Consider the following 57,671-nt stretch of genomic DNA (forward strand, 5'->3'; position numbering starts at 1 on the left):
CGGGAATCACCGAAGGGTTGCGCTCGTCTCTGCGCCCCAGGATGACGAACCGGGCCTCCGGGCGCTTTTCCCGGACCATCCTTGCCGCCCCGGCGAATTCCCGGACGCCCTTGTCTTCCAGGAGCCGGGCCACCATGAGGATTACGGGCCTGTCGCCGTCAAGGGCTTCCGGGCGGGGGCGGAACCGGTCGCAGTCCACGCCGGAGCCCGGAAGGACGCCGGTATTTTCGGGCCTGGCAAGATTGCGGGACACGAAAAAGTCGCGGTCCTCGCTGTTTTGAAAAAAGGTGAAATGGGCGCTTGAAATGGCGGCCCTGTACATGGGCATCACGATACGCTTAAGCCAGCCCGACTGGCGGCCGGTGAAGGCGTAGCCAAGGCCGGTGATCGTGTTGACTATGCGGGGCACCCCCGCCAGGCGCGCCGCCACCGAGCCGTAGATCACGGGCTTTATGGTGAAGTGGAGAACCACGTCGGGCGCAAGTTTTCTGTAAAGGAAAAAAAGGTGAAACAAAAGCCTTAGGTCCGCCAGAGGGTTTATGCCGCGCCTGTCCACGGGTATGGGGATGAAATCGAAATCTTCCTCTCTAAGGCGCTTTTCGAAGCCATCGCCTTCCGCCCCGGCGCAGCGCACCTTGTGGCCTTTTGCAATGAGGCCCTTCATGAGGCCCGCGCGGAAGTTGTAAAGGGTCCAGGCGCAACGGGATACCACGAGAATGTTTTTTTGAATGGTTTTGCTCACCGCTGGCTATGTTTCTTTCTTTTTCCGGTCTTTTTTGTTTTCGGGTTTTTCCGTCTTTTTTCCGCCGGATTTTTTGGTGGACCCTTCCGATTTTTCCGGCTTTTTGGCCTCAGGCTTGTGGCCTTCCTCCTGCTCCCTTTTCAGCTTTCTGGCCTCCTCGACCCTCCGGGCCTCGTCTGCGGCTCGTTCTTCGGGCCACACGGGCTTGCCTGTCCGGGTCCTGTCAAAGGTGAAAACCATGTCGTCAGGGCCGGTCAGCCCGTATTCCTGCCTGGCCACGAACTCCACGAAAAAGGGGTCTTCCTTGAGCCTTTGGATGGTTCGCGCCATTTCGGCGTTTTCCTCTTCCATCTTTCGGTTGGCCGCAAGCACGGCCTCGTGTTCGCGGCGCTTGGCCTCAACAAGCTTCACCCCGTTATTGCTGAAAACCAGGAAAACGAAGGCACCGCAGGCCACCGCAAAGAGGGTTGCGAGTATGGCCGAATTTTTCCACCCCATGTGTCATTCGCCTCATCTGATCATGGTTTGCGAGTCAAAAACGCCGCGTCTCCGCCCGGAACTGGGAAAAGCGCGGGCCGCGCCGGAAATGGCCCGGCAGTCGGGTTTTTCCGATAATAAGCCATCCTATCATTTTTTGAAGCGTCCAAAAAGCCGGTTTCCCAGATTTTTGAATCTTCTTCCGCCTCCGAACATGGCAAGGGCGAATCCGAAATCCTCCCTGGCCACATTCCAGGCGGTTACGCCGTAAACCGACATGCCGACCGTGATGCAGGCTCCCATCCGCCATAAAAGGTCCAGAGTGTGGAGATGCCCATCGCCGATCAGAACAAGACGCAGGCCCCATACCACAGCCGCCATCAGGCCGGATGCGAAAAGGGCCTTCAGAAGGGATTTCATTATGGCCCGGCCCCCAAGGCGACCGAAGCGCTTTTTCAGGTGATAGGCCAAAAGGCCCATGTTGACTGTGGCCGAAAGGCTGGTGGCCAGGGCCAGCCCGCCGTGGGCCAGAGGCCCCATGAGGGCGGCGGAAAAGGCGATGTTGGCGAGAACCGCTATTATCGCCACCTTGGTGGGGGTCATGGTGTCCTGGAGAGCCGAAAAGGGCCGGATCAGAATGGGCACGGCGGAAAAGGAGACAAGCCCCAGGTTGTAGTATAAAAGCGCCTTGGCGGTCTGGATGGTGGTGTCGGGGGAGAACTCCCCGCGCTCGAAAAGAAGCGCCACTATGGGGCGGTTGAGCACTATCTGCCCAACTGCGGCGGGCACGGTGATGAAGATCATGAGCCGCATGGCGTAGCCGAAGCTCTCCAGGAAGCCCTCCCGGTCGTTTTTGGCCGCCTGCCGGGCCAGGGTGGGCAGCACCGCAGTTGAGATGGACACCGCAAAAATGCCGAAGGGAAGCTCCACTATGCGGTCGGCGTAATAAAGATAGGATACGCTTCCGGCGGCCAGGAGCGAGGCCAGCATGGTGCCCACCATCACGTTTATCTGGTAGACGCCCGTGGAAAGGATTCTGGGCCCCATAAGAAGCAGAACCCGCTTTATAGCAGGGTGCCACAGTGTGCGGCCCTTCCAGGGCTTAACACCTCTTACGGCCATGTAGGGCATCTGGAAAATGAGCTGGATCACCCCGCCGATAACCACGCCGATGCAAAGTCCCATCACCCTGGGGTCCACGAAGGGGGCCAGGAAATAAATGGAGCCTATCATGGAAAGGTTCAAGAGAACCGGGCCGAAGGCGGGGGCGAAAAAATGCCCCAGGCTGTTCAAGACCCCCTGGCACAGGGCCACCAGGGAAATGAAGAAGATATACGGAAAGGTGATCCTGGTAAGGTAAATGGTGAGTTCCAGCTTGCCGGGGGACGCGTCGAAACCCGGAGCGATGACCTTCACCACAAGGGGCGTGAATATCATGCCCAGGGCCGTAATCACCAAGAGGCACAGGGCGAGAAAGCGGAACATGGCCACCGCCAGCCGGGCCGCCTCGTCCTTGCCTTCCCTCACCAATTTTTCGGTGAAGACCGGCACGAAGGCGTCGTTCAAGGCCCCTTCGCCCACCAGGCGGCGCAGCAGGTTGGGAATTCGGAAGGCCACGAAAAAGGCGTCGGCGGCCATGCCGCTTCCGCACAGCCAGGCGGTGGAGGCGTCGCGCACGAAGCCCAGTAGACGCGAGATGAGGGTGGCGGCCCCGCTTGTTCCCGCCGCCCTTGCCACCTTGGAAATTTCACTCATGGCCTTTGATGTTCCTTCAGTATTAAGATGAAGGGGTTATAGACCCGGATGACTGAAATGGCAAGAAAGCTGTGTGAAAGGCCCGCACTCATGGGATTTTTGCCGCCAGCCGTCGGCTGGTTGGCGGGCTTGCCATAAATTTCCCGTTCATGTATCTGTAATGAATCGCCATAATCCTTTTCAGGAAAATCATCATGGAGCCCTTCAAATTCGTCCACGCGGCTGACCTGCACCTTGGAAGCCCCTTTGCCGGAGTCACGGCCCGTGAGCCGGAAATCGCCCAGGTGCTCAAGGACGCCTCCATTGCGGCTTTTCGGAACCTCGTGGATTGCGTCATCGAACAGGATGCCCGGTTTCTTCTGGTGGCTGGGGATGTTTTCGATCTCGACGCGCCCAGCCTTAAAGCCCGCCTTGCATTCGCCGAGGGCATGAAAAGGCTTTCCGAGCGTGGAATCCCGGTGTTCGCGGTTTACGGCAACCATGACCCGGTGGCTTCCGGCTTCAAGAGCGTGGCGCTTCCCGAAAACGTCCATGTGTTCGATTCCAAAAAGGTCGAATCCATCCTGGTTGAGGTTTCCGGTCGGACCATAGCCCTTGTGAGCGGAATCAGCTACGCGAAACGCGAGGAAACAAGAAACCTTGCGGCCATGTTTCCTGTTCATGAATCCCCCCTTTTTTCCATCGGCCTTGTACACGCCAACGTGGGAGGAGTGGGCGGCTACGAAAACTATGCCGCCTGCTCCATAAGCGACCTTGCCCAATGCGGCGTTCGCTATTTCGCCCTTGGCCACGTCCACGAGCGCCGCAAAGTCTGCGACTCCCCCCTTGCGCTTTATCCCGGCAACATCCAAGGCCGCAGCTTCCGGGAAACCGGGCCGAGAGGCGCGCTCGTTGTCACGGTTGACCATGCCGGAGGGGCCGTCGAAGTCTTCGCGCCGCTTGATACCGTGCGATTTTCAGAAAGAGCCTTGGATATCGCGCCCTTTGAAAGCATAGGCGGCCTTCTGGACGCCATGATACGACAGGTGCGCGAGATGGCCGCCGAAGCCGACGGAAGGGGCCTCGTATGCCGACTGCGGCTTACCGGGCGGGGCTCCCTCTACGGGGAGCTTGCGGCGGCTATGGCGGTGGAGGACCTTCTTTCGGGGCTTAAGGAGGAATTTTCGGGGCTTTCGCCTTTTGTATGGGTCGAGGAGATCATCAGCCGGGTTCTTCCCGACGTCGATCTCGATGAAAGGCGCGGCGGCGGCGATCTGTTCGCCCAGGTTCTTGCGATTTCGGACGAATGGCGCGGGGAGGGGTTTTTGTCCACGAAAAAAGTCCTGGCCGACCTTTATTCCAATACAAGGGCAAGGGACGCCCTTCCGGCGCTGACGGACAAGGAAATCGAAGAGTTGGCGGAAGGCGCGGTTCTTTTGTGCCTGGACCGTCTGGAAGGGGAGGCCCAATGATAATCCGGGACTTTCATCTCGACGGCTTCGGGGTCTTTAATAATGTGGAGGTGACCGGCCTTTCTTCAGGCCTGAACATTTTTTACGGCGACAACGAGGCTGGAAAATCGACTCTTCTGGCCTTTTTCCGGGCCGTGTTCTTCGGGTTTCCCGACGGACGCCGGAGCGTGCAGGCCCCGCCGCCCCTTTGCGGGGGCGAGCACGGGGGGCTCATAGTCCTTGCCGGAGCAGGCCCCGGAACAGTTATGATTAGCCGCCATAGAAAAAACAGGTCAAAGCCCGAAATCCTTTTCGAAAACGGGCAAAAGGGCGGCGAGGAGGAGCTTCGGCTCCTTTTTGCCGGCGTCACCGAGCCCCTCTTCAACTCTATTTACACCTTCAGCCTAAAGGAGCTTGCCGAGTTCAAGAATCTTACGGACGAGGCAGTCAAGGGAGCGCTTTTCGGGGCAAGTTTTGGCGCTGGAATGCATACCTTCGCGGACGCCTTCAAAAAGCTCGGAAACGTAAAGGAGGAGCTTTTCAAATCAGGCGGCTCCAAGCCTGCGATCAACCAGGAACTTGCGGCGCTTTCCGAGATCAGGAAAAAAATCGTCATGGCCCTTAAGGATCAGGACCGGTACTCCCAGGTGACAAGCGAGCTATCCGAGGCCGAAACCCTTGCCGGAGAACTCGCCCTTTTGCGAAAAGAACTGGGCCGGGAAAGGCTTGGCCTGGAAAACACCGTAAAACTCTGGGCTGACTGGGTGGTTTTCCGGGATACCGCAGCCCGGATGGAAGCTCTGGGGCCGGGCCATTCAGGGTTTCCCCCAAGGGGGATCGAAAGGCTCGAACGCCTGATATCCCTTGCGGACAAGGAAAAATACGAACGCGCCAAGTGCCTGGCTGAAAAGGAGGATCACGAGGCTGATTTGAAGGCTTGGACGGTTGACCCTCTTTTGGAGGAAAACGCGGCGGCCATAGAGCGTCTTAATGAAAATCTTGCGGCCTTCAGGGAAAACGTACGGGAGCTTTCCGGGAAAAATGGCAGGATTGCCGGGCTCATGGCCGAGGCGGACGGAATCTGCCGGGGGCTTGGGCCTGACTGGACCAGGGAGAGGCTTAAAAATGCGGACTGCTCGGTGTTTGTGAAACAGGACCTTGACGACAAGGGAAAGGCTCTTTTAGAGGCTGAGCGAGCCGTGGAGAAGGCGAGGGAGATTCTTGGCGTTCATTTCGGGACGGCCCGCGAGGCGGAAGCGGAGGAGGCCCGCGCCGCCGAAAACGCGGCCCTTTACAACGATGATACTGTGATGGATTACGCCGATATGGCCGGAGTCCGGAAAAACCTGCGCCTTTGCAGGGATTTGGAAACAGAGGCCAGGGGTTTGGAAAAGGAGGCGGAGTTCGCCCAAGTCCGCGCAAAAGACCATGAAGGCCGGGTGTACCCCTTATGGGTTGTTTTCGCCCCCGTCTTTGCGGGTCTTGTCTTTGCGGCCCCATTCTTTTATTACGCGGGCGTTCTTCAAGGAGTCGGGGTGGTTCTGGCTGCCCTTGTCGTCTGCGGCTTTTTGTTTTTCCAACGTAAAAGGAATACAAAAATATTTGAGGAAGCTCGAAAAGGAGCCGAAAACGCAAACCGGGCATGGCGTGACTCAATTTCCAGGTTGAATGAGCTTGCAGGGGAATCAGGTTTTACGGGCAACGACTGGGACGGCATGGCGGAGGCCCTTGACCGCCGCGAAAGGGAACAGGCGGATCGGGAAAACAGGCGGCAGGCGGCGGAAGCCGCCCTTGAAAAGGCGAAAGAGGCCGCCCGGACTGCCCGAAACAGGCGGGATGAAGCCGGGACTGGCCTTGAAAAGGCCGTGGCGGCTCATGATGAAACACTGTCCGCTTGGAAGGAGGGGCTTTCATCCCTTGGGCTTCCCGCCGATCTTTCGCCCAAAACGGCTTTTGACGCCTTTGGCTTTATGGAAAACGGCGCAAGGATAGTAAGGGAGCTTGAAAATGCTATTTCGGAGGCTGCGGAAATCGAAAAGAGGATTTCCAGCTTCAAGACTGATGCCCAAAGAGTGATTGCCGCCTGCGGCAGGGAAATCGCAACGGACGAAATTCTTGATTCCTCAGTGCGCCTCATCCAGTCTGATCTAAAGAAGAATATGGACGCCAAGGCCGAATTGATAAGGCTTTCAGAACTTGCGGCGGCCCTTGGCCGCCGGATTTGCGCCCACGACAAAGAGCTTTTGAGGCTCGATTCCGAGGTGAAAAATCTGCTTGAATCAGCGGGGGCGAGGGACATCGATGAATTCATGGAGCTTGGGGCAAGGGCGGAGGAACATGCAAGGCTGTCATCAGCCCACGATGTTGCGGCCCGGAACCTTCTGACAATTTCGGGGGAGGCCGATCTTGACGCCCTCTGCCGGAGGCTTTTAGCCCTTGATCCGCAGGCCGTGTCCGAAAGGCTCGACGAGGTGAGGGGCCTTCTTGAAAGAGTGGAGGCGGACCTTGAAACGGCGCGCCAAAGGGCCGCCGATTCCAAGAGCCTCCTTGAAAAAATCGCTTCGGATACGGTTCTTGCCGAGCTTCGCCTGGAAGAATGCGCCGTAAGGGAGCGCCTGCGGGTCCTGGCCCTTTCCTGGGGCCGCCACGCCACAGCCCTTGAGCTTTTATCCCAGGCCAGGAGCCGCTTTGAGGAAAGCGAGCGGCCCACGGTGATAAAGGAGGCGGAAAGCCTTTTCGCAAAGATAACGGACGGGGCCTACACCCGCCTTCACACTCCCACAGGCCAGCTTGAGATAGAGGCGGAAGCTCCGTCAGGGGTTCGCAGGAAAACCTCCGAATTGAGCCGTGGAACCGCCGAGCAGCTCTACCTGTGCCTTCGTCTTGCCTATGCCAGGGCCGGAGCCGCCCGACACGGCGGGATTCCCCTTGTGATGGACGACGTTTTCGTCAATTTCGATCACCCAAGAGCGGAAAGGGCCGCCATGGTGCTTTCTGACATCGCGCGCTCCATGCAGGTCCTCTACTTCACCTGTCACGCCCACACCTTTGACATGTTCAGGCAGGTTGCCCCTGATTCCGGGTTTTTCCGGCTGGATGGCGGCGTAATAGAAAAGGCCTCCTCGGCTTCGCCCTCCTGATTTTTGCACAAGCTGCTCAATTTTTCGCTTTAACCGCAGAAATTTTTGACACCCCCTGATTTTTTTGGGGGGTGTCCGCAAAAACTCTTATGCTCTTCCATTCATTCCCTTGCGTTTTCCACCGGGTCATGTTAAAGAGATGCTCTTTAGGATGGCTTTTGACCCAAAATTTCAAGGACACCCCCATGACTTACTGGCGACTTCCCCTGGATGCGGACGACATCCCGGTTACCCGTGGCAAGGTCCACGTGGTGGAGGACCGCTGCAAGGGATGCGGCTATTGCATCGCCTACTGCCCCAAGAAGGTCCTTGCGCCCGCCGAGCACTATAACCAGAAGGGCTATCATCCGCCCGAAGTGCAAAGGCCCGAAGAGTGCGTAAACTGCCATTACTGCGAATCCATCTGCCCTGAATTCGCCATTTTCTCCGTGGAAATCCCGGTTTCCCCGGACGCCTCCCGAAAGGACGCTGCCTGATGTCACCAGTGGTTCTTACAGGCGAGCATTATATGACCGGCGACGAGGCCATAGCCGAAGGCGCACTGGCCGCAGGATGCCGGTTTTTCGGGGGATATCCCATAACCCCCGCCACAGAGGTGGCCGAGCGCATGGCGAACCGTATGCCCGGCGTGGGGGGAGTGTTCGTTCAGATGGAGGACGAAATCGCCGCAATGGCCTCCATTATCGGGGCGTCCTGCGCCGGGGTGAAGTCCATGACGTCCACCTCAGGCCCCGGTTTTTCCCTCATGATGGAAAACATTGGCCTTGCGGTGATCACCGAAACCCCATGCGTGGTGGTTAACGTCCAGCGGGCCGGCCCTTCCACCGGTCTTCCCACCCAGGGCGCCCAGGGCGACATGATGCAGGCGAGGTGGGGCTCCCACGGCGATTACTCCCTCATCGCGTTGGCCCCGGCCTCCGCCCAGGAGGCATTTTACGAGACCATCCGGGCCTTCAACCTCTCGGAAAAGTACCGTGTGCCGGTGCTTGTGATGGCCGACGAGGTGGTGGGCCACATGTCCGAGCGGGTGGTTATACCCGAAGAGTCCCGGATAACGGTGATCGACCGGGTGAAGGCCAAAGGGCGCAAGGACCGGTTCAGGCCTTTCGAGCCTGCGGAAAACGGCGTGCCCCCCATGGCCGTTGCCGGGGACGGCTACTGTATCCATGTAACCGGGCTCACCCACGACGAAAAGGGCTACCCGGTGATGACCGTGGAAGCCCAGGATTCAATGCAGACAAGGCTTTTCGCCAAGATCGAAAAGAACCTCGAAGACATAATAAAGGTGCGCGAGTTCGAGCTGGCGGACGCTGAAATCGTGCTCGTCTCCTACGGGGTATCCACCCGCACCTGCCTTGCGGCGATGGAGGAGGCGAGGGCGGAGGGCCTTAAAGTCGGCCTTCTCCAGCTTCTGACCGTATGGCCCTTTCCCGAAAGGATAATCGCCCGGCTGGCTGAAAAGGCGAAGGCCATGATCACCGTGGAAATCAACCTGGGCCAGGTTCATCTTGAAGTCGAGAGGGCCGCCAAGGGCAGGGTTCCGGTGCATCTGGTGGGCCACTGCGGGGGGAGCCTGATTTCACCCGATACAGTCTTGGATAAAATCCAGGCCGTCCTAAAACGCGAACTGCTGTGTTGCACTTCGCCGGGCGGCTCGTAACGTACTTTTAGTACGCGTCCTCCCCGCCCGGCTCGTGCGCCTTGCATTTCATCGTTTTTGATCGGCCTGGGGGCTTATGGGTGATTAAGGATTTTTTCTAATCCTTTCGCAGTATAAAAAGGTTAAAAAAATGGCCACAACAGCCAAAAAACAGGAACAAGCCGCCGAAGGGTTCGATCATCATCCACTTGACGATCTTCTGCGCACGGACCGGATTCCTCACATCTGGTGTCCGGGCTGCGGCATAGGCCCCACCTTTTCGGCCACGCTTCGGGGAATCAAGGCATCCGGCGTTGACCTCGCCTCCACAGTAATGGTTTCCGGCATAGGCTGTTCGGGACGCGCGGCGGGGTATGTCAAGCTCGATTCCTACCACACCACCCACGGCAGGGCCATTCCCTTCGCCACGGGCTTGAAGCTCGCCAACCCGAAACTGAACGTCATCGTGTTTTCGGGCGACGGCGACCTTTTCGCAATCGGCGGAAACCACTTCATCCACGCGGCCCGGCGCAACATGGACTTAACAGTCATCTGCGTCAACAACTTGAACTACGGCATGACGGGCGGCCAGGCCGCCGCCACCACCCCGCGCATGGCCAAGACCACCACCACCCCCAAGGGGAACCCGGACCGGCCCTTCAACCTGCCCCTTCTGGCATACGCGGCGGGCGCGACCTTCGTTGCCCGATGGACCATACTCCACAGCCGGGACCTGATGGAATCGGTGCAGACGGCCCTCACCCGCCGGGGCTTTTCCTTCATAGAGGTTCTGGCCCCATGCCCCATCAACTACGGCAGGCGGAACAAGGAACTGCCCCTGGTGACCCTCAGGAATTACCAGGGCAACACCATCATCAAAAACGGCGCAAGCCCGGCAGAAATCGCCCCGCCGGGCCAGGGCCCGGTCGTTTTGGGGCGTTTCATCGACGAGGACCAGGACAGCTTTCTCTCCCTCTACGACAAGACATACCGGCCCCAGCTTGCCGAGACGGGAAAGGATTGAAGGCCATGACTGCAATCGGAAAAAAGGAAATCCTGGTCACCGGCTTCGGCGGCCAGGGCATAGTGCTTCTGGGAAAGATTCTGGGAGCCGCTGCGGCCATAGGCGATCACAAGGAAAGCACCCTTATCCAGGCATACGGGCCTGAATCGCGCGGCGGGGCCTGTTCGGCACAGGTGATGATCTCGGATTCCGTGATCCACTATCCCTTCGTGCGAAGGCCCGACGTTCTGGGCGCCATGAGCCAGGCCGGGTTCGATAAATACATAGGATCGGCCAAGGACGACACCGTGCTCCTCATCGACCAGGACCTCGTGAAGGCCAAGGGCACAAAGACCGAGGTCTTCGCCATTCCGGCCACCCGCCTTGCCGAGGAAATGGGCAAAAAGATGATGGCCAACATCATAATGCTCGGCTTCATCGTGGCCGTGAGCCGTGTGGTGACGGGGGACGCGGCCCGCAAGGCGGTGGTGAAGTCAGTCCCCAAGGGAACCGAGGACGCCAACCTGGCGGCCTTTGACAAGGGCCATGATTTTGGCCTGGCCGTCCTCAAGGGCCGCGAAAAAAAAGCAGCGCGATGACCGGCTGCCCAAAACCGCGAACTGCTGTGTCACGCATCGCGGCGCGGGTCGTCATGTACGAAAAAGTACTATTCCTCCCCGCGCCGCTCGCGTTCCTTGCATTTCATCGGTTTTGAGCAGCCGGTCGGGATAGATCAACATGGGTTGCTTGTTTGCTCAAATTTAATCGCGCGTTCGCGCTCAGCGGGCCGGGGCAGGATGACACAGGCGGGGCCGGACAATAAAGGCAGGCTTGTTGTGTGTGTTTGATTTCACAGCTTGCGACCGGTCAGCCCGAAAGCCGGGTTGGGGGCGGCGGCGTGAAAAACGAAATAAGTATCTCCGTGAAGGGGTGGTAATAGATGAAACGCACCAAGGACAGGCTTCACCGGGTAATGGTGATCGGGGCGACTCCGGCGGGAATCGCCGCCGTGAACAAGCTGGGCGAGCTTGGCGTTCCGGTGACCCTGGTGGACCCGGACCCGGACCTGAACGAAAAGCTGGCCCGCGAGGAATGGCGGCTGCCGAGCGGTGTGGCACTAAATTACGCCCACCGGTCGGGCCTTCTGCGCATCCTGCGCAATCCGTCCATCAGGCTCATCGCTCCGGCTGAGGTTCTTTCGGTCAAGAACACCGCAGAAGGCTTTTCCGCCCGCATAAGAAGCCGTTCGGTCTACGTTGACGAAACCCGCTGCACCCTGTGCGGGGCCTGCGCCAAGGTCTGCCCGATCTCCATGCCGGACGGATCGAAACCCCTGGCCTACGCGGGCCGAATGAGCCTTCCGGGCAGGGCCAGAATCGAAAAACGGAACGAGCCGCCCTGCAAACAGGGCTGCCCCCTTGGGGTGAACGCCCAGGCATACCTTGCCCTTGCCAAGGCGGGCCGACACGCCGAGGCACTATCGGTGGTTCGGCGCGACAACGTCCTGCCGGGCATATGCGGCAGGGTTTGCAGCCACCCCTGCGAGAAGGACTGCCGCCGCGCGGAAATTGACGCCCCACTCACCATCAGGGCCATCAAGCGCTTTCTGGCGGACTGGGAGATTTCCCATCCGCAGGATGACCCTTGCGCCTTCGAGCCTTTCCGGGGGCAGAAGGTGGCGGTTATCGGCTCCGGCCCCGCAGGGCTGGCCGCCGCTGCCGACCTTGCAGGGCTTGGGTATGAAGTGACCATTCTCGAACGGGAAAAGGAGGCGGGCGGCCTTCTGCGTTACGCCATAGGCCCCTACAGGCTCCCCCGCGAGATTCTGGACCGTGAAATCACCCGCATAGAGGCAATGGGCGTAAAAATCGAAACCGGGCGCGGACTCGATTTCAAAAAGGACCTGACCGCGCTTGCAAAGAAGTACGATGCGGTCTTGCTGGCCGTGGGCTCGTGGACCGACCGGAAGCTCGGAATGCCGGGCGAGGATTTGAAAGGAGTGGAAGGCGCAGTCTTCTTTCTTTCAAAGGTCCACCGCAAGGAAATAAGCTCGCTTCCGGGTAAAACCGCCATAATCGGCGACGGCAACTCGGCCTTTGACGTGGCCCGCACGGTGAAGCGCCTTGGCGGCGATCCCACCATAATTTCCTGGTTTCCCGCCGACATGATTCCGGCTGACGAGGACGAGATACGGGCGGCGGCGGAGGAGGGCATCCCCATCATCTTCAAAACCCGTGTGGTGGAGTTTGAAGGCAGGGGCGGAAAGCTGGCGGGCCTTGTCTGCCGGGCCACCAGGCCCGGAAAGCCCGATGCAAATGGCATAGCCTGGCCGGTCACCGTGCCGGATTCAAAGCCTTTGGATATCCCCTTTGACCGGGCCATCGTGGCCATCGGTCAGGCCGGGCCTTTTTTCGGGACGGATGAAAAGCCGGGCGTCGGCGTGAACCAGGCCGGGTACATCGAGGCCGATGCCCATAAGACCAGCGCCGGGAAGGTCTACGCGGCGGGAGACTCCGTCACCGGACCCTCCACCGTGGTACACGCCATGGCCAGCGGCAGGAGCGCCGCAAGGGCCATTCACCGCGATCTTTCGGGCGAGGATGTTTTTCCCCGCGCCGTCCGTCCCACGGATAGGAATTTCGCGCCCATAGGGGCCGATCTTCCGTCCCTTTCCCGGGCCGTCGAGCCCGAACGCCGGGCCAACACCCGCGTTGCCGATTTCGGCGAGGCCGTGCTTGGGCTTTCGGAGGCCCAGGCGGTTTCCGAGGCCGAAAGATGCCTTCAGTGCGGCGGATGCTGCGAATGCCTCCTCTGCGAAACGGCCTGCGAGGCGGCGGGAGCCGTTGTCCACGATGCGCCGGATACGGAAACCAAGGAGCACGCCGGGGTGGTGATTCTGGCCGACCCCGATCTTGCGCCATCGCTCAAGGGCGACGACGTTATAAGGGCCTACGGGCCCCCTGCCGCCAAGAGTGACGTTCACGCAATGATGCTGCGCGGTTTTGCGGCGGCGGGCCAGGCCATGACCCTTCTGGCCGAAACCTCCGAGCGGCCCCGTGGTCGCGGCGGCATGGTTGCAGCAGCCGATACCGGCCTTGACCCTGAAATACGCGTGGGCGTTTTCGTTTGCAGGTGCAACGATTCCCTTGGCTGGAACGGCGAGTTATCGGAATTCGTGGAAAACCTGGGCCAAAACCCGGACGTGGTTCACGCGGAAACAATAAGCTGCGCATGCTCCCCCGAAGGGGCCGCCGGAATCGTGCGCACCATAAAACGCAAGGGCATCACCCGCGCGGTTATGGCGAGCTGCGCCTGCTGCCCCTTGGATTTCGTCTGCTCGGCCTGCACCGATCAGAGAAGCCGCTTGAAACACGGCCTTTTCAAGGGGACCGGCGTGTCCCGCTCAATGGTGGAGACGGTGAACATCCGGGGCGAGGCCCTTTCCCTTCTGGCCGTAAACCCCGAAACCGCCCTTGGCCGGTTCAGGGGGCTCCTCACCCGCGCCATCCGCCGGGTCAAGAGGGTGAAAGCCCTTCCGGTTCCCCACCGCTCATACAACTTCACGGTGGCTGTGATTGGCTCCACCGAGGCCGCAGTTCAGGCCGCCGACACGCTGGCCCTTTCCGGCCACGAGGTTTTCGTGTTCTCCAACGACGAATCCCCGGAACTTGCGGAATTCGCCAACGTGCACCGCTTCCCGGAATCGGGGGTGGTCTCCCTTTCCGGCACGGTGGGGGATTTCCGGGTTCTCCTTTCAACGGAAACCGGACAGCGCACCGTTCACGCCGGGGCGGTGATACTGGGAACCGAGGACGACTCAGCGATATCCTACACCCCCCACGAGGGCATACCCGGACGAATCGTGGAGTCGGCCCTTCAGAAAGCGGGGGAGGCGGGGATACCCTTCCTGTTTCCGGGCGGCACCTCGGTTGCGGGGCTTTTCCTGGCCGACTGCATGGGCCTGAAGGTCTCCGAGCGCAAGAAGGGCCTTGCCGCCGCCGTGTGCGCGGCGTCCGTCATGCCAAGGGGCCCGCGCCAGAGCAAGGGCTACACCGTTTCGGTGGACGCCGAGCGTTGCCGGGGATGCGGGGCCTGCGTGGCCGTGTGCCCGTATCAGGCCGTGACTCTGGAAAGAAACGGCAACGGCGGTTACAGCGCCAGGGTGGACGAGGCCCTCTGCAAGGGCTGCGGCAACTGCATCAGCCTCTGCCCGCCATCGGCCATGGACAGCCCATACAGGAGCAGGGCCTATCTTGGAAGAATTTTGGAAGAAGTGCTGTCGTAATAAACAGTGCGGCCTTTGTGTTTATCGCCGCACGCAATTTTAGGTTTTTGGGGAAAATTAATGGATAACCGGGATGAATTGAAAATACTCGTGTTCCTGTGCAACTGGGGGCCGCACGCGGCCTTCCAGGCCCTGCAGGACGCGGGCAACCCCGTTCTTTCGCGCCTTCGGATGGTAAGGGTGCCCTGTTCGGGCCGCATGACCAAGGCCCTCATGTTCAAACCCTTCGAGATGGGAGCCGACGGCGTGGTTCTTCTGGGCTGCGGGGAGGGCTCCTGCCGCTACGGGGTGGGGACTTCCACGGCCAGGAACAACGTGGAAGACACCAGGGAAATTCTCGACATGCTGGGCCTTTCGGGCGAGCGCCTGGCCCACGCCCATTTCCGCGAGGAGGAATCCGAAGGCATGCTGGCCTTTCTGGCGGATTTTCTGGCCAGGGTGGAAGGCCTGGGCAAAAGCCCAATCAGGCCGCACCCTGTGGCCGAAGCAGCCGCCGAGCCGGCGGAGCGCATCCGGGAAATAGTAAAGGCCCACGACGTTTTTGCCTGCCAGGACTGCGGAAAATGCACCTCCGCCTGCTCCCTGACCCTTGCCGGCAAGCCCTTTTCACCAAGGGCCATGGCGTCATCCCTCATAAGCGGCGATTTCGAGAGCGAGGCCGTAACCAAGGGCATATGGGCCTGCCTCACCTGCGGGCTGTGCTACGACCGCTGCCCAAGCGCCGTGAATTTCCCGGAATTCGTGCGGGAGGTAAGGGCGGTTCTATACGATGCGGGCCTTAAGGGGGTAACCGCGCACGACGGATTTTTCCAGTCCCTCTCCCGCGCGATGACCTCCAAGGACCTTGGTTTCAAGCGCTGGGACTGGCTTTCGCCCGATCTGTCCCTTGATCCTTCCGGCAAGACCCTCTTTTTCGGCGGCTGCGCCCCCTTCTTCGATGTTTTTTTCCGGCACAGCCTCAAGGTCAATACCCGGAAAATCCTTGAGGACAGCATAAGGCTGATGAATTTTTTCGACATCAAGCCGATGGTTCTCGAAAACGAACGATGCTGCGGCCACGACCTTTTGGTCTCCGGCGACCGGGAGAACTTTCTGGTGCTCGCAAGGCAGAACGCCGCCGCCATCAACGATTCGGGGGCCGAGGAAGTGGTTGTCGCCTGCCCGGAAGGCTATCGGGCTTTAACCCAGGATTACCCCCGTGAGGGCGCGCCCATCAACATCCCCGTTACGCACATACTGGACCTTGTGGAAAGAAACGTTGCCAAGGGCGCGGTTGCCTTCAAAAGCAAGGGGCAGAAATTCACCTTTCAGGACCCCTGCCGCCTAAGCCGCCACGCCGGGCTTTCGGCGCTTCCAAGGCAGCTTCTTGCTCGCTTCGGAAGATCGGCCCTAAAGGAGATGCCAAGGAAGGGAACCGGGGCGGTATGCTGCGGCAACTCGGCCTGGACCGGCTGCGACGGCTTTTCCAAGGCCCTCCAGGTGGAGCGACTGAAGGAAGCCAGGTCCACAGGGGCGAGCCTTCTGGTCACCGCCTGCCCAAAATGCCAGATTCACCTTGCCTGCGCCATGAATGACCCCTTCATGAAAAAGGACCTGGAAATGGAAATGGAGGACATAACCTGCCTTCTTTCCAAAACCATATACTGGGAATAGACGCCATGCAGAACCCAAGAAAGACATCGCCCGCCGGGGAGCCCAGAATCGGCGTTTACGTCTGCCATTGCGGCCACAACATAGGAAAGGTTGTGGACTGCGCGGCAGTCGCCGAAAAGGCCCTGGGCTATCCCTTTGTGGTGTCCGCCACCGACGTGGCCTACGCCTGCTCCGAGCCGGGGCAGGAGGCCATCAGGAACGACATCGCAGAAAAGAACATCAACCGCGTGGTGGTGGCGTCCTGCTCCCCAAGGCTTCACGAGCCCACCTTCCGACGGATGCTTTCCGACGCGGGTTTGAATCCGTATCTCCTGGAAATGGCGAACCTTCGGGAGCAGTGCTCCTGGGTCCACATGTTTGAGCCGGAAAACGCCACCATAAAGGCCGTTGATCTCGTGCGCATGTCGGCGGCCAGGGCTGCTGGCCTCGACTCCCTGTACGAGGAAAAGCATTCGCTGGTCAAACGCACCCTGGTGATCGGCGGCGGGGTCGCGGGCATCCAGGCGGCCCTGGACTTGGCCGATTCGGGCTACGAGGTGGTCCTGGTGGAAAAAAGCCCCACCATAGGCGGGGTCATGGCCTTGCTGGACAAGACCTTTCCGACCATAGACTGCAGTATCTGAATACTTGGCCCGAAAATGACGGATGCCGGTCGGCATCCCAACATAACGATTCACACGCTTAGCGAAGTAACCGACGTATCCGGCTCAGTGGGCAATTTCTCCGTGACGGTCAGGAAAAAGGCCCGGTTCGTGAACGATAAGGACTGCACCTCCTGCGGCGACTGCTCCAAGGTCTGCCCGGTGGTGCGGCCCGACGAGTTCAACCAGGGCCTGGGCTCCCGCAAGGCCATATTCAAGCCCTTTCCCCAGGCCGTGCCGTCGAGCTACCTCATCAACGTGAACGAGTGCCTGGGGCATAACCCGGCGGTGTGCTCCAAGTGCGTGGACGCCTGCACCAAGGGCTGCATAGATTTTCACATGTCCGACTCTGAATTCACCGTGGACGTGGGAGCCGTTATCGTGGCCACCGGGCTTTCCGTGTACGACCCCACCGAACAGGACGAATACGGCTACACCCGGTTTGAGAATGTTCTCACCAGCATGGAGTTCGAGCGGCTCATAAACGCGGGCGGCCCCACAAAGGGCGAAGTCCTTCGGCCCACCGACCGCGAGGTGCCGAAGCGCGTGGGTTTCATCCAGTGCGTGGGAAGCCGGAACGCCAGGAAGGGCGGAAGCTACTGCTCGAACGTGTGCTGCATGAACACCGTCAAGTCCTCGCTCATGCTGAAGGAGCACTACCCCGGAATCGACGTCACGGTGTTTTACATGGACATCCGGGCTTTCGGAAAGGGCTTCGAGGACCTGTATTTAAGAAGCCGCCGCCTGGGGACCCGCTATCTGCGCGGCCTTCCCGGAACGGTGTCGGAAAACCCCGATAAAAGCCTCACCGTCTCGGTGGAAAACACGGCCACTGGCAAGGTGGAGACCGTAACGCTCGACATGCTGGTGCTGGCCGTGGGCATAAAGCCCTCCCCCGACACCCAGCGCATAAAGGAGATGCTGGGTCTTCAGCTTACCAGCGACGGATTTTTCCTGGAGGCCCACCCTAAGCTCCAGCCGGTGGACGCAGCCACCAGGGGCGTTTTTTATGCGGGCTGCGCCGAGGGCCCCAAGGACATCAAGGACTCGGTGACCCAGGCTTCCGCCGCTGCGGCGCGGGCCATAAGGCTTCTGCACAAGGGCGAGATAAGCTCTGAGCCCATAATCTCGGTGATAGACCCTGAAAAATGCAAGTTCTGCGGAAAATGCGCCGAGGTCTGCCCGTACAAGGCCATCACCGTTGACGTAAAGCGCAAAATCGCCGCCCAGGTGAATACGGCGGCCTGCGCCGGGTGCGGAACCTGCGCCGCCGAGTGCAGGTTCGATGCAATTTCCATGAACCACTTCACCGATCCTCAAATCGAGAGCCAGGTGGACGCACTTCTGTGTGAAAACCCGGAGGGCAAGATTTTAACCTTCGCCTGCAACTGGTGCTCCTACGCGGGCGCTGACAACGCGGGCGTGGCAAGGCTCCAGTATCCGCCAAACGCCCGGCTCATCCGCACAATGTGTTCGGGGCGGGTGGATGAAAAATTCATCTGGCGGGGCCTTAAAAAAGGTGTGCCGGTGATTCTGGTTTCCGGCTGCCACATCGGCGACTGCCATTACATAGACGCCAACCACTGGACCGTGAAGCGCGTGGAAAAGGTACGCGAAAAAATGGCCAAGCTCGGCATACGTCCCGAACGGCTCCAACTCGAATGGATAAGCGCCGCAGAAGGAATACGCTTCGCCAATATAATGACCCGCATGGAGGAACTGCGCCGGGGAGTGACGGCTGAGGAAATAGCGGAAACCCGCCGGATACTCCTGGCCGAGGATGAAAGGAAGGCTGCGAAAAAGACATCCTGATCCGTGCTTGAAAGCAAAAGGATTTTTTGACCCCTGATCGGACAAATGCCATGACAACCGCCGCAAGCCTAACACGGGCAAAGTTTTTCTTCGCCTTGTCGGCTTCGACGGTTGTCCTGTTTCATGCGGCCTGGGCTTTTCTCTGGCCGGACGTTTTCTATTTCCCCGACTCCCTGGATTTTTTCGACACCCTGGAATACTGGGACCGGAACCACGCCCTTTTTGTGGGCTATCTCCGCACCCCCGCATACCCGCTCTTTTTCCTGGCTCTTCATAAGACCTTAGGCCTTGGCCTCCTGGCCCTTGTCCAGCATTCAAGCCTCGCGGCCATGATCGCGCTTTCCGGCCTTGTTCTGGGCCGGATGCTCAAAAGCCGCCAAGGCTGGATCATCGCCGGAATTTTCACCCTGGTTGCGGGTTTCGCCCCTTCCCAGTTCATGTACGCCTCCCACGCCATGACCGAGGGGCTCGCAACCCAGGCGCTTCTTGCCGTAATCCTATGCTTTATCCTTTGGATGTCGCGCTCAAGCGCTCTTTCCGTGGCGGTATTGGGCCTTGTGCTCGCCGTGGCGGTTCTATTGCGGGCCGTGAACGTGATCCTGGTTCCGCTGGCCCTGGCTTTCGTCCTCGTTATCACCACAAAAAACCGGGGAGCCGGGAAAGCCCTTCTTCACGCGGCCATATTATGCGCGGTGTTTTTCATCACGGTTTTTCCCTGGATGCGATACAATAAAATCGTTCACTCCCGCTTCGCCCTTTCCAACATGGGAGCCCTGGCCCTGGTCCACTCATACAGCCATCTCATCGACATGGATTCGGGAAGGTTTTCCGAAATCAAAAACGTCCTGCGGCCCGTCCATGAAAAGGAGATGGATGCCCGAAAAAGCCTGTCGCCGGAAGCGCTCATGTTTGACGGCATGAAAAGGGCCTGCGGGGAAAATTCCTACTTCGACATCCTCATGAAAAAATTCGGCTACACCATCCCCCAACTGGACAAGGTGATGAAGGCCCTGGTTTTCGAGGGGATGAAAAAGCGCCCGGACGAGGTCGCCTCCCTGGTTCTGAGGCGCTTCTGGCATTTGATCACCAGGGCTCCGGGCCTTAGCGAGCGGGCGCTTGTGGAAAACCTTTATTTCTGGGTCGAAACCCCGCCTTCCCCCAACATGAGGCGGGACGCCCCGGCGCTTTTCACGCGATACGGACTTGTGACGCCGCTTTCCCCCGGCGCGGCGGCCCGGAAGGAGAGGGCGAGGCCTCTTTGGAGGATTGAGGAAATCCTTTCGGGCTTCTACGTAAAGGCCGCCCCGGCCTTTCTGTGGCTCGGCGTTCTCCTGCTTCCGGCGCTCAGGCGGCGGGGGCCTTTTGCCGTTGGCCTTTTCTGCGTGGGCCTGGTGCTTGCCCCTTTTGGGGTCACGGCGGCCATGACCCCGCCGGAGTTCCGTTTTTACCAGCCCTTCTCGGTTCCGGTGATGTTCCTCCTGGCCCTTGAAATTTCTGCCTTCTGGCCCCTTATGGCGAGAGCCGCAGAATACGTCTCCCGGCTCCTCAAAAAACCGGAAAGTTCCCCATGAGCGCCCCTTACCCCGACTATTCGTCGTACCTGAAGGGCCTTTTCGGATGCCGGGTGCACAAGATTACGGTGGACGCGGGGTTATCCTGCCCCAACCGGGACGGAACCATAAGTTTCGGGGGCTGCATCTACTGCAACGAGCGGGGAAGCGGCACGGGGGCGGCGGCGCGCGGGCTTTCGGTGGCCGCCCAGTTGGAGGCGGCCATGCCCTACCTTGGCCGGCGCTTCAAGGCCGAAAAATTCATCGCCTATTTCCAGAGCTTCACCAACACCCACGCGCCGGTTGAAAGGCTTGCGGCTCTCTGGAACGAGGCCCTTTCGGTGGAGGGCGTCGTGGGGCTTTCCATCGGCACCCGGCCCGACTGCGTACCCGACCCCGTCCTCGATCTTGCCCGCAGGCTTTCCGAAAAATGCCTTTTCTGGATGGAATACGGGCTCCAGTCCGCAAATGACAGGACCCTTTCCCTCATCAACCGGGGCCACGACTCCAGGGCCTTCGCCGACGCGGTGAAAAGAACGAAAGCGCGCGGAATCCCCGTGTGCGCCCACGCCATTCTTGGGCTTCCGGGCGAAACGCCCGCCGACATGGCCGCCACAGCCAATTTTCTGGCTGGTCTCGGCGTGGAGGGGGTGAAGCTCCATCTTCTCTACGTTGTGAAAAATACCCCCATGGAGGCGCTTTTTCGGGCGGGCGAATACCAATGCCTTCCCGAGGACGAATACGTGGCGCTGGCCGTGGATTTCATCCGCCGCCTTCCGCCTTCCACCATTATCCACAGGCTGACCGGCGACCCGCATCCCGACGAGCTTGCGGCCCCTTCCTGGCTGATCGGCTCCAAGAGCCGGGTGATCGCCAAAATTCGTGACAGCCTGGGAAAGTAGCCCATGAGGGCCGGATTTCGATGGAGGCAGGATTTCGTTGAATTTTGCCGGAGGCTCCGGTATGAAGCATATAATGATACACGAATCTGACGCCAAAAACTTCAACCGGCCGGGGGGACCATGCTGGCAAGGGCATTTTCCGGGGCTGTAATCGGCATTGACGCCACCCTTGTGGAGGTGGAGGTGGACCTTTCCATAGGGCTTCCCTCCACCGCAACAGTGGGGCTTCCCGAGGCCTCGGTGAAGGAGAGCAAGGAGAGGGTTAAGGCGGCGGTGATCAATTCCGGCTACCTCTTCCCCGAAGACCGCATCACCGTGAACCTCGCGCCCGCCGATATCCGCAAGGAGGGCACGGGATTCGATCTCCCAATAGCTCTTGGCATTCTGGCCGCCATCGGCATGGTCCCGCGCGAAGCCCTGGACAACCACCTCATAATCGGCGAGCTTTCCCTTGACGGCAGGGTGAAGCCCGTGCGCGGCGCGCTTCCGGTTGCCGTGGCAGCCAGGGACTGCGGCAAGCGCGGGGTGATGCTTTCCCGCGAAAACGCGGCGGAGGCAGCCGTGGTTAACGGCATAGAGGTTCTTCCGGTGGACAACCTCGCAGACGCCGCCGAGTTTTTTAGAGGGGACAAGGAAATCGCCCCGGCAAGCATCGACTTGAACGCTCTTTTCGACACCAAGCGTACCGGCTCGTCGGCGGATTTTTCCGAGGTCCAGGGCCAGGAGCACGTCAAAAGGGCGCTCGAGGTGGCCTGCGCGGGCGGCCATAACGTGATACTCATAGGCCCGCCTGGTTCCGGCAAGACCATGCTGGCACGCAGGCTTCCCTCGGTGCTGCCCCCCATGTCATTCGAGGAGGCCCTTTCCACCACGAAAATCTACTCCGTGGCCGGGCTTCTTGGGAAGGGCCAGGCCCTAGTCACCGAGCGGCCCTTCCGCTCGCCCCATCACACCATAAGCGACGCAGGGCTCATCGGCGGCGGGCGCAACCCCCGCCCAGGCGAGGTGAGCCTGGCGCACAACGGCGTGCTTTTTCTGGACGAGCTTCCCGAATTCAAGAAAAACGTGCTGGAGGTCATGCGCCAGCCCCTGGAGGACCGCTTCGTCAACCTGTCGCGGGCCGCCATAGCAGTGTCCTACCCGGCCTCCTTCATGCTGGTGGCGGCCATGAACCCCTGCCCCTGCGGCTTTCTGGGCGACACCACCCACCAGTGCAGGTGTAACCCCCGGCAGGTAGCGGCCTACCGCTCGCGGGTTTCCGGGCCGCTTTTGGATCGAATCGACATCCATGTGGAGGTTCCTGCGGTGGCCTACAAGGAACTGGCCGGAACGGGCCTTAGCGAGCCTTCGGAGGCCATACGCGAGCGCGTGGCCAAAACCAGGAAAATGGGTGAAAAGCGCCTGGCCGGGCTTTCCATCTACTGCAACGCCCAGATGCAGAACAGGCACCTGAAGAAATTCTGCCGCACGGATCAGGCGTCCGAGCGCCTTCTGGAGCAGGCGGTGGACAAGCTGGGGCTATCCGCCAGGGGTTACAACCGGGTCTTGAAAATAGCCCGCACCATCGCGGACATGGCGGGCCAGGAGGACATCAGCGTCCGTCATATAGCCGAAGCCATTCAGTACCGTTCTTTAGACAGAAACAGCCAGGGGGCCTGAGGGCGCGATCTGCTGTGTCAGCGCGGGCGGGCCGGGTCGGAATGTATCGTTAAGTACTATCCCTCTCCGGCCCGTCCGCGCTTCCTTGCATTTCATCGCCCTCAGACCCCCTGGTCACGCCGGTAGGGGAGGGGTGGAAAAGAAAGAACGGGAAACGATATTAAACCCGCCTCAGTCTTTCTCCCAGTGTCTGTTCTTTTTGTCCTCCGCCTCGATCTCCCTTCTCCTGCGCGCCTCCATCCACTCCGAAAGGCGGTTTCTGTAGGCCGAATTGAGGCGAAGGAACTCCTCCGTCTGGGCCGGGATGTTTTTGTAGAAAAAAATCACCTGGAAGATGGGAAGGATCGAAAGGGCGGGGTGGACCAGGGAGGCGGAAAAGGCCAGGGTGAGGGGCCAGGCCAGCTCCTGGAAGAAGTTGTTGTAAAAGGGAAGGTAGGGAACTTGGCCCGAACCCGCCGCAACACGCCAGTTCATGCCGATTTTTGAAAGCTCCATCAGAGAGTAAAGAATGAAGACCGGCAGAACAAGGGGAGCCGCAGGATAAATGCTGATGACCATCCCCGTGATGGCGAAAAGTTCCGCCGGATAGCAGATTTTGACCAGTATCCGGCGAAGGGTTGCTGGGCCTGTGGAAAGGGCGAATGTTATGGTTCCTGCGGCCCGGTCGTTTTCCCGGTCAAGGTCCTGATGGGTGAGTATGCCCTTGATTCCGGCAGCCAGAAGCTGGGTCAGGAGGAAAACGTCGAAGATTACGGCCCTGATCGGAATGTCCGGGGCCTTGCGGGAAAAGGCCAGGATGATGAAAAGGCCCGGAAGGAAGCCCGACGACAGCGCATCGGCCATTACTCCAAAAACGCCTCTTTCCTTGAGCCTTAAAGGAGAAATCGAATAGGCCGCCACCAGAAAAAACTCCAGGGCCAGAACCGTGTTTGCGGCAGGGCCGAAACCTCCCGCGAGGGCCGCGCCGCCTCCCGCCAGAAGGGGCAGAAGGACCGAGAAGGCGCGGGACCGGAGTTTTAAGCCAGCCATGGAGTTGGGTTTTTGAGCCAACTCGTCGCTTTTTCCGTCCGCCCACTCGTTTATGGCGTAGCCGAAAGCGGCTACCGAGCTCACGCAGAAAACCGCCGCCAGAAAATAAAGCTGCAAAAGTTCCGCCGGGGCCGTTCCAAGCAGCAGGGCCTGGGCTAAGGCCACTCCCAGCAGGGGCGGAATCTTCCACCTCCACCAGCATGAAACCCGCCAAGTTTTGACGGAGTCGGAAAAAAGGCCCATTTTTTGCGCCGTTTTATGGGTTTTACCGGGATGGGGCAGGCATTCGCATGAATTTTTCCCAAACATTGTTATCACATACGGTCAAGGCCCGCAACAAGGTTGACGTTGACACCGGGTTTGGTTAGACTCCGTCAAAATTGAAACCGGCGGCCATGCCTGCCAACCGGGAAAGGATTGTGAAATGGGAGAAAAAGCCATCCTCACGGTGGGAGGAAAAACCGTCGAACTTCCGATAGTGGACGGGTCGGAGGGGGAAAAAGGAATCGACATATCGGCCCTAAACAAGCTCACCGGGTATCTGGCGTACGATCCGGGTTTCGCCAACACGGCAAGCTGCTCAAGCGCCATCACCTTTCTAGACGGCGAGAAGGGAATTCTGCGTTACAGGGGAATTCCGGTCAACGAGCTGGCCGAAAAATCCACCTTCGTGGAAACGAGCTACCTTCTTATTAACGGTCGCCTTCCATCCAGGAAGGAACTGAACGATTTCTCGGTTCTTCTTAACGACCACTCCCTTGTCCACGAGGACATGAGGGTGTTTTTCCAGAATTTTCCGCGAGCCGCGCACCCCATGGGCATTCTGTCGGCAATGGTCACGGCCCTTCGCGGCTTTTACCCGGAACTCGAGGGCCTTTCCAGGAGCGAGGCCCTAAACGTCCAGGTTACGCGCCTGCTTTCGAAGGTCCGCACCATGGCGGCCATGTCCTACAAGATTTCGCGCGGCCACCAGGTGGTCTATCCAAGGCCCGATCTTTCCTATTGCGCAAATTTTCTGAACATGATGTTCAACTCGCCCGTAAAGCCCTACGACATAGACGACGATCTCACCCGCGCTTTAAACGTTTTCTGGATTCTCCACGCCGACCACGAGCAGAACTGCTCCACGGCGGCGGTGAGGCTGGTGGGAAGCGCCAGGGTGAATTTTTACGCGGCGGTTTCGGCGGGCATGGCGGCCCTGTGGGGGCCCCTGCACGGCGGGGCCAACCAGGCGGTGATAGAGATGCTGGAGGAGATCGCCAAAAACGGCGGGGACTTCGCTCCTTTTCTCAAACGCGCCAAGGACAAGAACGACCCCTACCGGCTCATGGGTTTCGGCCACCGGGTCTACAGGACCTACGACCCCCGCGCCCGGATAATGCGCGAGATGGCCGACAGGGTTCTTCAAAAGCTCAACAGGAGTGATCCGCTTCTGGACATCGCCCGCCGCCTTGAGGACGCCGTCACCAAGGACCCCTATTTCGTGGACCACAACCTTTACCCCAACGTGGATTTTTTTGCGGGCATAGTTTTGCGGGCCATAGGGATTCCCACCAACATGTTCACGGTGATGTTCGCCATAGGCCGCCTTCCGGGCTGGATAGCCCAGTGGAAGGAGGGGGCGGACGATCCCAAATGGAAGCTCAACCGGCCCAGGCAGGTCTACACCGGCCCCACGGAATGCCATTACGTGCCTTTTGATCAAAGGCCGTAAGAGGATTGAAGGCAATGGCGCGTAATCGTCAGGAGCGCTTTTTCAAGGAATGGACATGAAAATCGGACTGGCCCAGATAAATCCCGTAATAGGGGATTTTTGCGCCAACGCTTCAAAAATACGCGAGTACTGCGAAAAGGCGCGAAAAGCGGGCTGCGATCTCGCCGTTTTTCCAGAGCTTTCCCTCTGCGGGTATCCGCCCAGGGACTTTCTGGAAAGGAGCGATTTCCTGGACGCCTGCGAGAGGGCCTTTTGGGGGCTTGTGAAGGACGTGCGCGGAATAGGGGTGATCGCGGGCTATCCCGAAAGGATCGCGGACGAGGCAGGGCTGCCCATCGCCAACGCGGCGGTCCTGTTCGAGGACGGCGAAATCCTCCACACCGCCCACAAGAGGCTTCTGCCCTCCTACGACGTTTTCGACGAAACCCGCTACTTCAGGCCGGGCCTCGATGCCGAGGTCTTTTCCTACAAGGGGCGGACCCTGGGCCTTTCCATCTGCGAGGACGCCTGGAACGACGCGGATTTCTTTCCCAGAAGGCTCTATACCTGGGACCCGGTGGAGGCCCTGGCCATCGAGGGGGCGGATCTGATAATAAACGTCGCAGCCTCGCCCTTTCACGCCGGAAAGTACAGGCTGCGCAGAAGCCTCATGGCTCACGCGGCGAAAAAGTACGGGGTATTCACCGTTTACGTGAACCAGGTCGGCGGAAACGACCACCTGGTTTTCGACGGATCTTCAACCGCCCACGACGCGACCGGCAGGCTGGTGGCTGCTGGGGCTGATTTTGCGGAAGACCTGGCCGTCTGCGCCCCCCCGACCGGGACGGGCGGCATAAGCCCCCAGTCGGAAACCGACACAGAGGCCCTGTACCGGGCATTGGTTCTGGGTACGAGAGATTACGTGAAAAAATGCGGCTACAGGAGCGCGGTGATAGGGCTTTCCGGGGGCATCGATTCGGCCCTCACGGCGGCAATAGCAGCCGAGGCCCTGGGGCCACCCAACGTCACCACGCTTTTCATGCCCTCGGTCTACACATCGCCCGACAATTTTTCCGACACCCGCATTTTGGCCGGAAATCTTTCCACGGCCTATGATATCATACCCATAACGCCTTTTTTCGAGGCCTATCTCGACAACCTGCCGGGCATCTGTTCAAGGAGCGCGCCCACCCTTGTGGAGCAGAACATCCAGGCCCGCATAAGGGGAATGATCCTCATGGCCTTTTCCAACCGCCACGGAGCCCTGGTGCTTTCAACGGGCAACAAGAGCGAGCTTGCGGTGGGGTACAGCACCCTTTACGGAGACATGTGCGGCGGGCTGGCGGTGATTTCCGATCTCTGGAAAACCACCGTTTACGAGCTTTCGCGTTACGTCAACCGCTCGCGGGAGGTTATCCCCACGAAAATTCTGACCAAGGCCCCGTCCGCAGAACTGAAGGCGGACCAGAAGGACCAGGACGACCTGCCGCCATACGACGACCTGGACGCCATCCTGAAGTCCTACCTGGAAGACGGGCTTGAGGCTTATGCCATAGCAGGGCTTGGCTTCGCTCCTTCGGTGGTGGATGACGTGATACGCCGGGTGGTCCGAAACGAGTACAAGAGGCGGCAGGCCGCAGTGGGGCTTCGCATAACCCCCAAGGCCTTCGGCGAGGGCAGGCGCTGCCCCATCGCCCACGGCTACGCGCCCGGCTCGCTTAAGGCGGAAAATTCAGGCAAGACCTGCACGGAGGCATCTTGACTACCGAATCCCGATTGAGCAAGGCCGTGGCCGTGGCCGAATGGGTTCTGAACATCGGGGTCCTGGCCTACGCGGTGCTTTTTCTGGCCACACTGTGGCGGGGCGGGGCGCTCTTCGAGTTCCGGTTCATGGGCGTGAACGTTTCGGCGTCCGACCCTGGAAAACCCCTGGCCATACTTTTCTTTCTCCTTTTCCTGCGCTTCTGCCTCAGCCTGGAAAAAAAGAACCTCGCCCTTCTGGTCTCCTCCATTGTTTTTTCCCTTTTCCTTGGAGAGGGGTTTCTTCGCCTCTGGCCGGTTCCCATAGCGAGCCAGTCGGCGCTTTCGGCCTGGCGGAGGCCGTCCCCCCTGCTTGGGTACGAACTCATTCCCGGCCTTTCCTACAGGGCCTCGGCCCGTTACGACGTGGAGATAAATTCCCACGGCTTACGTGACCGCGAGCGGACATGGAAAAAGCCCGAAGGAGTCCGGCGGCTTGTCTGCCTTGGGGATTCCTTCACCTTCGGAATGGGACTGGATATCGAAGACACATACGTAAGGCGGCTGGAAGGACTCCTGACCGGTTCGGGCATTCCGGTTGACGTGGTGAACGGCGGGGTCATAGGCTACAACATCTACCAGAGCCTCACCTGGTTCAAGGAAACAGGAATCCGTTACGAGCCGGACCTCGTGATTTACTTTTTCTTCATGGACGACGCCGAAGGCTGCACCGAACCCAACTGCATCAAAAATTATTACGAAAACGCCATGTCAGGTAAGGACAGGGACTACCGCCCGTCTTCCACCGGCCTTCCGTTCAACAGCCACCTCGTCAATTTCATAGTGAACGTTTACGCCCAGTTCTCGGCGCGCCTTCGCTACCTCACCGTGGACTGGGTGCATACGGTGGAGGGCCGCAAGGAGCACTTCGACCGCCTGAACCGCTCCTTTCTCACCGAGTCATTCAGGGTGGCGGCCTTTTCGGACAACCTGATGGAGCTCGACCAAGCCGTGAACGCCAAGGGTGCGAAATTTCTTGTGGTCCTGGTGCCCGACGCGGCCCAGCTCAACAATCCGCCCATGCAGAACACCAACAGGGTCCTGGAAGGGCTCTGCCGGGACGCCAAAATCGCCTACCTCGACCTTACGGCGGTTTTCGAGAAGGAGCCGGACGTCTCGTCCCTTTATCTGTTCCCGGTGGACGCCCACACAAGCGCCAAGGGTGATGCGCTGGCTGCCCAGGCGGTGCGCAGAAGGATAATAGAGGACAACCTTTTGGCGCCCACGTCCCCATGAATGGAAAAAGCATGAGCGGAAAGAAGACGGAGTGGGCCGGAAGGCTCATGGCCTTGTGCCTTGGGGTGATGTTCCTGGTTTCGGGCGGAGCCAAGGTGGTTGACCTCTCCTCTTTCGTGAGGGAGTTTTCGGCCTACGGCATCATCACCGGCCAACCCCTGGCCCTGGTTTCCGCCTGGGGCCTGCTGGCCCTGGAACTCGCCCTTGGTGCGGCCCTTGTGGCTGGCTGGCGTCTTCGGCACAGTCTTTACGCCGCCGCCGCCCTCATGCTGTTGTTCATCGTCGCCGTGCTCTGGGCTTGGCAGGCCGGAACAACCGAGGACTGCGGCTGCTTCGGCTCCCTTGTCAAGCGCTCCCCCTCGGAAGGACTGGTGGAAGACCTCGCCATCCTGGCGGTCATAGCCATTTCCTGGCTCTGTGTGCGGAAAGCCCCGTCCGACGGTTCCCTTCCCAGGTTTCTGGTCGTGGTTGCCGCCGGTCTCGCCGGAATTTTTTTGCCCTTCGCCTTCGGCTTTTCCCCTTCGGCGGTTCTGAATCCGCCCTTGCCCGGAGCCCCGCTTCCGGCCTTTGTCCTCTCCGCCCCCAATTCCCCTGATCTGCACAAGGGGGACTACCTCCTTTTCGTCATGGAAACCGGCTGCGACCACTGCCGGAGCGACATCCCGGCTGTAAACGAAATTGCGCGGACACCGGGTCTCCCGCAGGTAGTGGCGCTTTGCCCCAACAGCCCTGCGGAGGTCGTCCGGTTCGTGTCACTTTTCGCTCCGCCCTTTTCGCTTTTCATGGTGAGCCAGCAGGATTTTTCAGCGCTTCTGGGCTCAGCGCCAACCACCCCGCGCTACCTTCTCGTCAGGGACGGCAGGATTCTGAAAAACTGGGACGGGCGCGCACCCACCATAGCGGAGCTATCCGCGAAATAAGAAGGGGGCGGAATGGCGAGGATCTTCCTGGCAACGCCCCCGCATCCGGCGAAAGAGCGTTACGGCCCGCTTGCGGCAGCAGGGGCCAACCTGCCAAGCCTTGGGATTTTGTCCCTGGCTGCCGTGTGCGAGGCGGCGGGACACAGGGTGTCCCTGGCGGATGCCGTGGCGGAAGGCCTTTCCGAGGAGGAGGTCATCGCCCGCGTGGCGGCCTTTTCGCCGGACGTGCTGGGCCTTTCCGCCACCACCCCGGTCATTTCAAGGGCCGGGAGCCTGGCCGGAGCGGTCAGAAAGAGGTTTCCCGGCCTTTTTATCGTTCTGGGAGGCCCCCACGCCACGGCCCTCCCCGAAGGGACCCTGTCCGCCTTTCCCGCCTTCGACGCCGTTGTGATAGGTGAGGGCGAGGCCGCGTTTTCCGAGCTGGTATCCGCCCTTTCAGCAAAAAGGCCGCTTTCGGGCGTTTCTGGTCTGGCCCTTCGCGCAAACGGGGCCGTCACCCGCACAGCCTGCCGAACCATGATTTCCGATCTCGACTCCCTGCCGTTTCCGGCCTGGCATCTTCTGCCAGGCTTTCCACGGGCCTTCCGTCCGGCTGTGTTCAACTACCGTAAAAGCCCGTCGGCCCACTGCGTGACCAGCAGGGGATGCGCTGGAGCCTGCACCTTCTGCGACCGCTCGGTTTTCGGGCGGACACCCCGGTTCCACTCGGCCTTCTACATGGCAGAACTATCCGAGATGCTGGTGCGCCGGCACGGGGTGAGGGAGCTTGTTTTCGAGGACGACCAGTTTCTGGCCGACCCGGAAAGGATAGAGACTTTTTGCCGGATTCTTCTCGACAGGCGCTTGAACCTGGACTGGTCAGCCGCCGCAAGAGCGGGTTCGGTGAGGGATGCGGCGCTCCTCGATCTGATGAAAAAAGCGGGATGCTGGCGGCTTTCCTTCGGCCTGGAGTCGGCGGACGAGGAAGTCCTCACAAGGGCCTGCAAGGGGACCTCGCCCGATATGATGAGGCGGGCCGTCACCCTCACCAGGAGGACCGGGATGGAGGCCAAGGGCTTTTTCATCCTGGGCCTTCCGGGGGAAACCGAAGAGAGCATGGCCCGCACCATTTCCTTCGCAAAAAGCCTGCCCCTTTGCGATTGCGCCGTCTTTTTCGCCACGCCCTTTCCAGGCACCGCCATCTATGACGGAAAATGCCCGTCGCCAGATTTTTCCTCCATGAATCTTCTCACGCCCCACCCCTTTTCGGACGGGCCGGACCTGGAAGCACTGGTGGCGGCCCAGCGGAGATTCGCCCGCGCATTTTACTTGCGCCGGGGTTCAATGGGCAGGTACCTTGGCCGCGCCATCAAAAGCCCAAAAAGCCTGCTTCGGCTTTTGAAGGCCGGAGCCGGATTTTTCAAGTTCACCATAACAGCCCGTTGAAAAAGGCTCGATACGAAGCCTGAATAAAAACGATGAAATGCAAGGAGAGCGAAAAGCCAATGAATAAGGGTACTTAAGGTACGTGACGGAATTGGCTTTGAAGCTCGACACCGCAGTTCGCGTTTTTAGGCAGGCTGATAAGAAACAAAAAGGGCGGCTGAGCCATAAGGCCCATCCGCCCTTCATCTGCATTGCCGGACAAGAGGGGGCTTTTACGCCTAAGAGCCCCGAATCCGGCATCATTCAAAGGCTATCAGTGGGACGCCTTCTCGGCGTGCTCGTCAGCCTTTTTCTCTTCTTTTTTCTCGTCCTTCTTCTCATCGTCCTTCTTGGGCTCTTCCTTCTTCACTTCTTCCTTCTTGGCCTCTTCGGCCTTTTTCGGAGCCGGGGCCTTGGCCTCGGAGCTCTTCTCGTCGATCTCGCCCCTGGTGATGGCGATGGTCAGGGTCTTTGCCGCAGAGGCCCTTTTCACGGTAAGGGTGACGGCAGTCCCCTTTTCGCCCTTCATGGAGCCCACCAACTCGTTGAAATCGCGGCCTTCGGTGTCCTTGCCGTCGATCTTGATTATGACGTCGCCGCGCTCCACACCCTTGGCAGCCGCCGGAGTTTCGGGAAGAACGTCAAGCACAACCAGGGGGCCCATGTTGCCCGGAACCTTGGGATCGAACAGCTGGGCCACGTTGAGGCCAACTCCGCCGAAACTTTCCTTTCCGCAGGAAACACCGGCAAGACTGATGAACGCAATAACCACCGCCATGATGCAAAATCCCAGGACCGGCCTTTTCGTGAACATGACTTCTCCTTTAAGTAATGGTTGTTGTTTCCTGCTGCACCGAAAGTTTCCGTGAGACGCCGGGCCGCGAATTTTTGGCGGCTGCTCCGGAAAAGGGGGAATCGGGTATCAAGACAGTTGGTCTTGATACCCGATGAAGAAGGCAAAATCAAGGCTAAACCAGAGGGTCGTCCGCGTCTTTTTTATCGTCCCGTTTTTCGGCCCATTCCCAGGCCAGAAAACCCAGGGCCGCTCCCAGGGCGGCTCCTGCCAAGGCGGCAAGGCCCAGAAAAACAAAGAGGCTTGCAAGAACGGTGAAGAGCCACAAGGGGGTGAGCCTGCCCCCCGAAAGGGCCAGGATGGCGGTGAGCCCGGCCAAGCCGGAAACCGCGAAGCCCTTAAGGCCGAACCGGCGGGAGCACGGAACCACCAGTACCACGAGTGCTATGCATATGGCCGTTCGCCACCAGTTCATCCCGAAAAAAAGGTCGGATCGGGCCAGGTAGCCGTACAGTGCCCCCGGAACCGTGAGGCACATCCCCAAAAAGGAGCCCGTTGCAATGGACTGGATCATGCGGTCGGGCTCTGTTTCGGTTTCTTCGGCCCGCCCGAAGGCGGCTTTTGCCCAGCGCTTAAAGCCGCTTCCAAGGGCCTTGGCCATCTGTCCCGGAGCGCTGGCCGCAAGGTCCAGAATGGCCGCCGCGTAATCCGGGTCCTTCAGGTCATCTTCCACGGAGGCATCGACGCCGCTTGCCGCCGGGTCGGGCCGGATCGCCTGGGCTGCCGAAGACTCGTCCGGTGCCTCCGGGGCAGGGCCCGGACTTCCCGCGCAGGGGTCGCCCCCGGATTCGGGAAGGCACATGTCAAGAAGGGTCAGCGGCCCCTCCGGGCTTTTGGGGGCCCTGGGAACCGCCGATTGAACCGCAGCCAGCGCGCCTATCTTCAAAAGGGCGTTCTTGAGGCTCATGGCCTCGTCCTTGTCGCCGTCCTTCAAAAGAACCACGGGCCTGCCGGTTGACAGGCTCTCGATGTCCTTTGGGGAAAGCTCCAGGAGGCTTTTCACGGATTCCCGGACTTCGGCTGGGTCTTTGCCCGAAAGCGTTTCGCCGCTGTAAATCACGGTATAAAGTTTGATGGGCATGGGAACCGACCTCGCAAAAAAGTCGCCGACCGCCGGGAACACGGCGCATCATGAAGCGCAATGAGAGCGTAAATCTTAACATTTTCCCGGAATCCAGGAAAACACATTTTGTCTCCCGGATGCAAGGAAGATGAAAAAGCCGGGCGGGGCCGCGCCCAAGCCCCAAAAAATACGCGGAAATAAATACGCGGAAAAGTTTGCGCATGGGGAATATGGGCGTTATATTGTCAGAAAGCGTGAAGGCGCAAGGCCTTTTTGTTTTTCACTGAAAGGAGCTTAAGAATGAAGATCGCGGTGAGCGGCAAGGGTGGGGTGGGCAAGACCACTTTTTCCGCCCTTCTCATACGGACCCTGGATGAAATGGGAAAAAAGGTCCTGGCCATAGACGCCGACCCGGACGCTAACCTGGCCTCCGCCGTGGGGATCAAAGACGCCGACAAGATCGTGCCCATAAGCGAGATGAAGGAACTCATCTACGAGCGCACCGAGTCCAAGCCGGGAATGGGAGGCTGGTTCAAGCTGAACCCCAAGGTGGACGACCTCCCCGAAGCGCTTTCGGCGAAGCTGGGCAACATCAAGCTGATGCGCCTGGGAGGCGTGGCCAAGGGAGGAGGCGGATGCATCTGCCCGGAAAGCACCCTCTTGAAGGTCCTGGTGAGCCACGTAATACTTGCCCGCGACGAGGTGGTTGTCATGGACATGGAGGCCGGAATCGAGCACCTTGGGCGCGGAACCGCCATGGCGGTCAACAAGCTCATCGTGGTGGTGGAGCCGGGCCAGAGAAGCATTGAAACAGCCCGCCACGTGCGGGAACTCGCCAGCCAGATAAAGCTTGACCGCATAGCCATTGTCGGGAACAAGGTGAGAAATGAGGCGGACAGGGAGTTTTTGCGGAAAAACCTCTCGGATTTCGAAATCCTGGGCTTTCTCCCATACGACCCCAGCCTCATCGAGGCGGACGTTTCCGGCAAGAGCCCCTTTGACACGGAATCCGAATCCAAAAGACTGGTTGCGGAATTCATCCCGGCCCTGATGGGGGGATGAGTTTTCAGCCTTCCCCATTCTTCCGGTCGATACCGCACGGCGAAATGTTCTCCGTCAGCCCGGAGGATTTTTCGCCGCGCGTATTTTTTGCCTATGCGGCCGATTTGAGTTTTTTATCGAAGTCGAGTCTGATTTCCCTGAAACACCGGCCCGTCTCGTGCATCATGCATCCCAAAACCTTGGGCGAGAAATCGTAGGGGATTTCCAGGGCGTCCAGCCAGCCCCAGAAGCGCTCGAAAATACCGCACTGATACTGACCGGCCATGCCCATTTTCACCATGCCGTCATGCGCGAAGCATTGGGGCATGGTGACCAGCATCATGTTTTCGGATGGAAACTCGATTTCAAATTTCATGAACTCGGCCCGCACCACCTGGTCGACTATCTCCATCAGAGCCTTGAAAGCGCCCATGGAAGCTACTTCGTCAAGACCTGAGGCCTTCAGGATTCGCTTGGCCTCGATTTTCGCCATCGAACGCACGGCGGCGCGATTTATCCTGTTGGTCGTTTCAATGCCGCTTTCCAGGACGCTGTGATAGAACCACATGGCGTCGTGGGTCATCCAGCCCTTGTGCAGAAGTTTTTTTACATCGCTGTCATCCAGAAGTTTCATGGCCTTCCCCCATTTTTCAATGCAGGCCGGGCCGTTACCCCGCCCCGGCCTTCAGTCCGCGCAGACCGCGCGCTCCGCCGCCCTTGCTATCTCCCGGGCGGCCCTGTTCCACTCGTCTTCCGTCACCCCCAAAAGCCTAAGCCTCCCGTATTCCTGGCAGGGTCCGAGCACCAGGGCTATTGCGACCCCAAGGGGGAGCCGTATTATCGAGCCAGACTCCATGTGGCGCTCGAAAAACCCGCACATGGCCGCGCCGAAAATGCGGTTCGCCTCGCTGATGGCGCCTTCGCTTTCCTTCATGAAGGAGGCGTGGCGCATTCTTTCAAGGTAACGCGCCCAGTCCGGGTTTTCCGCCATCCAGAAAAGATGGGCAAATACCAGGGCTTCCACGCCATTTTTGGCGGAATCCGCCTTGTTCAGGGCCTCGATCACAACTGCCTGAAAATCCTTTATCCCTTCGAGATACACTGCGGCGGCCAACTGCTCCTTGCTTTTGAAATGATGGTAAAGGCTTCCGTTGGAAACCCCCGCACGGGAGCGGATATCCTCCATTGAGGCATCGGTGAAGCCTTTCATGTTAAAGGAGGCTAGCGCCGAAAAAATGATGTGTCGCCTTTTTTCTGTGGTGGATGCGTTGACGGAGCCGGTTTTTCTCATTGGGCCTTCCTTAGAGTGGATTTATAATCCAGAATAATATTCCAGTCAAGAAAAATCTCATCCCTTGCCGCAAGAACAGCACGGCGGGAACATGCCTTCGCATGCTGAAACGGATTCTCCAAAGGTCCATTGACTCCACGCGTTACGGCTGTCATAATTCCATAGTGCTTCCCCCAAAAGCCCGCCGAAAATTTTGCCGAACCAACAAGGGAGCGTCATTATGTCTTCAAGACCTTGGACCGCCGGGATCGTGCTCGCCTTTGCCCTTTTTCTCTCCTGCTCCGTTTTCGCAGGCGAGGTGAACAGCGTACCAGCCCCGCCCGATCTCGCCGCCTGGAAGGGCTGGGTTTTGCATGACGCGGGCGAGGAACTCTGCCCTTCGGTGTACAACGATTCCGACTCCCACAGGTGCGTGTGGCCGTCAACCCTGAATATTTCCGTGGAGCCGACCGGCGGCGAGTTCGTGCAGGAGTGGCTCGTGTTCACAAGGGCCTGGGCCCCGCTTCCGGGAAGCGCCGAAATCTGGCCCCAGGGCGTCACCGTGGACAACAAGCCCGCCTTTGCCGTGGACCGGGAAGGGGTGGCAAGCGTCCTGCTCGCGCCCGGACGGCACAGGGTGGCCGGGCGCTTCGCGTGGAAGGCAGTGCCTGAAATGATAAAAGTGCCGCCCGAAAGCGGGCTCGTGGGCCTTTCCATCAACGGGCGCAGGGTGGAAAACCCGGTTCTGGACCTAAGCGGAAACCTCTGGGTGGAGCGCCGGGCCACCGGTAAAAAGGAGGAGGACACCCTGTCGGTAAGGGTTTATCGCCTGGTTGAAGATACCATACCAATGAAGGTGGTGACCCGCATCCTCATGGAGGTGGGGGGAAGCGCCAGGGAGCTGGCCCTTCCTGGCCTCATGCTCCCGAAAGCCACACCCATGCAGCTTGAATCGAGCCTGCCCGCAAGAATAGCCCCGGACGGCGTTCTTTCGCTCCAGGCCCGGCCCGGGCGTTTCACCCTTATAGTGACATCCTATTTCAAGGCCCCCATGAAGGCCATAGGCCCGGTGGAATGCCCCAACGGCACCGAGATATGGTCTTTTTCCCCTCAAAACGACCTTCGCATGGTGCGCGTCGCCGGGCTCGCCACAGTTGACCCGGCCCTTGCGGACGCCCCTGCCGAGTGGAAGGGCTTCCCGGCCTATGCGGTGACTAAGGGCCAGTCCATGAGCTTCGAGGAGCTCAGGCGGGGGGACCCGACGCCGCCCAAAAACAGGCTCACCCTCACGCGTACCCTATGGCTGGATTTTTCCGGGAAGGGCTACACGGTGCATGATGAGATAAGCGGTTCCATGAACCGGCTCTGGTCCCTGGCCATGAACCCGCCCGTGGTCTTGGGCCGCGTTACCCTGAAAAATTCCCAGAACCAGGAAAACCAAGAGGAAGGCGCGCAGGAAGGGCCTGAAACCGACCTTCTCATCACCGCCCAGACCGACCGGAAAATTCCCGGAGTAGAATTGCGACGGGGAAGCCTTAACCTTTCAGCCGATTCCAGGCTTACGGGCTCCGTATCGCGGCTCTCCGCAGTGGGCTGGGACCACGATTTCGACAGAGTGACAACCGAGCTGCGCCTTCCACCCGGCTGGAAGCTCCTGGCGGCCCTGGGGCCGGATTACGTGTCCAGTTCATGGCTTTCCGACTGGAACCTTTTCGATTTCTTCGTGGTCCTTTTGACCGGCATAGCCGCATACCGCCTTGCGGGCGGCCTCTGGGCCGGGGTGCTGCTTCTTTTCCTGGCCATTTCACACAGGGAGCCGGGCGCGCCGCTTTTTCTCTGGCTCTTTCTTTTCGCGCCCATAGCGCTTTTGAAGGTCCTGCCCGAAGGCGCCATGAGGCGTTTTTCCGAAAAGTGGCGAAAGCTCGCCCTGGTGATCCTGGCCCTCATTTCCGTGGGTTTCGTGAAAGAGCAGCTTCTGTATGGTTTTTATCCGCACCTCCAGAACGCCAGTGTTTCTTCGAGAGCCTTTTCGATACTGGACCTGCTGTCAGGTCTTCCGGGATGTGGCGGTGAGTTCAAAATGGCGGGGACCGTTGGGGACGGCCCGACCGTTTCATCTGACGAGAGGCCTGTGGCCTTCGCTCCGCCGGAACCTGCGGATATGAGTAAATCTGATGACAGAGAGATGACGGATGGGACAGGTTGGTCAGGCATGCCGAAAAAGGGGGACAAAGCGTACTGGGACAGGCAGAAGGCCCAGGACCTCCTGAACGAGCCAGAGGCCCTTATTCAGACAGGTCCGGGCCTGCCGGGCTGGGAATTCGGCTCGGTTCAACTCAACTGGACCGGCTCGGTGGAGCGCGGCCAGACGCTCAGGCTTTTTTTGTGTCCACCCTGGCTTTTCAGAATTTTGTGCTTTCTGCGCACCATAATCCTTGTGGTGCTCCTTGCGGTTTTCATCGCCGGGGCCGGGTGGCTCAACCGCTTTAAAAAATTCGCAGCAAGACCGAGGGGCGATTCTTCCGATCCGTCCCCAAATCCGTCCCCAAATCCGTCATCTGCCGCAACAATCGCCGTCATCGCCGCCTTTTTCGCCCTGGCCCTTTTCTGGGCGGGTGGCCGGGCCTGGGCGACCGAGCCTGTGGAGGAGTCTCCGGTACAGGCTACGGCTGAGGCTCAACAAGCTGCGGATGCGCGGCAGGAAGCCGTGAATCCGTTAGCGCCGTCAAACGTGCCCACGCCCTCGGAAAGCCTTCTGGATGAATACCGGAGAAGGCTTCTTGCGCCCTCCGACTGCTTTCCCTCTTGCGTTGACTGCCCGGCCATGGAGCTTACTGTAAGCCCGGACACCCTTTTGCTTCTGCTTGAAATCCACGCTGCGGCATCCGTGGCGGTTCCCCTGCCCGGCGGGGTGAAAAGCTGGATGGCGGTCCAGGTGATGGTGGACGGGAATATCGCCCAGGGCCTTTTGAAGGACAAGGACGGGGTCCTGTGGGTCCATCTTGGGCCGGGGGTGCATCGCGTGGCCCTTTTGGGGGGGATCGCCGACAAGAGCGCCATCACCATTCCTCTTCCCATAAAGCCCCACAGGGCCACGGTTTCGGCCACGGGCTGGGAGGTTTTCGGAATTTTGGAAAACGGCTCGGTGGGGGCCTCCATCGATCTGGCCCGCATAAGAAAGGCCGGTGAAAAGGCTGCGGAAGACTCCGGCCAGGAAAACAAGCTGCCCGCGTTTCTCAGCGTGGAAAGGGTCTTTTCCCTTTCGCGCACCTGGACGGTAATAACCACCATAAGCCGGGTGAGCCCGGTGGGTGTCGCGGTGGTGGCCCTGGTGCCTCTCCTGCCTGGCGAAAGCGTAACCCAGGCGGGGATTCCGGTGGAAAAGGGCAGGGCGGTGGTGACACTTAATCCCGAAGTGGAGGAGGTGTTTTTTTCCTCCACCCTTTCCATCTCGCCGAGAATAGAGCTGAAGGCCCAGGAAAACGCGCCCTGGACCGAGACCTGGATATTCAACGTGGCGCCCATCTGGCACGCCGGTTTTTCCGGGATACCAGTCATCCGCCATCAGGACCAGGGGGTATGGCAGCCCATGTGGAAGCCCTGGCCCGGCGAGAGGCTTTCGGTCTCGGTGACCAAGCCGAAGCCGGTGGCCGGAAAGGTCCTCACCATCGACAGGGCGAATCTTTCCTGGTCAGCGGGCGAGCGCCTCTTGAAAGGGTCGCTAACCGTAGTCATCCGCTCCAGCCAGGGTGGGCAGCATCCTCTTACCCTGCCTTCTGGGGTTGACCTGGAAAAGCTCACCGTGGGCGGCCAGGCCCAGCCCGTGCGGGTTTCCGGCAACAAGGTTCTGGTGGCCCTTGCGCCCGGCGCGCAGCAGGTAGACCTTGAATGGACCGTTTCCAAGAGCCTTGGTTTTTTGTACCGCACCGATTCGGTCGGCCTGGGCTCGGAGGCGGTGAACGCCACCGTTTCCGTGGAGCCTCCCCATGACCGCTGGATACTGTGGACCATAGGACCAAGCCTTGGGCCCGCCGTGCTCTTTTACCGGTACCTGGCCCTGGTGCTTTTATTCGCGTTCGTTCTGGGCAGGCTTCCGGGAACGCCGCTTCGCACCCGCCAGTGGATACTTTTGGGCCTGGGCCTCACCCAGGCTTCATCAATACTGGCCCTGGCGGTGGTGATGTGGTTCGTCGCGCTCCGCTCGCGCGGCATGGCCCACAAGGCCCCTGCTTCGCCGTCCTCGTTCAACCGGGGCCAGGTTTTCCTGGTGATCCTGACTCTTGTGGCCCTGGGCGGGTTTTTCGACGCCACCCTTTCCGGGCTTCTGGGCATTCCCGACATGGCGGTCGCGGGCAACGGCTCCGACCAGAGCCAGTTCAACTGGACCTGCGACAGGATAGCGGGCGACATGCCCCGAACCGGGATCATTTGGCTGCCCATGTGGATATTCCGGGTGCTCATGCTGGCCTGGTCCCTGTGGCTGGCCTTCTCCCTGGTGGGCTGGCTCAGGTGGGCCTGGATCAACTTCAGCAAGGGGGGCCTTTGGATGCACATGAGCAAGGCATCCAAGCTCAAGACCCGCTACGGCGACTCGTTTTCAGGCAAAGGCCCGCATGAAGGCGGGAATGAGCCTCTGGGAACAGGAGGCGGTGAAGAAAGCGCTATGGAAAATGAAGGGCCGGAAGGAAACCAGGGGGAGAAGGAAGGAATTTGATCAAAAAATCCGGCGTGTTGAAGGTATTGTGGTAAGGAAGCGTTACGATGTCCTTCCCAGGAGGGCTTTTTTTTAATCCGCACTTCGGCTATAAATCATTCCGAAAAGTGAAAACCATCAACACCGGCGGATGAACAGGCGTCCGTCAAGGAGCATCCATGCATCTTTACGATCTTTCGGAATTTTTCAGCCTATCGCGCTCCCTCCATTACAACCTTTCATCAAAGACCTCGGCCCGCCACTATGTATTGAAATACATCACGGACATGAAATACGTGAGCACCTCGGACAAGGCCGTGCTCATGAGGGCGCTCGAGTTTCTGATGCAGGCCTACAAGCCCATAAAGCCCAGGAAACTTGGGACGCCCGCCGTGCTTCATCCAATTAGGGCCTGCGCCCTTTTGTGCAGGGCCATGACCAGGATCGAACTGGCCGACGTGCTGACCGAGATGTTTCACGACCTGTTTGAGGACGTGTACGAGTTCCGTGTGGATGACAAAAGCTGGTGCGATCTCATGAGCCGGGAGTTCACCGAATACCTGTTCAAATCCGGTGACGAGCCCCTGGGGCACCAGATTTTCAGCCGCTTGGTGCGCTTAACGCGCCGGGACAGCGAATCGTATTACCAATATATAGGGCGCGTGCTGGAAGCCCCCGGCGAAAGCGCGGTGATAGTGCGGGCCAAGCTCGCCGACCGGCTCGACAACACAATGGACATGCGGATCGACCTGGACGAGCCAAGGGAAAAGATGAATTTTTTCGAGGTGGTTTTTTCAAACCTCTTTTCCGGCACGGTTGAGCAGCCTCCCAAGGCTGAGATCCATCCGCCGCCAGGGCCCCTCAACGGGGCGTGGAGGCTTTACACGCTGTTCAAGAACGCCGTCCTGCTGTCCCTTGTGCGGCAAAAGGGCTTCGTGGTTGCGGGCCAGGGCTTCGACATCCTGTTTCACTCCCTTGCCGTGGCTTCGCTCAACGAGGCCATGCGCATTTATCTCCACATCTGGACCTTTCACAAAAAGATGCTGGACGACCCGCGCGGGCTTTTACTGGACGCCATGTCTTATTGCGCCTCGGACCGGCTGAACATGGTCACCATACCGGACGAGCGCCACCGCCTGGACGGCCTTTTCTCCGCCTACTTCGACCCTCCCCGCGAGGAAGTCCCCGTCAACGCCAGAACCAAGGACGAGATGGAGGAAATCCGCAAGGCCCTGTCGCTCGAACGCAAAAGAAGGCTGGACGCCCTCTACGCGGACAAAAACCTGATGATCCAGGCGGCCATAGCTTTCGTGGTGATTTTTCTGAATTTTCTCCAGGACCCCGACTATTACATACAGGGAATCACCGAAACGGGAATTTCCCCGACAGAGCCCGAAGACAGGTGAGCCCGATATTCCGGCGCAAACAAAAAAGCCCGGCCTTAAAAGGCCGGGCTTTTTTATGGGCTATACAAGGGCATTTATCAGTCGAAGGCCTTCTTGATGAGGGAAAGGGCGTCGTTGTATTCCAACTCCTTGGGATTGAAGGTGTGGGAGCCGTCGTTGATGGCGGTGGCGGCGATGTCCTCCAGCTTGTTACGCGGGACTCCCGCATCTTTAAGGGTGAGGGGCAGCCCGCACAGGCGGTTCAGCTCGCGGTTTAGGGCCTTTACAGTATCGATGGCCTTCTGGGCGCGCTTGGCCGGGGGGGTCGCAAGATAAACGTCCGTGCCCGCCAGGGGCAGGAGAAGCTCGGCGTAGTGGTCGGCCACAACGTCTAAGTTGTATTCCATTCCCACCGAAAGGAAGATGGCGTTGCCCACTCCGTGGGGAACGTGGCATACTCCGCCCGCCGCATGGGCCAGGGAATGAACCACGCCCACCATGGCGTTGGTGAAGGCCACCCCGGCCAGGAGCGAGGCGTTGGCCATGGCGAAGCGGGCCTCCTTGTCGCTTCCGTCGGCCACGGCCCGGACCAGGTAGTCCCGGCAAAGGGCGATGGCGGTCACGGCATAGGCGTCGGAAAGGGGGTTCTTCTGCTTGCACGAAAACGCCTCGACCGCGTGGGTGAGGGCGTCCATGCCGGTGGCTGCGGTGATCTTGGGCGGCATGGTGAGGGTCATGCGCGGATCCAGAATGGCCACGTTGGGGAAGAGCCGGAACGAGGTGAAGGCCATTTTGATCTTTTTGTCCGGGTTGGCAACCACGGAAACCGAGGTGACCTCCGAGCCCGTACCCGCCGTGGTGGGAACCGCGATGAAGGGCTTTAGGGGCTTTTTGATGATTTCCGCGCCCATGTACTGCAAAAGGTCGTCGCCGCCCTCGGTCACCAGGATGTTCACGGCCTTGGCGGTGTCCAAAACGCTTCCTCCGCCCACCGCCACCAGGGAGTCGCATCCGGCCTCCCGGAACATTTTGGCCACGGAGTTGACCACGAGGTTGGATGAGTCCGGGGGGGTGTCCTCGAAAACGGCCCCGATGGTGACGTCGTTTCCGGCGAACCCGTCCACCACGATCTGGAGAAGGCCGGCGGCCACCACGCCCTTGTCGGTTATCAGAAGGGGGCGTTTGGCTCCGAGCTGGTCAAGCTCGTAGGCCACGTTGTCAACGGCCACCTTGCCCGCTATCACCTTCACGGGATTGGAAAACTCGTAATAGGAAGGAATGTTGATCATTTAAGTCCTCCAGGATTTGTTTGGTTGCGCGTGGATCCGGCGCGTCACAGTTTGCGTAAGCCGTAGGGTACTCCCAATGCGTAAATGACGGCGCGGATGGCGTGTTTCTTGAGACTCATTGGAGGCACGCGCTTCAAGACCCTTTGGGAGATTATTTTGGGGAAGAGGTAGGCCTGGACGATGTTCAGGCAGCGGATGAGGCTCATGGCGCTGGAGACGTCGCCCTTCAGGGTGGCCCTGTGCTCTGCGTAGCTCTGGGGCGTGCCGATCTGGGCGGACATCACCAGAAACGCGCCTTCCAGGGTCTTGAAGCTGATGACCAGGTCCGCAGCCGCCTTTTTGGTGCCAAGGTAGCGAAGTCGCCCGCCTTTTTTTTCCAGAACCATGTAGGGCCCGGCGGGAAGAACCTCGAACATGACGGTCATGGGGTCTTTCCAGGTCTCGACTTCCTTGCGCACGTCCTCGTCCAGAATGGCGGCCGTTTCCATGGCGCTTCCCAGGGCCAGCATGGCGGAGGCCACCACGAACTTCTTGAACGGCTTCTCCCGTGGACGCCATTGGCCCACGGTGTTGGTTGCGGTCATCTTTGGCTCTCCTTCAATGGTGTATGACAAAAGCAAGCCGTAAGGTTGTCTTGAAAATCGTTTGGGCCGATAAACCACGGGCGGATGAAGGAGTCCCCTTCGTCCGCCCGCCCTGAACCGGAATAACCGGCAAGTCCGGCCAACTTACGGAAGCTCGATCATTCGAAAAAGACCTTTTTCACGAAATCGGCCACGCCGTCGGCGGTGGCAAGATCGGCCTCAGCCGAAAGCTCGCCGCAGCCGCCATGCTCAACGATGGACGAGAGAAGCTTCTTGCCGGCAACGTTTTCGCCGATCTGGATCACGTTTATGCACAGCCGGTCGCCGTAGGCGGCCTTCATCTTTTTGGCGGCCAGTACGGGGTCGCCCACGTTGTTTCCGCCGTCGGAGAGGATGAGCACCGAAACCGTGCCCTTGGCGTAGCTCAAGTCTTTGGCGGCAAGATTGATGGAGTCGGCAAGGGGGGTCTTGCCCTTGGAGAGAATGGCGTGCTCCATGGCTTCCTTGTAGAGCTGGCGGTCATACCGGGTGGGGCCGTAGTAGAGCTTGGAAACGCTTTGGTTGAAGTTGAAGGGGCCGCTGGCTGAGCGAAGGGCCGCCATGAAGCCCACGTTGGGCAGGGTGGCGTTGATGCGGGCCACTATGTCCCACGCCCGGTTGAAGCGGGTTACGCCCTTGAAAACGTCGGGTTCGGCCATGGACTGGGAAGCGTCCATGATGATCATGAAATTGTCGGCCTTGCGGACGATTTTTCCGGTTCTTGCGTCCGCTGAAAGGTCCACCGGTTTGAAGCCGGGGTCGGGCTGATGCGCCGCACAGGCTGTGATGAAAAGAAACAGCAGGGCTATAGCGGCGCGCGTCACGGTTTTTGCGGTCATGCGTTCCTCCTTGCGCTCGGTTATTATGAAGCGTGAAATTTCGGTAAGGCGTAAGACAAAGGTAAAAAATCTCGGGGCTGTTTGCAAAAAAAGTTTGTCACACTTAAGGTTGCGAATTCGCCCTGCCGACAAGGCGCGCGACTGAGGTATAGCCAGCTATTCCGCAAGGAGCGCAACACAGTCGGCAGGGATGAAGACGCGACCGTTTGTAAAAATTTTTTTGCAAACAGCCCCTAATGGAAGATTGACTTACATAGCACGAACAAAGAACCCGTACAACAGGAAAAAGCATGTTTATCGATCAGCGGCGCGCGGGTTTTTTACCGAGTCCCGCCTGCCAGGCGTCCAGAAAGATTTCGGCCTCCTCCACTGTTTCCACCGTCCGGGACGGAAAGTCGGTTTCCCTGGCCCTCCGCTCCACCTGCATTTTCACAACTGCGGAATTTACCACCCTCGCGCTCATGCCCATGCCCTTTCTGATGAGTATCTCCTGGGCCTTGGTGATCAACTGGGCGTCGTCCTGCCTTACCGGGAGGAATGCGGAAAAATCAGTCAGAACGGTGAAGCCGGGAGTGAGTTTTGAAAGCTCTTTCTTAAGATTTTCCATCACGCTCAGCTCGTCGCAGTCGTTTTTTTGGCCGAGCGTGACGTAGAGCCTGTTTTTGCCGGAATCGGCCTCGATGCGGTACATGTCTGCCTCCGGTTGATTGAAGCCCCCCTCATGACAGCCGGTTGCGGAAATCCTCGTACGAAAAACGGCGCACCACAGAAAGCGCGCCGGAAGCATGTTTCAACACGATTGACGGCAGGCGGATGCCGTTGAAGGTGTTGTTCTTGACCATGGAATAAATGGCCATGTCGGTGAAAACCAGCCTGTCCCCGATCTTGAGCCTTTCGGGAAAGGAGTAGTCGCCTATCACGTCTCCCGCAAGGCAGGTCATGCCCGCAAGGCGATAGGTGAAAGGGAACTCCCCGTCAAGGCCCGCTCCGACTATGCAGGGCCGGTAGGGCATTTCAAGGACATCCGGCATGTGGGCGGCGGCGGAGGTGTCAAGGACCGCGATTTTTTTGCCGTTGTCCACGATATCCAGTACGCCCGCCACCAGAAAGCCCGCGTTCAAGGCCACGGCCTCCCCCGGCTCCAGGTAGATTTGAAGATGCGGATGCCGCAGGGAGAATCCGCCGAGAACCCGGTACAGCCGGTCGATATCGTAGCCGGGGCGGGTTATGTGGTGCCCGCCGCCCAAGTTGACCCACTTCATGCCGGGCAGAAATTCCCCGAATTTCTCCTCGAAGGCGTCAAGGGTCCGTTCCAGGGAATCGGCATCAAGTTCGCAAAGGGTGTGGAAATGAAGCCCGTCGATTTCGTCCAGCAAATCGGCCCTGAAATTGGCCCTTGTGACCCCAAGCCTTGAAAACGGCCCGCATGGGTCATAGATGGCGGTCTTGACCTCGCTGTGCTCGGGATTGACCCTCATTCCGCAAGAGACCCTGCCCACGGCCCTTTCCCTGAACCGCTCCCACTGGGAAAAAGAGTTGAACACCACGTGGCCGCAGTACGACAAAAGCTCCTCGAATTCCTCTTCCTTAAAGGCCGGGGCCCCTGCGTGGACCTCGCCCGAAAACTCCTCCCTCCCCAGCCGCGCCTCATCCAGGCCGCTTGCGCAGACCCCCGCAAGATACCGGCTTATAAGCGGAAAGACGCAGAAGGCCGAGAAGCACTTTAAGGCCAGGAGAATCTTCGCCCCGGTCCTTTGGCTCACCTCGGACAGAATTTTCAGGTTGGCCTCCATAAGCCCCTCGTCGATGACGTAGGAGGGGCTGGGGACTTCATTTATCCAGTCAAACCCTTTCATTCCGGGAAGGTTTCCGTCCAGGGGAGGCCGTGGCGGTTCAACCTTTCCATGAAAGGCGCGGGATCAAACTCCTCAACGTTGAAAACTCCCTTGCCCCTCCACTGGCCGGTGAGCATCATAAGCGCCCCTATCATGGCCGGAACGCCCGTGGTGTAGCTGATGGCCTGGGCCCCCACCTCCCGGAAGCATTCCGCGTGGTCGCACACGTTATAGATGTAGTATTTTTTTGGCTTGCCGTCTTTCACGCCCTCAATCAGGCAGCCTATGTTGGTCTTGCCCTGGTAGCCGTCGGCAAGGGAAGACGGGTCGGGAAGAAGGGCCTTCAGAAACTGGAGCGGAATGATGTCCACGCCGTTGTATCTTACCGGGTCGATGCGGGTCATGCCAACGTTTTCCAGGACCCTTAAGTGCGTGAGGTAGTTTTCCGAAAAGGTCATCCAGAAGCGCATCCGTTTCACCTCGGGGATGTTGACGGCCAGCGACTCCATCTCCTCGTGGTACATGAGATACATTTCCTTCGGGCCGATTTCCGGGAAATCGAAGGGCTTGTGGACCGAAAGGGGCGGGGTCTCGATCCACTTGCCGCCTTCGTAGTATTTCCCGTTGGCCGTCACCTCGCGGATATTGATTTCCGGGTTGAAGTTGGTGGCAAAGGGGTGTCCGTGGTCGCCCGCGTTGCAGTCCATTATGTCTATGGTGTCGATGCGGTCGAAGTGGTTAATCTTTGCGTGGGCGCAGAAAACGTTGGTGACCCCCGGGTCGAAGCCGCAGCCCAGAAGCGCCATCAGGCCGCGGTCCCGGAAGCGCTCGCGGTAGTCCCACTGCCACTTGTAGCAGAACTTGGCCTCGTCCTTGGGCTCGTAGTTGGCGGTGTCCATGTAGTCGATGCCCGTTTCCAGGCAGGCGTCCATGATGGTGAGGTCCTGGTAGGGAAGGGCGACGTTCAGCACCAGATCGGGCTTTTCGGCCTTCAAAAGCGCCACCAGTTCCGGGACGTTATCGGCGTCGACCTGTGCGGTCTTTACCGGGCGCGGGGTTGATGCCGCGATTTTGTCGCATTTTTCCAGCGTTCTGGAAGCCAGCGTTATCTCGGAAAAAACTTCGGGAACCTGAGCGCATTTTTTGACAACAACGCTTCCGACGCCACCGGCCCCGATGACGAGAACTTTTTTCATCAGCAAATCTCCCATGGAAATGGCTTGTTTCGGGTCTATAAAAAATAAGTATAATGCCGAACCGGAAAGTATGCAATTACATTTCAAAGCCGCCGCCCAAGGCAAACAAACCCTGGCCGAAAAGGGTGGGGCGAAGGCTCGCGGCGAATGGTGAGGCGAAAACGTCTTATGGACGCTTAAAAAGATGGTTCAAAACAGAGCGGATATTTTATCGAACCGAAAAATTGGCCACTTGCGAGTATTGTTCAAATTAAAGGTTTGTGATAGCATTCATAAATTATGCTTTGATCGGGCTTTTGCGCCAATCGGGATCGAAAGGAAATACCCATGCCGGTAAAGATATGCCGTGGAGCGTCTTCGCTTATCCTATGGCTTTCCGTAACGGTTTTTCTTGCAGCCTGCCTGCCCGCAAGCCTTATGGCGGGCGATCTGGAGGACGGGCTCGGCTACATGGTCAAGGACTTCGAGCGCCACATAGGCAAGGTTCCGGTCGGCCAGAAATATTCCGTTGTCGTAAGATTCTTCAACACCGAGGAGAACAGGCAGCCGGCCCGCATCTGCTCCAGGATAGAGGCCATCATGATCTATCACTTGGTGGAGCGCTTCGCGGGCCGCGACATGATAGAGGTGCTGGACAGGGCCAGGGTGGAGGCGGCTGACGCGGAAATCGCCTTCCAGGCCGACCCCCTTAGGGGCGGAGCCGGGGAATGGGCGAAAAAATTCGGCCAGAAAAAGGGCGCGGGCTTCCTGATTACCGGAACCACCGCATTCATGAGCCGGGACTTCGAAGTATCCGCAAGCATGATAGACATAGTGAGCGGAGCAGTCGTGGCCAGCTCGCGCACGAAAATTCCGCTAAGCTCCATCGATCCCATTCTTCTGGCCGATTATCCGGGGCGTCCGGTCACGACCACCACCACCACTTATCCGACCACCACGTCCACCACCACCTATCGCGCTTATACGCCGCCCTACGTCGAGCCGCGTTCGTCCTATGTCGCCGGAGCGACCTATTCCCGCATCGACCAGGCCCAGTTGGAGGCCCTTCTCAGGAAGGCCGGTTACGAGCCCGTCGTGGTCAAGGACAGGACCCTTAGGGTGGACATGGACGGCATAAAGGTCCTGTTCTTCACCTCCGAAAACCAGATCAACCTCCAGGCCTACGCCGGTTTCAGCGGCGGGGGCGTCAGCCTGGAAACCATCAACGAATGGAACAAGAACAAGCGTTTCTCCCACGCCTACCTGGACAAGGACAATGACCCGGCCATCGAGCTTGACCTGGACCTGGACGGCGGCTGGGTTACAGAGGAACATCTCATGAGTTTTTTCAGGCTTACGAGACTTTCCGTCACCAAGTTCAAGGCGCATATCTGGCCTTAGGGGTCTCTTCAGAATGTCGGCCCGCAAGGGAGACTGCCAACAACAAAGGGAGAAAAAACATGAAACGAATTGCCGCCGTGATGGTCATCGCCTTGTGTTTGGCAGGTTTTTCGGGTTTTCCCGCCTTTGCGGAAGACGGCGAGGCCATGACCAGCATTAACGCCGGAGTGCTTCAGGGCATAATAACCGAAGCGGGTTACAGCGCCGAACAGCAGAAGGAAAACGTGCTGAAGGTAAAAATGGGCGAGGTCACTGTGCTCTTCTTCGTCTCGGACAACTTGCAGAGCATCCAGGCCTACGCCGGTTTCAAGGGCGGGGACGCGTCCCTCAAGAACATCAACGAGTGGAACAAGAACAAACGCTACTCAAGGGCCTACAAGGATAACGACGGCGACGCCGTGGTGGAACTGGACCTCGATCTGGAAGGAGGCGTTTCCAGAAGCCGGATCGTAAATTTCATCCAGACCGTGGCCCTTTCCGCAAAGGTTTTCAGGGAGCACATTTTCGGCGCCAATTAGGCTCCGCAGCCCGATGATTTGCGTTCGGCCCTGAAACAGAAACGCCCCCGCGAAGAATATCTCTTCCGGGGGCGTTCCTGCTTTTATTTCCGGGCGTTCAGGCTTTTGAAAGAAGGTCGTCGAAATATTCCACCGTGCGGGAAAGGCCCTCGTCAAGGCCCACCTTAGGTTCCCAATTCAGAAGGCTCTTGGCGAGGCTTATGTCGGGCTTTCTCTGCCTTGGGTCGTCAACGGGAAGAGGCTCGAACAGAATCTCGGATTTTGATCCCACCATTGCCCTGATTTTTTCCGCAAGCTCCAGGATGGTGAATTCCCCCGGATTTCCAAGATTCACCGGGCCGGTCACGGAATCTCCGGTGTTCATGAGCGCAATGAAGGCTTTTATGAGATCATCCACGTAGCAAAAGCTGCGGGTCTGGCTGCCGTCGCCGTAAACGGTGATGGGCTGGTTTTTGAGGGCAGCCACGATGAAGTTGGAGACCACCCTGCCGTCGTTTTCGTGCATCCTTGGGCCGTAGGTGTTGAAGATGCGCGCCACCTTTATTCTTATGCCGTGCTGGCGGCGGTAATCGAAGAACAGGGTTTCGGCGCAGCGCTTGCCCTCGTCGTAGCAGGAGCGCGGGCCTATGGGGTTGACGTTGCCCCAGTAGGATTCCGGCTGGGGATGCACGAAGGGGTCGCCATAGACCTCGCTGGTGGATGCCTGGAAGATTTTCGCGCCCACGCGCCTGGCAAGCCCCAGTACATTGATGGAGCCGTGAACGTTCACCTTGGTGGTGGAGACCGGGTCGTTCTGGTAATGCACCGGCGAGGCCGGGCAGGCCAGGTTGTAGATTTCATCGGCCTGGGCGTAAAGAGGAAACGTGATGTCGTGGCGCAGAAGCTCGAAATCGGGGTTCCCCAGAAGATGGGCGATGTTCCGGCGGCTCCCGGTGTAGAAATTATCAACGCACAGGACCTCGCAGCCGGCCTCCATCAGGCGGTCGCAAAGGTGCGACCCAAGAAAACCCGCCCCGCCGGTCACCAGCACCCTTTTCTTGTTCGGCACTTTATAGCCTTTCGGTATGTGACGTCAGCCGGTCTTTACGTTTCGTGACCCAGGCCTTATCATAAATGAAGGCGGATTAACAATATCCCGTCTTCAGCCGCCGATTTGAAAGGAGTATCCAATGAAGAGGATGTCGCTGATACCGGCCCTGCTGGCGCTTTCGTTGATCGCCACGGGCTGCGCCGGGGCTTTTAAGGACTACGGGCAGGTGAGGGCCAGCCGTGAGGCGACGGACATGTTCGAGGGCGGGCGGCTTCCGGCTGACCACCGCTATTACTACGTCGGCCCCGGTTCCGAACCCGACGCCATTATCGGCATAGCGCCCGGCTACACCCTTAAAAGCCGCCTGTGGAAACCCGTGGACCTAAATGACGCCACCCTTTCGGCTTTGATTCGCACAATGACCCGAGGCCTTTCAAGTGGAACGGCTATCTGGGGCGCGACCCTCATGGACAAGGACGGCAGGCAGGTGGGCGTCTGGTACTCGCCGGGTGAAACCACAACGCTCCGGGTGACAGAAAAAGGCGAGGTCTTCGTCAACCCGCCCCGGCCTTCCATACTGGACGAGGGCATCTCCCCCTTTTCCCCCATGAACCGCGAACTCTACGCGCCGGAGTTGCCTCGCGTCCCGAATCGTTAGGATGCCCGGCCTCGATTACCGGGCCTCTTGTGCTGTCGCACCCCGGCAACGAGAAAGCCTGGGCCACCCAAGGGATAGTCAATCGACGGGTGATCTTTTCTTTCGCCTTTGCCTTTTCTCCCCCATAAATTCCGGCTTGGAATAAACGGCGTAAAAGCGATGAGATGCAAGGAAGCGGGGGGCGGGCGGGGAGGCCGCGTACCCCAAGGTACGCAACGACCCGCCCGACCCCCGCTGACACCGCAGCTCGCGCTTTTAGCCGTTTATTACCAGTGGACGCCGCGCATGAGTGTGGCAAACATAACCGCTTCGGCTGATGGAACGGCGTCCTTGGCGTCCTTGTCGCCGGATGCCGCCTTGGAATCCGGGAACAGGTGGTAGCTGGTGTTCTGGATGATGTCGCCCACCTTGGGAAGCAGGGTGTTGACGGCCTGCCCGAAAATCCCCAGGCGGGTGGCTATGCGCTTGGGCTTTTCCACTATGGCCTGGCAGATCATTTCAGCCGCGTCGTCGGCCTTTAAGGTCGGTACGTGCTCGTAGAACTTGGTGGGCCCTATCATGGGAGTGCGCACCAGGGGCATGTTGATGATGGTGAAATAGACGTTTTTATCAAGGAATTCCGGTTGGGCGATGCGGGTGAAGGCTTCCAGGGCGGATTTCGAGGCCACGTAGGCGGAAAAACGCGGCGGCTGTACCTGCACACCGATGGAGGAGATGTTGATGATGTGGCCCCTCTGGTTTTCCGCCATCTTGGGAAGGAAGCCAAGAATGAGTTTGAGGGCCCCGTAGAAATTGACCTGCATGCAGCGCTCGTAGTCGTGGAAGCGGTTGTAGGAAAGGGCTATGGAGCGTCGGATGGAGCGGCCCGCGTTGTTGATGAGGATGTCCACCGATCCCTGCTCTTTCAGAACCCTCTCCACCAGGCTTTCGCACGAGTTGATATCGGAAAGGTCAGCCGGGTAGATGAAGGCCTTGCCGCCCTTTTCCTCGATTTCGGCCTTGGTTTCCTCCAGGTGGGAAAGGGTGCGGGCCACCAGGAGGACCTTGCCGCCCGCCGCCGCCACCTTGAGGGCCGTGGCCTTTCCGATGCCCGATGACGCCCCGGTGATGAGAATCACCCGGTCCTTGACAGCGCCTTTCAAGGAGCGGTCCTTGAATAGGTCGGGGTCAAGATTGCGCTCCCAGTAGTCCCAGAGGCGGAAGCCGTAGTCTTCCAGGGCCGGGCAGGCGATCCCCGAACCCTTGAGTTCCTTTATGGTGTCCTGGCAGTCGAACTTGGTGGGATAGTAAAAATAGGAAAGCATGTGCCGGGGCACGGCGATATCCGCCAAAATGGCGTCTATTATCCTGTGGGTGGGCGGAAGGCTCGCTATTCCCTGGATGAGCCAGCGGGGGATGAGCTTGAAGAACTGGGCGTCTATGCGCATGGTGAAAAGGGGTGAGTGGGCCGCCTTGGCGAAAAGGTTCATGAGCTCGCCAACCCGAAGCGGGGCCGGGTCGGTGAGGTGGAAGCAGCGCCCGTCGAGGTCCGGCTTGTGGGCCAGAAAATCCATGGCGTTGGCCACGTAATCCACGGGCACGATGTTGATGCGCGAGCCTTCGAGGCCAACAAGGGGAACCCAGCGGGGTATGGTGTCCCGGAGTTTCTGAAGGAACTTGAAAAGGTAGTAGGGCCCGTCGATCTTGTCTATCTCGCCGGTCGTGGAGTGGCCCACCACGATTCCTGGGCGGTAGATTCTGTAAGGAATTGAGCATTCCTTTCGCACCACGCCCTCGGACATATGTTTCGTGCGGAAATAGGGCTGTTCGTAGTTCGTGGCCTGCTCGAACATGTCCTCCCGCCACACCCCCTTGTAAAGCCCGGCTGCCGCGATGGAACTCACGTGGTGGAAACAGCCCGCGCCGATGGCCTCGGCAAGTTTCACCGCCTGCCGGGTGCCGTTGACGTTGGTTTGTTCCTGGATGGCCTCGTCTTTCAGGGTCATGTCATAGATGGCGGCCAGATGAAAGAAGTGGTCGATCTTGCCCTTCATCTTCGCAAGGGCCGGCCCCGACACCCCCAGTTTCGGCTTGGTGATGTCCCCGGACACCGGCACCAGGCGTTCGGACGCGCCCTGCCACCATTGTTTCGCAAGGCCTTCCAGCTTGGCCTTGCTGCCTTTGCGGACAAGAATATAGACGGTGGCTTCGGGGCGGGCGAGGAGGTTTTTGACCAGGTACTTTCCGATAAAGCCTGTGGCGCCCGTGACAAAATAATTCATGGGATGCTCCTTTGGGGGTGGGGTGGGATGACGGGGGAAGGTGAAAAGAAATACGACGCGTAATATGAAACAATTTTCAGGGGTCTTAAGTCAATAGTTGTTATCGGGATGTAAAAAAAAGTGAAATTTTTTTCCGCAGGAAGGGCAGGGCGAAGGCCCTGGGCCAAGGCGGGAATAAAAAAGGGGGAAGCCCTTTTACGTCTAAAGGCTTCCCCCCAAGGCTTGGGCAAAAAATTTACCCGATTATTTGATTACACCCATGTGGCGAAGGAGTCTTTTGTCTACGGAGCCCGTTTCGGCAAGGCCCTTCTGCTTCTGGTATTTCATGACGGCCTCCCTGGTGTTGGGCCCTATTATTCCGTCAACGTCATCATCGTAAAGGCCCATGCCTTTCAGCATTTTCTGGACCTCGAAAATCTGGCGCTTGCGCTCCTCCCAGGCTGAGAGCTTCTGGCCAGGGGCAGACGCTGCAACCTCCGCCTTCGCCTCGCCTCCGGCTTTTTTTTGCGCTTCGACGGTCGCTGCGTGGGCCTTGGCGATTTCCGCCGCGTGAGCCTTGTCCGCTACTTCAGCCCGTTCGGGCTTCGGAACCGAGGCCTTTACTGTGGCGGGCTTTCCCTTGCGGTAGGAATCGAGATAGCGGCGGACTTCCTTTAAAAGCTCAACCGGGTACATGTTGCCGCTCATGTCGTCGTAGACCTTCATGGCCCTTTTTTGAATGACAGCCATGGCGGCAGGCGTGGGCGTCACCTTCTGTACGCCGTAATCCAGCATGGCCTTTAAGCAGCGCTCGTTGTCGCGGCGGATATCCGAGCAGTAACGCTTCTGGATGTCGCCCTGCTCGTCCATGAGCTTGTCCTGGTACTTTTCGGGGATCGCATCCCAGGCCGCGTTGGTCAGAACCACCGTGGCGGGGGAGTAGCGGATTTTCATAGTGTTGACGTATTTATCGATCGTGTAAAGCTGGCTTCCCACCTGCCAGATGGCCGGTGCGATGTTGGTGTCGATGATGCCGGCGCGCTTGGACGCCGGAGCGTCCGTAACGGCCAGGGGTACCGGGCTTGCGCCAAGGGCCCTCAGCATGGTGGCTTCCTGGGGACCGTACCATGTTAAAATCCGGGCGGCCTTGAAGTCCTCCAGCTTGTCGAACCTGTACTTGGTGGAATAGAAAAGGTCGAAGTCCTGGTCTATCCACAAAAAGAGCTTGTAGCCGCTTTCGGTGAAGTAATAGTCGAAGGTGGCGAACATCATGGAGCGGATGTAATCGACCTCATCGTAATTGTTGAAGAGGAAGGGAAGGCCCACAACCGAAAATTCGGGGCAGGCCTTGGTGGAACCCTGGCCTGAAAGACCTGCGCCCTGGAGCTGGCCCACCCTCATCTTGCGCAGGTAGTCGTCGTCGTTACCCATGACGCCGCCCCAGAACACCTTTATGGCGACGGTGTCGTTGGTTCCGCGCTGGAGCCAGGGGTTTATGTATTTCTGGAAGGAAACCGCCCAGCCGAGGTCCTTGGGGGCCAGGGTGGCTATCTTGAGTGCCGTTTTTGCGGCCTGGGCCTCTGGAACGGCCGCGACCGAGAAGGCCAGGGCCAGAATCATCACCAATGGGATGCACAGCGGTTTTATGGTTCTCATCAATCCTCCTTTTTGATTTTCGGAAAACGTGGAACTGCCGTGATGATTCAAGTTATTAAGCGGAGCATGGTTCTTTTCCATTTTTTAAGGAATCCGGCAAAGGGAAGAAAAGCGTGGGGCTTCTTCCCCCGTCTTTTTCGGGAAAACGAAAAATGGAAAAAATTGCGCTCCCAGTAATATCAGAATATTGCGCCCGTTGAAAGACGAATGTTAGCATAACGTCAGTCGTCGTAATCGTATTTTTTCCTGTCCTTTCCCTTTTTCTTTCCTTTTCCGTGGTCATCGTCGTCATGGCCTTTTTTGGCCTGGCCCGGCGGATACTTGGCCTTGTGGCTGTCGTGTTCGATGTAGGGCTTGTCAGAGTCCATCTCTATGAAGACCACACTTCCGAGCCTTCCGGAATAGTCGCCGGGCAGGCGGGTCGAGAATTTCCACGAACCGCTGAAAAAGTAGAAATAAAGGTCCCTGTCGGAGTCGAAATAGACGCTTGCGTCCGGATAATACCTGTAGCGGTACTTGGCCCGCCTTCCGTGGGCCGGGGCGTGATCCGGGGGGCCGCCCTTTTTGGTGACTGCGGGTTCCCTCTTTTGGGGCGGCGGAGCCCCGCCCGTAACTTCCACACTTCGCACGGGATAACATCCGAAGGAGATGATGCAGGAAGCTGCAAGCGCCAAAAGAAGGCCTTGATTTATCTTCATTTTTCGTTCTCCTTGTTTTTGACGGATGTAACGGACGGAACCTCTGCCGGTCTCGGCTGGAACATTTTCTGGATGTTCCTGAATTTTTCCTCGCAGGCGAGAAAGGCTTCCACGATCATGGGGTCGAAGTGTTTGCCCGCCTGCTCCTGTATGAAGGTTTTGGCGGTTTCGTGGGAATAGGGCTCCTTGTGGGGCCGCTTGTTGACCAGAGCGTCGTAAACGTCGCAAAGGGCCGCGATCCTGCCGGAAAGAGGTATTGCCGCGCCCTTCAGGCCCTGGGGATATCCTGAACCGTCGAATTTTTCATGATGGGTGAAGGCGATTTCTGCGGCCATGCGCAGGTAGTCCGCGTTGGGGTCCCAGGACGCCGCGTCGTTCAGGGCGTCGCGCCCCGCCATGCAATGCCTTGTCACCAGTTCGAACTCGGTTTCGTTGAGGCGCCCGGGCTTTAAAAGCACGCTCTCAGGCACGTGGACCTTGCCTATGTCGTGGAGGACGCTTGTGAGAAAGATGTTTTCCGTGAAAAGCTGGTCTATCACGTCCGGAGGGGAGGGCATGGCTGCAAGCGCGCCGGTGATGGTTAGGGCGAAAAAGCGGAAGCGCTCCAGGTGGTTCGCCGTATCGGGATCGCGCGATTCCACCAGCTTGGCCATGGAAAAGATGACGCCCTCCCTTGACTGGATGGAAAGGATTCTCGCGCCCGCCGCCACTCGCACGTAAAGCTCGTCGTCGGTGAAGGGCTTGGCCAGAAACTCGTCGGCCCCGGCGTTTCGGCCTTCAAGGATGTCTTCGGGGTTGTCCCGCACCGTGACCAGGACCAGGTAGGTATATCGGCTCCCCTCGGCCTCGCGTATGTTCCGGCAGAGGGTCAGGCCGTCCATGCCCGGCATCATCCAGTCCGTAACCACCATCCGTACCCGGTTTTTTTTCCATATCTCCCATGCCTCGGCCCCGTCGCCCGCAAGGATCACCTGATGGCCCATGCGCAAAAGGGCCTGCTCTGTGCGGGTTCTGCCTATGGGCTCGTCGTCGGCCAGAAGAATCTTCAGGGGCGCGGTCTTCGAGGCCCTGGCGGGCGGAGGCGATTTCTCCCGGCGCTTGAAAAGCTCCTGTTCAAAGCGCTCGACAATTTCTGAGTCGGGCAGGCTGCCAAGCTCTTCCAGAAACACTTGGCGCAGCCTGGCCACCGTTGGCTCCTTTTCGGCGGCGACGAACTGCAGAAGTTCGAGCTTCATGCCGGAAAGGGGCGGGCTTTCAATGGCGTTTTTCATTTTTCATCCATGATGAGGTTCAAATTGCGTACATGTTCCCCAAAACCTGCAAGGCTTTGCCTGAGTTCAAGGATCAATTCCCCGAACGAATTACTTCTTCCTTCCGAGGCGGCCCTTTCAAGCGCGGCAGCCGCCTTGGAGAGCCGGGCCGCAGCCAGGGTAACGCCTGCGCCCCTTATGGAATGGGCCTCGTGGATCATGGCGGCCAGGTCCTCCGCCCTGTTGGCTTTCTCGATGATGGAAATCTGCGTCGCCGCATTTTTCAGGAAGGTTGACACGAGCCTGACCAGAAGCTCCCGGTCGTTGCCGAACTGAACAAGGGCTTTTGAAAGGTCGAAGACGGCCTCCCCTCCCTGGGCGTCCGGCCCGCAGCACTCCGGAATCCGTCCGCAGCCTTGATCAATTTTGGTCCATTCGGCCAGTTTGGTCAAGAGATCGGAGTAATCGACGGGCTTTTTGATGCAATTGTCGAAACCGGCCCGAATGGCCCTTTCGCAGAAATCGGTTTCGGGATGGGCCGTAATGCAGGCTATGGAAATCCTTGCCTGCCCTTCAACCGGATTTTTTTCCTCCGCATCCCTGATGGCCCGGACCGCCTCCATGCCTCCCATGACGGGCATTTCGGCGTCCATGAGCACGCAAGCGTAGCGCTTTTTCAAAAACGCCTCAACGGCCTGCCGCCCGTTTTCGGCTGTGTCAACCGAGTAACCGGACGATTCCAGGATTTCCCTGGTCAGCATGAGGTTGACTGGGTTGTCGTCGGCAACGAGTATGGGAATCGGCCCGCCTGTTTTCACCAGCCGTCCTTTCAAGGCGATTTTTCCCGCACTTCTGTGCGCAGACCTTCACGGGCTGCACAACATGAAATTATAGCCCATGAATTCGCCGGTTGCTTCAAAAATACTTATGGGGTATTCTTTTGTCGCTGCAAGAGGTGCTGAAATTTATTATAACATCAGTAAGATATAAGTTAAAAGCGATTTTTTTCACGGTGGTTTGACTGGTACCCGTATCAAGGCTTTCGGTACACGGCCATTTTGGCGATTTGGCGCATCGGTTGTTTGGGGGTCGGGCTTAATGGCGAAGATACTGGTTGCGGACAGGGATACCGGCGATGCCTTGTCCCTGGCGGCAAAAATCGAAAAGCTGGGGCATCGGGTGTTGTCAGTGGCCGGGTCTGCCGCACAGGCCCTGGAGGACATGGCAAGGCTCAACCCCGATCTTCTTTTTTGGGATGTGTCCCTCACCGATGAAAAGGAAGGCCCGGACCTGGCCGGTGTGCTGAACCGGGCGGGCGGGGCGGCCATGATCCTGACCGGCGCTCCTGCAAGGGGCAAAATTGCCCAACGGGGTAAAAACGGAT

General features: G+C 59.0%; 45 protein-coding genes (2 of these 45 cut by a window edge). 24 read left to right on the top strand and 21 right to left on the bottom strand.

All coding sequences use genetic code 11. The features are described 5' to 3' along the window. The 4 genes from HZB23_12500 to HZB23_12515 form a co-directional block, all read right to left on the bottom strand. Positions 1-742, bottom strand: partial view of a glycosyltransferase family 4 protein gene (locus tag HZB23_12500; GenBank protein MBI5845475.1) — the 5' portion only. It extends 404 nt beyond the left edge of the window; the window shows 742 of its 1,146 coding nt (coding positions 1-742); the start codon lies at positions 740-742; its stop codon lies off the left edge, out of view. Between the two features lie 6 nt (positions 743-748). Beyond that, on the bottom strand, positions 749-1,240 hold the full coding sequence (locus HZB23_12505; GenBank protein MBI5845476.1) for a septum formation initiator family protein: 492 nt from the start codon (positions 1,238-1,240) through the stop codon (positions 749-751). 129 nt (positions 1,241-1,369) lie between these two features. Then, entirely contained in the window at positions 1,370-2,974 is a 1,605-nt protein-coding gene (gene murJ / locus HZB23_12510; protein ID MBI5845477.1) for a murein biosynthesis integral membrane protein MurJ, read from the bottom strand. Continuing rightward, a complete protein-coding gene (locus tag HZB23_12515; GenBank protein ID MBI5845478.1) occupies positions 2,971-3,192 on the bottom strand; it encodes a hypothetical protein in 222 nt (73 codons plus the stop codon). Before HZB23_12515 ends, murJ begins: the two co-directional genes overlap by 4 nt. Here HZB23_12515 and HZB23_12520 point away from each other — a divergent pair. From HZB23_12520 to HZB23_12575, 12 genes are all read left to right on the top strand, one after another. Then, positions 3,169-4,425: a DNA repair exonuclease gene (locus tag HZB23_12520; protein MBI5845479.1), complete on the top strand. Its 1,257-nt coding sequence runs from the start codon at positions 3,169-3,171 to the stop codon at positions 4,423-4,425. The two genes, HZB23_12515 and HZB23_12520, sit on opposite strands and share 24 nt — an antisense overlap. Then, positions 4,422-7,544 (top strand): AAA family ATPase, encoded by a 3,123-nt coding sequence (locus tag HZB23_12525; GenBank protein ID MBI5845480.1) that lies wholly within the window; start codon positions 4,422-4,424, stop codon positions 7,542-7,544. The genes HZB23_12520 and HZB23_12525 overlap by 4 nt, the downstream gene beginning before the upstream one ends. Before the next feature lie 185 nt (positions 7,545-7,729). Then, positions 7,730-8,020: a 4Fe-4S binding protein gene (locus HZB23_12530; GenBank protein ID MBI5845481.1), complete on the top strand. Its 291-nt coding sequence runs from the start codon at positions 7,730-7,732 to the stop codon at positions 8,018-8,020. After that, positions 8,020-9,204: a 2-oxoacid:acceptor oxidoreductase subunit alpha gene (locus HZB23_12535; protein ID MBI5845482.1), complete on the top strand. Its 1,185-nt coding sequence runs from the start codon at positions 8,020-8,022 to the stop codon at positions 9,202-9,204. The genes HZB23_12530 and HZB23_12535 overlap by 1 nt, the downstream gene beginning before the upstream one ends. 130 nt (positions 9,205-9,334) lie before the next feature. Then, positions 9,335-10,207 carry a 2-oxoacid:ferredoxin oxidoreductase subunit beta gene (locus tag HZB23_12540; protein MBI5845483.1) on the top strand — a complete coding sequence of 291 codons (873 nt, stop codon included), beginning with the start codon at positions 9,335-9,337 and terminating at the stop codon, positions 10,205-10,207. Positions 10,208-10,212: 5 nt separating this feature from the next. Further along, on the top strand, positions 10,213-10,785 hold the full coding sequence (locus HZB23_12545) for a 2-oxoacid:acceptor oxidoreductase family protein (GenBank protein MBI5845484.1): 573 nt from the start codon (positions 10,213-10,215) through the stop codon (positions 10,783-10,785). Between the two features lie 341 nt (positions 10,786-11,126). Continuing rightward, on the top strand, positions 11,127-14,471 hold the full coding sequence (locus tag HZB23_12550; protein MBI5845485.1) for an FAD-dependent oxidoreductase: 3,345 nt from the start codon (positions 11,127-11,129) through the stop codon (positions 14,469-14,471). Positions 14,472-14,531: 60 nt separating this feature from the next. Next, positions 14,532-16,124 (top strand): hydrogenase iron-sulfur subunit, encoded by a 1,593-nt coding sequence (locus HZB23_12555; protein ID MBI5845486.1) that lies wholly within the window; start codon positions 14,532-14,534, stop codon positions 16,122-16,124. Positions 16,125-16,129: 5 nt separating this feature from the next. Continuing rightward, positions 16,130-18,577 (top strand): hydrogenase iron-sulfur subunit, encoded by a 2,448-nt coding sequence (locus tag HZB23_12560; GenBank protein ID MBI5845487.1) that lies wholly within the window; start codon positions 16,130-16,132, stop codon positions 18,575-18,577. Positions 18,578-18,627: 50 nt separating this feature from the next. Further along, positions 18,628-20,148 carry a hypothetical protein gene (locus HZB23_12565; GenBank protein MBI5845488.1) on the top strand — a complete coding sequence of 507 codons (1,521 nt, stop codon included), beginning with the start codon at positions 18,628-18,630 and terminating at the stop codon, positions 20,146-20,148. Beyond that, entirely contained in the window at positions 20,145-21,029 is an 885-nt protein-coding gene (locus HZB23_12570; protein ID MBI5845489.1) for a TIGR01212 family radical SAM protein, read from the top strand. The genes HZB23_12565 and HZB23_12570 overlap by 4 nt, the downstream gene beginning before the upstream one ends. 120 nt (positions 21,030-21,149) lie before the next feature. Continuing rightward, on the top strand, positions 21,150-22,688 hold the full coding sequence (locus HZB23_12575; GenBank protein ID MBI5845490.1) for a YifB family Mg chelatase-like AAA ATPase: 1,539 nt from the start codon (positions 21,150-21,152) through the stop codon (positions 22,686-22,688). A 171-nt stretch (positions 22,689-22,859) separates the two neighbouring features. On the opposite strand, the gene HZB23_12580 is transcribed toward HZB23_12575, so the two are convergent. After that, on the bottom strand, positions 22,860-23,960 hold the full coding sequence (locus tag HZB23_12580; protein ID MBI5845491.1) for a UbiA family prenyltransferase: 1,101 nt from the start codon (positions 23,958-23,960) through the stop codon (positions 22,860-22,862). A 181-nt stretch (positions 23,961-24,141) separates the two neighbouring features. On the opposite strand from HZB23_12580, the gene HZB23_12585 reads away from it, so the two are divergent. Genes HZB23_12585 through HZB23_12605 form a run of 5 tightly spaced genes read left to right on the top strand, consistent with a single transcriptional unit; the run spans position 24,142 to position 30,791 of the window. Next, a complete protein-coding gene (locus HZB23_12585; GenBank protein MBI5845492.1) occupies positions 24,142-25,431 on the top strand; it encodes a citrate synthase in 1,290 nt (429 codons plus the stop codon). 55 nt (positions 25,432-25,486) lie between these two features. Next, positions 25,487-27,172, top strand: a complete 1,686-nt coding sequence (locus tag HZB23_12590) for an NAD+ synthase (GenBank protein ID MBI5845493.1) — start codon at positions 25,487-25,489, stop codon at positions 27,170-27,172. Then, positions 27,169-28,446 (top strand): hypothetical protein, encoded by a 1,278-nt coding sequence (locus tag HZB23_12595; protein MBI5845494.1) that lies wholly within the window; start codon positions 27,169-27,171, stop codon positions 28,444-28,446. The genes HZB23_12590 and HZB23_12595 overlap by 4 nt, the downstream gene beginning before the upstream one ends. Before the next feature lie 11 nt (positions 28,447-28,457). Next, positions 28,458-29,366 (top strand): DoxX family membrane protein, encoded by a 909-nt coding sequence (locus tag HZB23_12600; protein MBI5845495.1) that lies wholly within the window; start codon positions 28,458-28,460, stop codon positions 29,364-29,366. 12 nt (positions 29,367-29,378) lie between these two features. Further along, positions 29,379-30,791: a cobalamin B12-binding domain-containing protein gene (locus HZB23_12605; GenBank protein ID MBI5845496.1), complete on the top strand. Its 1,413-nt coding sequence runs from the start codon at positions 29,379-29,381 to the stop codon at positions 30,789-30,791. Positions 30,792-31,044: 253 nt separating this feature from the next. Here the strand turns inward: HZB23_12605 and HZB23_12610 are convergent, their stop codons facing one another. Continuing rightward, entirely contained in the window at positions 31,045-31,584 is a 540-nt protein-coding gene (locus HZB23_12610; GenBank protein MBI5845497.1) for a PDZ domain-containing protein, read from the bottom strand. A 154-nt stretch (positions 31,585-31,738) separates the two neighbouring features. Beyond that, complete coding sequence (locus tag HZB23_12615; GenBank protein ID MBI5845498.1) at positions 31,739-32,704, bottom strand: hypothetical protein; 966 nt, start codon at positions 32,702-32,704, stop codon at positions 31,739-31,741. Between the two features lie 282 nt (positions 32,705-32,986). On the opposite strand from HZB23_12615, the gene HZB23_12620 reads away from it, so the two are divergent. Then, positions 32,987-33,748, top strand: a complete 762-nt coding sequence (locus HZB23_12620) for an AAA family ATPase (protein ID MBI5845499.1) — start codon at positions 32,987-32,989, stop codon at positions 33,746-33,748. A gap of 91 nt (positions 33,749-33,839) precedes the next feature. Here the strand turns inward: HZB23_12620 and HZB23_12625 are convergent, their stop codons facing one another. After that, positions 33,840-34,361, bottom strand: coding sequence for a hypothetical protein (locus tag HZB23_12625; GenBank protein MBI5845500.1), 522 nt, complete (start codon positions 34,359-34,361; stop codon positions 33,840-33,842). Between the two features lie 51 nt (positions 34,362-34,412). Continuing rightward, the gene (locus HZB23_12630; protein MBI5845501.1) at positions 34,413-35,018 is read right to left on the bottom strand and encodes a TetR/AcrR family transcriptional regulator; all 606 of its coding nucleotides are present in this window, start codon (positions 35,016-35,018) and stop codon (positions 34,413-34,415) included. A gap of 220 nt (positions 35,019-35,238) precedes the next feature. On the opposite strand from HZB23_12630, the gene HZB23_12635 reads away from it, so the two are divergent. Both HZB23_12635 and HZB23_12640 read left to right on the top strand, forming a co-directional pair. Beyond that, positions 35,239-39,711 (top strand): hypothetical protein, encoded by a 4,473-nt coding sequence (locus HZB23_12635; protein ID MBI5845502.1) that lies wholly within the window; start codon positions 35,239-35,241, stop codon positions 39,709-39,711. A 158-nt stretch (positions 39,712-39,869) separates the two neighbouring features. Further along, positions 39,870-41,096: a hypothetical protein gene (locus HZB23_12640; protein MBI5845503.1), complete on the top strand. Its 1,227-nt coding sequence runs from the start codon at positions 39,870-39,872 to the stop codon at positions 41,094-41,096. Between the two features lie 77 nt (positions 41,097-41,173). On the opposite strand, the gene HZB23_12645 is transcribed toward HZB23_12640, so the two are convergent. The 6 genes from HZB23_12645 to HZB23_12670 all read right to left on the bottom strand — a co-directional run bounded on the left by HZB23_12645 (position 41,174) and on the right by HZB23_12670 (position 46,857). Next, a complete protein-coding gene (locus HZB23_12645) occupies positions 41,174-42,364 on the bottom strand; it encodes an iron-containing alcohol dehydrogenase (protein ID MBI5845504.1) in 1,191 nt (396 codons plus the stop codon). Between the two features lie 44 nt (positions 42,365-42,408). Further along, complete coding sequence (locus HZB23_12650; protein ID MBI5845505.1) at positions 42,409-42,948, bottom strand: hypothetical protein; 540 nt, start codon at positions 42,946-42,948, stop codon at positions 42,409-42,411. Positions 42,949-43,106: 158 nt separating this feature from the next. Beyond that, on the bottom strand, positions 43,107-43,826 hold the full coding sequence (locus HZB23_12655; GenBank protein ID MBI5845506.1) for a hypothetical protein: 720 nt from the start codon (positions 43,824-43,826) through the stop codon (positions 43,107-43,109). Between the two features lie 301 nt (positions 43,827-44,127). Then, positions 44,128-44,517, bottom strand: a complete 390-nt coding sequence (locus HZB23_12660) for a hypothetical protein (protein MBI5845507.1) — start codon at positions 44,515-44,517, stop codon at positions 44,128-44,130. 28 nt (positions 44,518-44,545) lie between these two features. Beyond that, a complete protein-coding gene (nspC, locus tag HZB23_12665; protein ID MBI5845508.1) occupies positions 44,546-45,682 on the bottom strand; it encodes a carboxynorspermidine decarboxylase in 1,137 nt (378 codons plus the stop codon). Next, positions 45,679-46,857, bottom strand: a complete 1,179-nt coding sequence (locus tag HZB23_12670; GenBank protein MBI5845509.1) for a saccharopine dehydrogenase family protein — start codon at positions 46,855-46,857, stop codon at positions 45,679-45,681. The genes nspC and HZB23_12670 overlap by 4 nt, the downstream gene beginning before the upstream one ends. A gap of 327 nt (positions 46,858-47,184) precedes the next feature. On the opposite strand from HZB23_12670, the gene HZB23_12675 reads away from it, so the two are divergent. Next, a complete protein-coding gene (locus tag HZB23_12675; protein ID MBI5845510.1) occupies positions 47,185-48,237 on the top strand; it encodes a YbjN domain-containing protein in 1,053 nt (350 codons plus the stop codon). 59 nt (positions 48,238-48,296) lie between these two features. Next, positions 48,297-48,755 (top strand): YbjN domain-containing protein, encoded by a 459-nt coding sequence (locus tag HZB23_12680; GenBank protein MBI5845511.1) that lies wholly within the window; start codon positions 48,297-48,299, stop codon positions 48,753-48,755. A gap of 97 nt (positions 48,756-48,852) precedes the next feature. Here HZB23_12680 and HZB23_12685 read toward each other — a convergent pair whose 3' ends face one another. Continuing rightward, the gene (locus HZB23_12685; GenBank protein MBI5845512.1) at positions 48,853-49,803 is read right to left on the bottom strand and encodes an SDR family oxidoreductase; all 951 of its coding nucleotides are present in this window, start codon (positions 49,801-49,803) and stop codon (positions 48,853-48,855) included. A 121-nt stretch (positions 49,804-49,924) separates the two neighbouring features. Here HZB23_12685 and HZB23_12690 point away from each other — a divergent pair, with 121 nt between their 5' ends. Further along, positions 49,925-50,443: a hypothetical protein gene (locus HZB23_12690; GenBank protein MBI5845513.1), complete on the top strand. Its 519-nt coding sequence runs from the start codon at positions 49,925-49,927 to the stop codon at positions 50,441-50,443. 266 nt (positions 50,444-50,709) lie between these two features. On the opposite strand, the gene HZB23_12695 is transcribed toward HZB23_12690, so the two are convergent. The 5 genes from HZB23_12695 to HZB23_12715 all read right to left on the bottom strand — a co-directional run bounded on the left by HZB23_12695 (position 50,710) and on the right by HZB23_12715 (position 57,120). Continuing rightward, positions 50,710-52,704, bottom strand: a complete 1,995-nt coding sequence (locus tag HZB23_12695) for an SDR family oxidoreductase (GenBank protein MBI5845514.1) — start codon at positions 52,702-52,704, stop codon at positions 50,710-50,712. 243 nt (positions 52,705-52,947) lie between these two features. Further along, the gene (gene dctP, locus HZB23_12700) at positions 52,948-54,339 is read right to left on the bottom strand and encodes a TRAP transporter substrate-binding protein DctP (protein ID MBI5845515.1); all 1,392 of its coding nucleotides are present in this window, start codon (positions 54,337-54,339) and stop codon (positions 52,948-52,950) included. A gap of 221 nt (positions 54,340-54,560) precedes the next feature. Next, on the bottom strand, positions 54,561-55,037 hold the full coding sequence (locus tag HZB23_12705) for a hypothetical protein (GenBank protein ID MBI5845516.1): 477 nt from the start codon (positions 55,035-55,037) through the stop codon (positions 54,561-54,563). Continuing rightward, complete coding sequence (locus HZB23_12710) at positions 55,034-56,308, bottom strand: response regulator (protein ID MBI5845517.1); 1,275 nt, start codon at positions 56,306-56,308, stop codon at positions 55,034-55,036. The genes HZB23_12705 and HZB23_12710 overlap by 4 nt, the downstream gene beginning before the upstream one ends. After that, entirely contained in the window at positions 56,305-57,120 is an 816-nt protein-coding gene (locus HZB23_12715; GenBank protein ID MBI5845518.1) for a response regulator, read from the bottom strand. The genes HZB23_12710 and HZB23_12715 overlap by 4 nt, the downstream gene beginning before the upstream one ends. 265 nt (positions 57,121-57,385) lie before the next feature. On the opposite strand from HZB23_12715, the gene HZB23_12720 reads away from it, so the two are divergent. Further along, a protein-coding gene (locus tag HZB23_12720) for a PAS domain-containing protein (GenBank protein ID MBI5845519.1) crosses the window boundary here: on the top strand, positions 57,386-57,671 show its 5' portion. The gene runs 2,759 nt beyond the window's last position; 286 of the gene's 3,045 nt are visible here — the first part of the coding sequence; the start codon lies at positions 57,386-57,388; its stop codon lies off the right edge, out of view.

The organism is Deltaproteobacteria bacterium (assembly GCA_016235345.1).
Taxonomy (GTDB): Bacteria; Desulfobacterota; Desulfobacteria; order Desulfobacterales; family Desulfatibacillaceae; genus JACRLG01.

Bases quoted from the DNA above. Each gene is read 5' to 3' on its own strand.
- HZB23_12520 (MBI5845479.1), top strand. From the start codon at position 3,169: ATGGAGCCCTTCAAATTCGTCCACGCGGCTGACCTGCACCTTGGAAGC.
- HZB23_12650 (MBI5845505.1), bottom strand. From the start codon at position 42,948: ATGACCGCAACCAACACCGTGGGCCAATGGCGTCCACGGGAGAAGCCG.
- HZB23_12675 (MBI5845510.1), top strand. From the start codon at position 47,185: ATGCCGGTAAAGATATGCCGTGGAGCGTCTTCGCTTATCCTATGGCTT.
- HZB23_12620 (MBI5845499.1), top strand. From the start codon at position 32,987: ATGAAGATCGCGGTGAGCGGCAAGGGTGGGGTGGGCAAGACCACTTTT.
- murJ (MBI5845477.1), bottom strand. From the start codon at position 2,974: ATGAGTGAAATTTCCAAGGTGGCAAGGGCGGCGGGAACAAGCGGGGCC.
- HZB23_12630 (MBI5845501.1), bottom strand. From the start codon at position 35,018: ATGAGAAAAACCGGCTCCGTCAACGCATCCACCACAGAAAAAAGGCGA.
- HZB23_12635 (MBI5845502.1), top strand. From the start codon at position 35,239: ATGTCTTCAAGACCTTGGACCGCCGGGATCGTGCTCGCCTTTGCCCTT.
- HZB23_12695 (MBI5845514.1), bottom strand. From the start codon at position 52,704: ATGAATTATTTTGTCACGGGCGCCACAGGCTTTATCGGAAAGTACCTG.
- HZB23_12655 (MBI5845506.1), bottom strand. From the start codon at position 43,826: ATGACCGCAAAAACCGTGACGCGCGCCGCTATAGCCCTGCTGTTTCTT.
- HZB23_12535 (MBI5845482.1), top strand. From the start codon at position 8,020: ATGTCACCAGTGGTTCTTACAGGCGAGCATTATATGACCGGCGACGAG.
- HZB23_12600 (MBI5845495.1), top strand. From the start codon at position 28,458: ATGAGCGGAAAGAAGACGGAGTGGGCCGGAAGGCTCATGGCCTTGTGC.
- HZB23_12710 (MBI5845517.1), bottom strand. From the start codon at position 56,308: ATGAAAAACGCCATTGAAAGCCCGCCCCTTTCCGGCATGAAGCTCGAA.
- HZB23_12530 (MBI5845481.1), top strand. From the start codon at position 7,730: ATGACTTACTGGCGACTTCCCCTGGATGCGGACGACATCCCGGTTACC.
- HZB23_12580 (MBI5845491.1), bottom strand. From the start codon at position 23,960: ATGGGCCTTTTTTCCGACTCCGTCAAAACTTGGCGGGTTTCATGCTGG.
- HZB23_12550 (MBI5845485.1), top strand. From the start codon at position 11,127: ATGAAACGCACCAAGGACAGGCTTCACCGGGTAATGGTGATCGGGGCG.
- HZB23_12640 (MBI5845503.1), top strand. From the start codon at position 39,870: ATGCATCTTTACGATCTTTCGGAATTTTTCAGCCTATCGCGCTCCCTC.
- HZB23_12540 (MBI5845483.1), top strand. From the start codon at position 9,335: ATGGCCACAACAGCCAAAAAACAGGAACAAGCCGCCGAAGGGTTCGAT.
- dctP (MBI5845515.1), bottom strand. From the start codon at position 54,339: ATGAGAACCATAAAACCGCTGTGCATCCCATTGGTGATGATTCTGGCC.
- HZB23_12565 (MBI5845488.1), top strand. From the start codon at position 18,628: ATGACAACCGCCGCAAGCCTAACACGGGCAAAGTTTTTCTTCGCCTTG.
- HZB23_12505 (MBI5845476.1), bottom strand. From the start codon at position 1,240: ATGGGGTGGAAAAATTCGGCCATACTCGCAACCCTCTTTGCGGTGGCC.
- HZB23_12705 (MBI5845516.1), bottom strand. From the start codon at position 55,037: ATGAAGATAAATCAAGGCCTTCTTTTGGCGCTTGCAGCTTCCTGCATC.
- HZB23_12525 (MBI5845480.1), top strand. From the start codon at position 4,422: ATGATAATCCGGGACTTTCATCTCGACGGCTTCGGGGTCTTTAATAAT.
- HZB23_12615 (MBI5845498.1), bottom strand. From the start codon at position 32,704: ATGCCCATCAAACTTTATACCGTGATTTACAGCGGCGAAACGCTTTCG.
- nspC (MBI5845508.1), bottom strand. From the start codon at position 45,682: ATGAAAGGGTTTGACTGGATAAATGAAGTCCCCAGCCCCTCCTACGTC.
- HZB23_12605 (MBI5845496.1), top strand. From the start codon at position 29,379: ATGGCGAGGATCTTCCTGGCAACGCCCCCGCATCCGGCGAAAGAGCGT.
- HZB23_12680 (MBI5845511.1), top strand. From the start codon at position 48,297: ATGAAACGAATTGCCGCCGTGATGGTCATCGCCTTGTGTTTGGCAGGT.
- HZB23_12585 (MBI5845492.1), top strand. From the start codon at position 24,142: ATGGGAGAAAAAGCCATCCTCACGGTGGGAGGAAAAACCGTCGAACTT.
- HZB23_12570 (MBI5845489.1), top strand. From the start codon at position 20,145: ATGAGCGCCCCTTACCCCGACTATTCGTCGTACCTGAAGGGCCTTTTC.
- HZB23_12545 (MBI5845484.1), top strand. From the start codon at position 10,213: ATGACTGCAATCGGAAAAAAGGAAATCCTGGTCACCGGCTTCGGCGGC.
- HZB23_12660 (MBI5845507.1), bottom strand. From the start codon at position 44,517: ATGTACCGCATCGAGGCCGATTCCGGCAAAAACAGGCTCTACGTCACG.
- HZB23_12610 (MBI5845497.1), bottom strand. From the start codon at position 31,584: ATGTTCACGAAAAGGCCGGTCCTGGGATTTTGCATCATGGCGGTGGTT.
- HZB23_12670 (MBI5845509.1), bottom strand. From the start codon at position 46,857: ATGAAAAAAGTTCTCGTCATCGGGGCCGGTGGCGTCGGAAGCGTTGTT.
- HZB23_12625 (MBI5845500.1), bottom strand. From the start codon at position 34,361: ATGAAACTTCTGGATGACAGCGATGTAAAAAAACTTCTGCACAAGGGC.
- HZB23_12555 (MBI5845486.1), top strand. From the start codon at position 14,532: ATGGATAACCGGGATGAATTGAAAATACTCGTGTTCCTGTGCAACTGG.
- HZB23_12575 (MBI5845490.1), top strand. From the start codon at position 21,150: ATGCTGGCAAGGGCATTTTCCGGGGCTGTAATCGGCATTGACGCCACC.
- HZB23_12590 (MBI5845493.1), top strand. From the start codon at position 25,487: ATGAAAATCGGACTGGCCCAGATAAATCCCGTAATAGGGGATTTTTGC.
- HZB23_12690 (MBI5845513.1), top strand. From the start codon at position 49,925: ATGAAGAGGATGTCGCTGATACCGGCCCTGCTGGCGCTTTCGTTGATC.
- HZB23_12645 (MBI5845504.1), bottom strand. From the start codon at position 42,364: ATGATCAACATTCCTTCCTATTACGAGTTTTCCAATCCCGTGAAGGTG.